This is a genomic window from Paraburkholderia sediminicola (genome assembly GCF_046027825.1).
Lineage (GTDB): Bacteria > Pseudomonadota > Gammaproteobacteria > Burkholderiales > Burkholderiaceae > Paraburkholderia > Paraburkholderia sediminicola_D.
In genome coordinates this window covers 1-57671 of sequence record NZ_JAQQDU010000040.1, presented here as the reverse complement: position 1 = coordinate 57671, position 57671 = coordinate 1, and the positions used below count along the sequence as shown (strand labels likewise).

The 57671-nt window shown below is 58.3% G+C and carries 53 protein-coding genes and 4 pseudogenes (1 of these 57 running past the window's edge); 12 read left to right on the top strand and 45 right to left on the bottom strand.

The genetic code is table 11. The annotated features are described in order from the left end of the window. From PQQ96_RS21940 to PQQ96_RS21840, 21 genes are all read right to left on the bottom strand, one after another. On the bottom strand, positions 1–187 hold the beginning of the coding sequence (locus tag PQQ96_RS21940) for a relaxase/mobilization nuclease domain-containing protein (protein WP_408296452.1). The gene continues 830 nt to the left of window position 1, outside the view; the window shows 187 of its 1017 coding nt (coding positions 1–187); the start codon lies at positions 185–187; its stop codon lies off the left edge, out of view. Position 188: 1 nt separating this feature from the next. Continuing rightward, positions 189–653 carry a plasmid stabilization protein gene (locus PQQ96_RS21935; RefSeq protein ID WP_408296449.1) on the bottom strand — a complete coding sequence of 155 codons (465 nt, stop codon included), beginning with the start codon at positions 651–653 and terminating at the stop codon, positions 189–191. A 74-nt stretch (positions 654–727) separates the two neighbouring features. Beyond that, positions 728–2239 (bottom strand): LPD7 domain-containing protein, encoded by a 1512-nt coding sequence (locus tag PQQ96_RS21930; protein WP_408296447.1) that lies wholly within the window; start codon positions 2237–2239, stop codon positions 728–730. A 58-nt stretch (positions 2240–2297) separates the two neighbouring features. Further along, positions 2298–4175, bottom strand: coding sequence for a PriCT-2 domain-containing protein (locus tag PQQ96_RS21925; RefSeq protein WP_408296444.1), 1878 nt, complete (start codon positions 4173–4175; stop codon positions 2298–2300). After that, entirely contained in the window at positions 4172–5908 is a 1737-nt protein-coding gene (locus PQQ96_RS21920; RefSeq protein WP_408296441.1) for a type IV secretory system conjugative DNA transfer family protein, read from the bottom strand. The genes PQQ96_RS21925 and PQQ96_RS21920 overlap by 4 nt, the downstream gene beginning before the upstream one ends. Further along, positions 5905–6306 (bottom strand): hypothetical protein, encoded by a 402-nt coding sequence (locus PQQ96_RS21915; RefSeq protein WP_408296439.1) that lies wholly within the window; start codon positions 6304–6306, stop codon positions 5905–5907. The genes PQQ96_RS21920 and PQQ96_RS21915 overlap by 4 nt, the downstream gene beginning before the upstream one ends. Before the next feature lie 7 nt (positions 6307–6313). Continuing rightward, complete coding sequence (virB11, locus tag PQQ96_RS21910) at positions 6314–7432, bottom strand: P-type DNA transfer ATPase VirB11 (protein WP_408296436.1); 1119 nt, start codon at positions 7430–7432, stop codon at positions 6314–6316. Beyond that, positions 7429–8694 (bottom strand): type IV secretion system protein VirB10, encoded by a 1266-nt coding sequence (virB10, locus tag PQQ96_RS21905; protein ID WP_408296434.1) that lies wholly within the window; start codon positions 8692–8694, stop codon positions 7429–7431. Before virB10 ends, virB11 begins: the two co-directional genes overlap by 4 nt. Continuing rightward, positions 8687–9517, bottom strand: a complete 831-nt coding sequence (virB9, locus tag PQQ96_RS21900) for a P-type conjugative transfer protein VirB9 (RefSeq protein ID WP_408296431.1) — start codon at positions 9515–9517, stop codon at positions 8687–8689. Before virB9 ends, virB10 begins: the two co-directional genes overlap by 8 nt. Then, positions 9514–10218: a VirB8 family type IV secretion system protein gene (locus PQQ96_RS21895; RefSeq protein ID WP_408296428.1), complete on the bottom strand. Its 705-nt coding sequence runs from the start codon at positions 10216–10218 to the stop codon at positions 9514–9516. The genes virB9 and PQQ96_RS21895 overlap by 4 nt, the downstream gene beginning before the upstream one ends. Positions 10219–10415: 197 nt before the next feature. Further along, on the bottom strand, positions 10416–11111 hold the full coding sequence (gene virB5, locus PQQ96_RS21890; RefSeq protein ID WP_408296425.1) for a P-type DNA transfer protein VirB5: 696 nt from the start codon (positions 11109–11111) through the stop codon (positions 10416–10418). Positions 11112–11127: 16 nt separating this feature from the next. Continuing rightward, positions 11128–12288 (bottom strand): TrbL/VirB6 family protein, encoded by a 1161-nt coding sequence (locus PQQ96_RS21885; RefSeq protein ID WP_408296422.1) that lies wholly within the window; start codon positions 12286–12288, stop codon positions 11128–11130. Next, the gene (locus PQQ96_RS21880; RefSeq protein ID WP_408296419.1) at positions 12285–14723 is read right to left on the bottom strand and encodes a VirB4 family type IV secretion/conjugal transfer ATPase; all 2439 of its coding nucleotides are present in this window, start codon (positions 14721–14723) and stop codon (positions 12285–12287) included. The genes PQQ96_RS21885 and PQQ96_RS21880 overlap by 4 nt, the downstream gene beginning before the upstream one ends. 1 nt (position 14724) lies before the next feature. Continuing rightward, the gene (locus tag PQQ96_RS21875) at positions 14725–15057 is read right to left on the bottom strand and encodes a VirB3 family type IV secretion system protein (RefSeq protein WP_408296416.1); all 333 of its coding nucleotides are present in this window, start codon (positions 15055–15057) and stop codon (positions 14725–14727) included. A 16-nt stretch (positions 15058–15073) separates the two neighbouring features. Next, positions 15074–15415 carry a TrbC/VirB2 family protein gene (locus tag PQQ96_RS21870; protein WP_408296413.1) on the bottom strand — a complete coding sequence of 114 codons (342 nt, stop codon included), beginning with the start codon at positions 15413–15415 and terminating at the stop codon, positions 15074–15076. Positions 15416–15466: 51 nt separating this feature from the next. Then, positions 15467–16120: a lytic transglycosylase domain-containing protein gene (locus PQQ96_RS21865; protein ID WP_408296491.1), complete on the bottom strand. Its 654-nt coding sequence runs from the start codon at positions 16118–16120 to the stop codon at positions 15467–15469. After that, complete coding sequence (locus tag PQQ96_RS21860) at positions 16120–16695, bottom strand: hypothetical protein (protein ID WP_408296410.1); 576 nt, start codon at positions 16693–16695, stop codon at positions 16120–16122. Before PQQ96_RS21860 ends, PQQ96_RS21865 begins: the two co-directional genes overlap by 1 nt. Positions 16696–17027: 332 nt before the next feature. Next, on the bottom strand, positions 17028–17312 hold the full coding sequence (locus PQQ96_RS21855; protein WP_408296407.1) for a hypothetical protein: 285 nt from the start codon (positions 17310–17312) through the stop codon (positions 17028–17030). After that, positions 17305–17538 (bottom strand): helix-turn-helix transcriptional regulator, encoded by a 234-nt coding sequence (locus PQQ96_RS21850; RefSeq protein WP_408296404.1) that lies wholly within the window; start codon positions 17536–17538, stop codon positions 17305–17307. The genes PQQ96_RS21855 and PQQ96_RS21850 overlap by 8 nt, the downstream gene beginning before the upstream one ends. A 115-nt stretch (positions 17539–17653) precedes the next feature. Beyond that, positions 17654–18190 carry a hypothetical protein gene (locus PQQ96_RS21845; protein WP_408296401.1) on the bottom strand — a complete coding sequence of 179 codons (537 nt, stop codon included), beginning with the start codon at positions 18188–18190 and terminating at the stop codon, positions 17654–17656. Between the two features lie 261 nt (positions 18191–18451). Further along, a complete protein-coding gene (locus PQQ96_RS21840) occupies positions 18452–18853 on the bottom strand; it encodes an ACT domain-containing protein (RefSeq protein ID WP_408296398.1) in 402 nt (133 codons plus the stop codon). A gap of 198 nt (positions 18854–19051) precedes the next feature. Between PQQ96_RS21840 and PQQ96_RS21835 the strand changes: the two genes are divergently transcribed. Both PQQ96_RS21835 and PQQ96_RS21830 read left to right on the top strand, forming a co-directional pair. Next, positions 19052–19996 carry a fatty acid desaturase family protein gene (locus PQQ96_RS21835; protein WP_408296395.1) on the top strand — a complete coding sequence of 315 codons (945 nt, stop codon included), beginning with the start codon at positions 19052–19054 and terminating at the stop codon, positions 19994–19996. Continuing rightward, positions 19989–21338, top strand: coding sequence for an SLC5/6 family protein (locus PQQ96_RS21830; RefSeq protein WP_408296393.1), 1350 nt, complete (start codon positions 19989–19991; stop codon positions 21336–21338). Before PQQ96_RS21835 ends, PQQ96_RS21830 begins: the two co-directional genes overlap by 8 nt. On the opposite strand, the gene PQQ96_RS21825 is transcribed toward PQQ96_RS21830, so the two are convergent. The 7 genes from PQQ96_RS21825 to PQQ96_RS21795 all read right to left on the bottom strand — a co-directional run bounded on the left by PQQ96_RS21825 (position 21284) and on the right by PQQ96_RS21795 (position 28666). Next, positions 21284–22216, bottom strand: a complete 933-nt coding sequence (locus PQQ96_RS21825; protein WP_408296390.1) for an HTH-type transcriptional regulator ArgP — start codon at positions 22214–22216, stop codon at positions 21284–21286. The two genes, PQQ96_RS21830 and PQQ96_RS21825, sit on opposite strands and share 55 nt — an antisense overlap. Positions 22217–22331: 115 nt before the next feature. Beyond that, the gene (gene fghA / locus PQQ96_RS21820) at positions 22332–23162 is read right to left on the bottom strand and encodes an S-formylglutathione hydrolase (RefSeq protein ID WP_408296387.1); all 831 of its coding nucleotides are present in this window, start codon (positions 23160–23162) and stop codon (positions 22332–22334) included. 52 nt (positions 23163–23214) lie between these two features. Further along, positions 23215–23790: an S-(hydroxymethyl)glutathione synthase gene (gene gfa, locus PQQ96_RS21815; RefSeq protein WP_408296488.1), complete on the bottom strand. Its 576-nt coding sequence runs from the start codon at positions 23788–23790 to the stop codon at positions 23215–23217. A 72-nt stretch (positions 23791–23862) separates the two neighbouring features. Beyond that, positions 23863–24972 (bottom strand): S-(hydroxymethyl)glutathione dehydrogenase/class III alcohol dehydrogenase, encoded by a 1110-nt coding sequence (locus PQQ96_RS21810; RefSeq protein ID WP_408296384.1) that lies wholly within the window; start codon positions 24970–24972, stop codon positions 23863–23865. 293 nt (positions 24973–25265) lie between these two features. Further along, positions 25266–25640, bottom strand: a complete 375-nt coding sequence (locus tag PQQ96_RS21805) for a cupin domain-containing protein (RefSeq protein WP_408296382.1) — start codon at positions 25638–25640, stop codon at positions 25266–25268. 117 nt (positions 25641–25757) lie between these two features. Further along, positions 25758–26849 carry a porin gene (locus PQQ96_RS21800; RefSeq protein ID WP_408296379.1) on the bottom strand — a complete coding sequence of 364 codons (1092 nt, stop codon included), beginning with the start codon at positions 26847–26849 and terminating at the stop codon, positions 25758–25760. A gap of 407 nt (positions 26850–27256) precedes the next feature. Then, positions 27257–28666 carry an amino acid permease gene (locus PQQ96_RS21795; protein WP_408296376.1) on the bottom strand — a complete coding sequence of 470 codons (1410 nt, stop codon included), beginning with the start codon at positions 28664–28666 and terminating at the stop codon, positions 27257–27259. Positions 28667–29308: 642 nt separating this feature from the next. Between PQQ96_RS21795 and PQQ96_RS21790 the strand changes: the two genes are divergently transcribed. Together PQQ96_RS21790 and PQQ96_RS21785 are read left to right on the top strand one after the other, a co-directional pair. Continuing rightward, positions 29309–30445 (top strand): transposase, encoded by a 1137-nt coding sequence (locus PQQ96_RS21790; RefSeq protein WP_408296373.1) that lies wholly within the window; start codon positions 29309–29311, stop codon positions 30443–30445. A 42-nt stretch (positions 30446–30487) separates the two neighbouring features. Next, positions 30488–30874, top strand: a pseudogene (locus PQQ96_RS21785) (Lrp/AsnC family transcriptional regulator); the annotation flags it as partial. Here the strand turns inward: PQQ96_RS21785 and PQQ96_RS21780 are convergent. The 8 genes from PQQ96_RS21780 to PQQ96_RS21745 all read right to left on the bottom strand — a co-directional run bounded on the left by PQQ96_RS21780 (position 30841) and on the right by PQQ96_RS21745 (position 40183). Next, a complete protein-coding gene (locus PQQ96_RS21780) occupies positions 30841–31500 on the bottom strand; it encodes a transposase (protein WP_408296370.1) in 660 nt (219 codons plus the stop codon). The pseudogene PQQ96_RS21785 and the gene PQQ96_RS21780 sit on opposite strands and share 34 nt — an antisense overlap. A 46-nt stretch (positions 31501–31546) precedes the next feature. Further along, complete coding sequence (locus PQQ96_RS21775) at positions 31547–32005, bottom strand: helix-turn-helix domain-containing protein (protein WP_408296367.1); 459 nt, start codon at positions 32003–32005, stop codon at positions 31547–31549. Between the two features lie 36 nt (positions 32006–32041). Further along, on the bottom strand, positions 32042–32464 hold the full coding sequence (locus PQQ96_RS21770) for a hypothetical protein (RefSeq protein WP_408296364.1): 423 nt from the start codon (positions 32462–32464) through the stop codon (positions 32042–32044). A 553-nt stretch (positions 32465–33017) separates the two neighbouring features. Continuing rightward, a complete protein-coding gene (locus PQQ96_RS21765; RefSeq protein WP_408296361.1) occupies positions 33018–34676 on the bottom strand; it encodes a hydantoinase B/oxoprolinase family protein in 1659 nt (552 codons plus the stop codon). Between the two features lie 18 nt (positions 34677–34694). Further along, complete coding sequence (locus tag PQQ96_RS21760; RefSeq protein ID WP_408296358.1) at positions 34695–36773, bottom strand: hydantoinase/oxoprolinase family protein; 2079 nt, start codon at positions 36771–36773, stop codon at positions 34695–34697. An 82-nt stretch (positions 36774–36855) separates the two neighbouring features. After that, positions 36856–37407, bottom strand: a complete 552-nt coding sequence (locus PQQ96_RS21755; RefSeq protein ID WP_408296356.1) for a GAF domain-containing protein — start codon at positions 37405–37407, stop codon at positions 36856–36858. A gap of 159 nt (positions 37408–37566) precedes the next feature. Then, positions 37567–38559 (bottom strand): CobW family GTP-binding protein, encoded by a 993-nt coding sequence (locus PQQ96_RS21750; RefSeq protein WP_408296353.1) that lies wholly within the window; start codon positions 38557–38559, stop codon positions 37567–37569. After that, complete coding sequence (locus PQQ96_RS21745) at positions 38543–40183, bottom strand: amidohydrolase family protein (RefSeq protein ID WP_408296350.1); 1641 nt, start codon at positions 40181–40183, stop codon at positions 38543–38545. Before PQQ96_RS21745 ends, PQQ96_RS21750 begins: the two co-directional genes overlap by 17 nt. Positions 40184–40306: 123 nt before the next feature. Between PQQ96_RS21745 and PQQ96_RS21740 the strand changes: the two are divergent. After that, positions 40307–41030 (top strand): annotated as a pseudogene (locus PQQ96_RS21740) (IS630 family transposase); the annotation flags it as partial. Positions 41031–41076: 46 nt separating this feature from the next. Here the strand turns inward: PQQ96_RS21740 and PQQ96_RS21735 are convergent. Both PQQ96_RS21735 and PQQ96_RS21730 read right to left on the bottom strand, forming a co-directional pair. After that, a complete protein-coding gene (locus PQQ96_RS21735) occupies positions 41077–42219 on the bottom strand; it encodes a porin (protein ID WP_408296347.1) in 1143 nt (380 codons plus the stop codon). A gap of 48 nt (positions 42220–42267) precedes the next feature. Next, positions 42268–42921 carry a purine-cytosine permease family protein gene (locus PQQ96_RS21730; protein WP_408296344.1) on the bottom strand — a complete coding sequence of 218 codons (654 nt, stop codon included), beginning with the start codon at positions 42919–42921 and terminating at the stop codon, positions 42268–42270. A gap of 735 nt (positions 42922–43656) precedes the next feature. On the opposite strand from PQQ96_RS21730, the gene PQQ96_RS21725 reads away from it, so the two are divergent. Then, on the top strand, positions 43657–43944 hold the full coding sequence (locus PQQ96_RS21725; protein WP_408296496.1) for a hypothetical protein: 288 nt from the start codon (positions 43657–43659) through the stop codon (positions 43942–43944). Between the two features lie 13 nt (positions 43945–43957). On the opposite strand, the pseudogene PQQ96_RS21720 reads toward PQQ96_RS21725, so the two are convergent. Both PQQ96_RS21720 and PQQ96_RS21715 read right to left on the bottom strand, forming a co-directional pair. Continuing rightward, positions 43958–44694, bottom strand: a pseudogene (locus tag PQQ96_RS21720) (IS5 family transposase); the annotation flags it as partial. A 505-nt stretch (positions 44695–45199) separates the two neighbouring features. After that, on the bottom strand, positions 45200–46312 hold the full coding sequence (locus tag PQQ96_RS21715) for an IS110 family RNA-guided transposase (protein WP_408296341.1): 1113 nt from the start codon (positions 46310–46312) through the stop codon (positions 45200–45202). Between the two features lie 123 nt (positions 46313–46435). Between PQQ96_RS21715 and PQQ96_RS21710 the strand changes: the two genes are divergently transcribed. After that, positions 46436–46825, top strand: coding sequence for a porin (locus PQQ96_RS21710; RefSeq protein ID WP_408296338.1), 390 nt, complete (start codon positions 46436–46438; stop codon positions 46823–46825). A gap of 676 nt (positions 46826–47501) precedes the next feature. On the opposite strand, the gene PQQ96_RS21705 is transcribed toward PQQ96_RS21710, so the two are convergent. Continuing rightward, positions 47502–48389 (bottom strand): helix-turn-helix domain-containing protein, encoded by an 888-nt coding sequence (locus PQQ96_RS21705; RefSeq protein ID WP_408296335.1) that lies wholly within the window; start codon positions 48387–48389, stop codon positions 47502–47504. Between the two features lie 1463 nt (positions 48390–49852). On the opposite strand from PQQ96_RS21705, the gene PQQ96_RS21700 reads away from it, so the two are divergent. The 5 genes from PQQ96_RS21700 to PQQ96_RS21680 all read left to right on the top strand — a co-directional run bounded on the left by PQQ96_RS21700 (position 49853) and on the right by PQQ96_RS21680 (position 54552). Continuing rightward, positions 49853–51151, top strand: a complete 1299-nt coding sequence (locus PQQ96_RS21700) for a cytosine permease (protein WP_408296332.1) — start codon at positions 49853–49855, stop codon at positions 51149–51151. Between the two features lie 192 nt (positions 51152–51343). Continuing rightward, entirely contained in the window at positions 51344–52096 is a 753-nt protein-coding gene (locus PQQ96_RS21695) for an IS5 family transposase (protein ID WP_408296330.1), read from the top strand. A 377-nt stretch (positions 52097–52473) separates the two neighbouring features. Beyond that, positions 52474–52659, top strand: a complete 186-nt coding sequence (locus tag PQQ96_RS21690) for a hypothetical protein (RefSeq protein ID WP_408296327.1) — start codon at positions 52474–52476, stop codon at positions 52657–52659. A 3-nt stretch (positions 52660–52662) separates the two neighbouring features. Continuing rightward, positions 52663–53505 carry an S-formylglutathione hydrolase gene (gene fghA / locus PQQ96_RS21685; RefSeq protein WP_408296325.1) on the top strand — a complete coding sequence of 281 codons (843 nt, stop codon included), beginning with the start codon at positions 52663–52665 and terminating at the stop codon, positions 53503–53505. A 228-nt stretch (positions 53506–53733) separates the two neighbouring features. Next, on the top strand, positions 53734–54552 hold the full coding sequence (locus PQQ96_RS21680; protein WP_408296322.1) for an EAL domain-containing protein: 819 nt from the start codon (positions 53734–53736) through the stop codon (positions 54550–54552). Positions 54553–54799: 247 nt separating this feature from the next. On the opposite strand, the gene PQQ96_RS21675 is transcribed toward PQQ96_RS21680, so the two are convergent. The 4 genes and pseudogenes from PQQ96_RS21675 to PQQ96_RS21660 form a co-directional block, all read right to left on the bottom strand. Further along, a complete protein-coding gene (locus tag PQQ96_RS21675; protein ID WP_408296319.1) occupies positions 54800–55468 on the bottom strand; it encodes an IS5 family transposase in 669 nt (222 codons plus the stop codon). Positions 55469–55612: 144 nt separating this feature from the next. Beyond that, positions 55613–55798: pseudogene (locus tag PQQ96_RS21670) on the bottom strand (ATP-binding protein); the annotation flags it as partial. A 27-nt stretch (positions 55799–55825) separates the two neighbouring features. Next, positions 55826–56200: a cupin domain-containing protein gene (locus PQQ96_RS21665; protein WP_408296316.1), complete on the bottom strand. Its 375-nt coding sequence runs from the start codon at positions 56198–56200 to the stop codon at positions 55826–55828. Between the two features lie 223 nt (positions 56201–56423). After that, complete coding sequence (locus PQQ96_RS21660; RefSeq protein WP_408296313.1) at positions 56424–57512, bottom strand: porin; 1089 nt, start codon at positions 57510–57512, stop codon at positions 56424–56426. Positions 57513–57671: the final 159 nt, after the last annotated feature.

Here is a 57671-nt window from a genome sequence, read left to right as displayed (position 1 = left end):
TGATCTTGACCATCACCTCTGGCGTACCTCTGAGCGTCCGGGCCAACTGCTCCCGTACACGAGTGGCTGCACCTCGCATGGCGGCACGCGAAAGCCGCGGCGCACCGACATGTCTGAACGGTTCCTGAAACAGGCGGTCGCCCCAGTTCAGGAGCATCGCGTCGATGTAGGCTTTCGGGTAAGCCATATCACCGGCTCCATCGATCAAGGTTCGCACGAATGAGAGCCGCCACGGCACGCAGATGCACGTCGATGTGGTCCCGGAGTGCTCCAATGTCGCCCCCCACATTGGCGACCATATGCATCGCATTCCCTTCTCGCGCGAGGTGTCCCAGCCACCGGCTGATCACGGCAAGCTGCTGGTTCGAGTCCGACAGCAACCGCATCTCATGCACGCCAAGCTGAGGTTCACGCATCAGTTCCGCCCGGATCAACGCGACAACCCAGCGGTTACTGGTCAGGCCCGATGCCTCCGCGCGGTGCTCCACCGCTTCCAGCTCTGCATGCGTTATCCTGATCTCGATTCGTATGCGAGGCTCGTTGATCGTGATCCAATCAACTTCTGATTCGGCCTGCAGTTTGTCAGCGTCAACATCCAGCGCCGCCGCAATAAGTTGCCGCACACCCTCCCCTGGCGTCAGGCCGCGGCGCATACACCGGAGATTCCAGTCCGATCGCATACCCGCGAGTTCGACGCACAGGCGCTCACGCAAACGCATGGCTCCCCCTAGCGTGCAGGCGAGGGTTCGGTCAGCGCGCGCTCAATCTCGCGCTCAACCTCGCGCACAGGCGCACGCCCAGCAGCTGGACGTGCCCGGCGATCGCGCTCAGACGGCGCCTTCGGATCGAAAACTCTTGGTCGAGGCACCGGAATACCTTCCAGGCCAAACGCATCCAGCATCTCTTCCGCGCGCTGCTGCACACGCGCAATCGAACGCGCACTGAAGCCCTGCTCTCGCATGGCCCCGACCAATACAGCCAAGTGCAGAACCTTGTCCTCATCGGATACAGTCGAACGTCGATGCGCCTGACGACCCTCATGCGTTGGCGCGTTAGCAGGAGCCGCTGTTCCGGATGAACGTTCGGGGTGCCCGCAAGATTCGGCAGTCGATCGTTCACGCTGCACCACATCGACCTGCCAGGTATTCCGGTAAACGTCTTTCTCTTTCTCGCCCACCACCGTGCCGTTGTCATCGAGAATCGGCACCTTGACCGGGACGATGCGCCGACCCAGGTTTTCCAGCGTGACGTGATCTCTTGGTTCAGCGCGTGATACAAGCATGGTACGTTCCAGATCCACTCCCCATACGACGCGCTCAGTACCCCTCGCGTCTCCGAACGCCACGTAGTAGGAATCGCTTCGTGCCGGGTTGTGCAGGTACGGCGCGCGGCCATGCTCGCGCAGTTCGCCAGCGTACTGCCGTGGGGTCTCCGGTTCGTCACTGATCATCTGTAATTCTGCCCGGTAGGGTCGTGGCTGCTGTTCGGAGCGTGCAGACACCGGGCGAGCCGTACCGCTCTTGTCGCCTGGTGTTTCCGCCTGGGTTGCGGACGCCTTCGCCGATGTGCTGTTGTCCGCCGACGGCGATTCCGTTCCGGCAAGAGGCATCGATGCGTCAACCTCCATCCGGTTTTTCGGAAGTGCCTGCCGCGCATCCGCCAGGCGTGCGAGATCAGCTGCCTTCGGCTCATAACCCCTCACCTCGATGCCAAGCAGTGTCCCCTGCAACCACACTTCACTGCGGAATGCCTCATGTCCCGATACGCGAACGCTTGTCCACGATTTGGCCGAAGCCATGTCAACCATCGACTCCACCACGTCCGGCCGGTTATGTTCGGTGACAAGGTACGGCCCCAGATCCTCAAACGCGAGCTGATACGGCGCATCCTTGAGAAAATACTGGTTGCCCGTGCGCAGATAGCGCTTGCGCACACGCTCGGGTGGCTGATCGAGCGGCGCACGCGCAGTAACGTTGCCCTTCGACGGCGTATTGGTCCCAGGACTCGCATCTGGCTGCCGGATCAATTCGACATTGTCACGGGCCACCTGATCGTGCAGACGCGAGCGGGCCGCATCGAACTCGCGTCGACGCCGCGCTGACACGGCATCCATCGCCGCCGCGTCCAGTTGTTGGGTACGACCTGCGCTGCCGGATTGCTCCACGGCGCCAGGCAAGCCACGAATATCCTGCTCGATCACGTTGATGACCGGCTCGGCAGAGAGTGATGTTTCAGTCATGGAGGAACCTCTTACGGATCAGATACGACTCGTCGCAGCTGGCGACGCATGAGAAGGTTCAACGGTCAGGCCCAGGAGGGTCCTGCGATGCCGCCCGCTCCTTCGACTGCTCCAGCGCCGCCGCTCGAGCCTCGCGTACGCGCGCCCACGATCGCGCCTGCAACTGATCCAGCATCCCCTCCAGATTTGGACTGAAGTTCAACTCGCGTGCCGACTTCTTCAGCGAGCCGACCGTGCGCTCGAGCAGATCCCGCGCGCGATCCCACGGATAAACTTTCGGCCTGTCTGCGTCGTATCCGATCTGCAACTCCGATCCATTCAGGCGTGCGTTCTCATCCATCCAACGGAGCCGGTCCGACGCAAACTCCATCCGCTCTTTCGGATGAAACACGACGCTGCGCGTTGCGACCTCCTGAATCAGATAGTGCTCGGTGTTGAACACCTCTCCTCTGTACGGACCGCCGTTCTCGCGCGGTGTACCCATGCGCAACGGTGTGCCGAAGCGGTGCTCGGCCAGCGCCCGGACTTCGTTGGGCACGCCCCCCACAGCGAACAGCGGTTCACCAACAGGCGGGCGTGTCGACACAGACCGCGTCGTCCCGGCTGCCGGAGACTCAACCACCGGCGGCAATGCGGACGGCTCGACCGCCGCCCCCTTCGCCGCCCCGTTAACCTCGGCCGCTGCGCTCGCCGGGACGTGAGTCTCCGGCGTATCGGACTGCTTCGGGGCACTCCGTTTCGGCGACCGGCGACGCGAACTGCCCTCTGCTTCGTTCACCAGGGTTTCTTTCACACGGCTCATCACTTCCTCCTTCGGTTCGTCCGTCTTTGCGTCGGCTGCGTCGGTTACGATAGCCACAGCCGGTTCCATGCCATCGACTGCCAGCCCAATGCTTCCGAATGCGATTTCGCGCAAACGGTCCCCGACGCGCGCCGTCCCCAGCAGCACTGCCATGTCATTGAAGTCAGTCGGGGGCTTGCCATCCAGCGGTGCGTCACCGGCGAACGCAGGCAGCGCCAGACGTGCCTGCGACTCTTCGGCTGCCTGACGGGCCTTGGTTTCTCCAGGCCCGATGTCTGCGAGTACAACCAGATCAGCATCGGGATATCGTTCGCGCAACGCGCCGGCGACCTCAAGCAGCGTTCCGCTCGAAAGGGTCGCAAGTGCCACCCAGCCCGTCGCCCTGTATGCGGATAGCACCGTCGCCATGCCTTCGCCAATCAGGATCGGTGTTGTGGGTTCACTCTCTCTCGGCGCGGGTCCTGCGATCCAGTACCCACCTCGCTTGACGCCTCCCGCCAGCGATGACTTGCGGCCCTGCTCATCAATCAGCTCCAGTGTCGAGATCGCTTCTCCGATCCAGAACGGCACAACCAGCACACGCCCCTTGAACGGCTGCTCTTCGCTCGCCGCGACGTACCCCAGCAAGGCGTGCAGCTCGGGAGCCTCCAGCTCGCGCAGGGAGCGTGTCGGTTCGAGTTGCTTACGAACGAGATACGGGTGTTGCGGACCCACCGGTCGTGCCCATTGCCAGATTTCCTGTGCCTCCCGGGCCACCGCCGCGTGCCGCCCCTGCTGCCGGGCCTCATCGCGTGCCCTGCGTTCGAGCACGTCGGGATGTGGCGCGAGCGCTGTTGCCATCCGGTCGGGATAGTGGGTACGCTTCAGATCGAAGCCGTGCTGCCGCGCAAGCCAGTAAAGCGATGCGAGCGTCTTGCCGCCGGACTCCCTTGCCGAACGCCACGTCGTACGCGCCGAGCGCTCGTTGTAATTGCCGGCCGTGCGGCTCCATTCGTCCCAGATGTCGAAGCCAGCATCGCCGAAGCCGTGCTTGAGCGCGAATGCCATGTCGATCCACGTACCGTAGTCATCCGCAGGAATGACGGCCAGCGCGGCTCGCACGCGCGTAGCTTCATCCACCCAGCTCGTGCTCATTGCCGTGCTCCCTGCCTCGGCGCGACATTTGATCTGGCGACCGGCGCAGGTTCACGCCTCACGCGAACAGATTTAGCCGGCACCAGTTCCGCCACGTCAATATCCGCCACGGACAGCCGACGTGTCGCGCGCGCGACACGCGCGGCGGGGACACCCAGCAACATGAAATGCCGCTCGACATACGTCACGGCCTCGTCCTCGCTAAGGTCAGAAAGCCGTTGCGGGAGATCGCGTGGATCCCAGGCCTGCAAGACTTCCAGATAATCAGCCGGTACCTGGATGGCGCCCGCGCCTTCAGGGTCAATCTCATCGGGCTGTACCTCCCGCAATCGTCGTTCAGCCTGGGCGCTGAAGCGCGCGAGATTCATCGCCGGTACGGCAGGCGCCGCCGATACGCGCGAAGCAAACTCGGGATCGCGCCAGTAGCAGATCCGGTCAGCCAGAATGGGCTTGGTGTTCTCCAGCAGGATGATTTGCTTGTCGCGGCCGAGCTCCTTCAGCTCCTGCGGCAACAGCAAAGCCCTGCGCTGCTCGGACGTGCTTTCGCTCGATCCACCCCGGCCGCCAAAGATTGCGCTCGACCGGCTGACGCTACGCGAGTGATCGGTGAAGGTACCGAGCATCTCGGAATACTCGTTCGCGTCCTTCTGCTCGCGTGGCGCATAGAGAATCTGCATCGCGTGGTTCGTGAGGAACGTGCGGGCGTCCGCCCGGCCGTACACGGATTCGAGTTGCGCCACCGACTGGACAACCGACAGTAGCCGCAGGTTGTAGCCCGCCATGTACGCGACCGCGCGAGCGATGATGTGAATCTTGCCGATCGCCGTCATCTCGTCGAGCAACAGCAGGCACTGGAACCGGAGCGCGGGATCTGCCTCCGGCAACTGCTTCGTGTTGAGATTGACGAGCTGTGAGAACACCAGATTCACAAGCAGCGCCGCCTCGGACAGGTGATCGGGTGTGATCCCGATATAGACCGACATGCGGCGGCGACGCACGTCGCGCAGGTCGAAGTCGTTGGCGCTCGTTGCCGCATCGACGATAGGATTGGCCCAGATCGTGAGCGGCGCGTGGAAGGTCGCCAGGATGCTTGCGAGCACCTTGTCGTCGTTCGACAGAAAGCGGTTCAGGGCGTCGATACACGGCCCGCTCAGCAGGTCGCGATGCTGGACGAGCGCACGCTGCAGATACGCCTTGACCGGCATACCGTTGCCGGACGACTGGCGTAGTACCTCGCCCATCGTGACCGGATAGTCAGGAATGGATGCTCCCTTGGCCGCCCGCTTCGCATCACGCCATTCGCACAGCAGCAACAGGATGCCGAGAAAGAGGTTGCGTGCCTGATCCTTCCAGAAGTCATCATGGCCGCCCGGCGGATACAGGGCGTACCCGATCCCGAGGATGTCCCCCACACGGAACAGTCCGTCCGAGATCGCCGACAGCGGGTTGTACCGATGCGTGCGGCCGTCTTCTGCGAACGGGTCGAACAGGTACACTTCCTGCCCGTGCGCGCGCCTGAATCCTGCGGTCAGTGCATAGTTTTCACGCTTGATGTCGAGCACCACGACGGAGTCGGGGTAGCTCAACAGGTTCGGTATCACGATACCGACGCCCTTGCCGGATCGCGCGGGTGCGCCGAGCAACACGAACTGCTGTCCGGCGAAACGCAGATAACGGCCTCGCCAGACACCCACGACAATAGATGGGGCGTCCATGTTCAGTCGCGCGTTCATAGCAACCCCGCTGCTCGGATTTCCGCTTCGCTGGCAAAGCGGGCACTACCGTAGAGGCGCCGCCGCCCGGTACGCTCCCATACCGTGTACAGCCCCATTACCGGGCCGCCGGCGGCGAAGAGTACACCCAGTAGCGCCGCACCTGCCAGACGCCGGCCACCGTTCGGCATCAGGCCATCGTGCCAGGCGAGCACCGCATCGGGCCAACCCCACAGTCCGGCATACAAAGGATTGACCCGCAGGCTGGCGTACAGAAAGAAGGACGCGAGCCACAGCGACGCTAGCAGGGCGCCGGTGAGAAGCACCAGCGCAGCAACCGTAATGGCGGTCGGCCGCACGTGACGCGCCAAGGCGTTAGCGGCGTCGGGATCAATCCGGGATCGACGGTTTATATCCATACCGGCCTCACGAGAAAGTCGTGCGCGCCTTGCGCACCGGATCGAACCAGACTTCCGTCATGCTCCAACGCCTGGCTGTCTGTTCACCCGCTTCGTCGTAGAGCGCATGTGCTTCCATGTGCGCCACCACATCGATGGTCAGAAACAGCAGGCGCTTCAATGCGGCATCGTCATAGGCTGCAGCTTCGGAATGTTCTTTCGCCATCAGCGCAAAGCGCTCGATCGCGACCGTGGCACTCGAGGCGTGATAGCTCGTAATCGAACCCGAGTGTCCTGTCGTCAGGAGCTTCAGGAAGTCGTAGGCTTCAGCGCCACGCAGCTCGGCAAGGAGCACCCGGTCGGGCCGCATACGCATCGTGCTCGCGATGAGGTCCGCCGGTGTCACGCGTGCCTGGCCATGACCGCCCTTGCTGTAGAGCAGATGAACACAGTTCTCGATGTGGCGGATAAACAACTCACGCACGTCCTCGATCGTCACGATCCGCTCGGTCGTCGGAATCGACCGGCACAGGGTCTTCATGAAACTGGTCTTGCCGGAACCCGTATTGCCGACGATCACGATGTTCAGGCGCCCGGTGACGGCCAGTTCGAAAAACGCTCCCCAATCCCGCACCTCCAGGCACTGGACGAGCTTCCGGTCAGCGGGCCGAAGCATGGGCAATGCCGTGTCGAGGCCGTCCGGACGATGCCAGAGCGTATCGTCGAAGAGCCCTTCCTCCCGGTATGCATCGAGCGTTTTCTCGCGCGCGGACGGCCGGCGGATCGTGACCGAAACGGTGCGCGGCGGCACGACCGGTGGTACCACGATCTGGATGCGGGCATCGCCCGGCAGCAATGCGGACAGGACCGGATGCTGCGCAGAAACCTCCTGGTTCGTGAGCGTGGCAACGGCCACTGCGAACGACATCAGGCGCTCGTAGTCGAGATCGGCGTAGTCGTAACCGTGCCAGCCGCGATGCGATTCGGTCAGCACGCGCTGTGGCTTGTTGATCACGAGCTCAGTGACGTTGGCATCGTCCAGCAGTCGCGCGAACGGTCGCATCAGCTCCCGAACGGATGCGTCGTCGGGAAGTCGCGCCATCACTGTGTCCGCGGACTGGTCCTGCATGTCAGTATGGACAATCATCGCGCCCCCTCCGGCTGCAGCACATAGACCGATCCGAAATCCAGGTCCCGCGCGACCACGATCGTGAATTCGGCGCCCTGGTTCTGCGTGAGCGTCGGCGGGATGTTGATCGTGCCGTCGAGTACCCGGGTTGCCATGTCATTACCCTGCTGCTGCGTGTTCTCGTAGACGACCGAGCCGTTGCTGTTGCCGCCACGCGTGGCCAGATACCCGATGGCATCCTGGGTCAGGCCGAGCAGCATCGCCGCACCGATACGCTCGCCCCAGTGGTTGTTCACATAGCCGTCGATTCCCATGCGGCCGAGCGCGTCGGCCGCCGGCGAGTCGATCTCGACGGTCACGCCGTGCGGCGTTTCGATACGTGCCGCCAGAATGAAGGTCCGCTTCTGCCCCGGTGACAGGTTCGACCGGTACTGGCTGTTGATCTGCGAGCCCCGTTCGATCAGCACCACCCGGCCGTCGTCGGAATAGACATTCTTCGTCACGGTGCAGGTAGACAGTCCCGCCTCGGTCGAATCGAAGGCGGTGTCCCCCGCGCAGTCAATCTTGGCGCCCTGCGCGAGGACCAGACTGCGGTTACCGAGCGTGCCCGCTGCGACTCGCGGCGTGGCCGTCGGCGTCAGCGCCTGGGCGAGTGTTCCGGCGCCACCCTGTCCGGGTGCGATGACGGTCCGGCCGGGCGCGAGTGCCGCCACCGACGAGGCTGCCCCGGCGACACCATCCAGAACCCCTTCTGCCGAGAGCGCGCCGGGACCGACCGCAGCACCTCCAGCCTGAACACCCGCTCCGGCCGTGTTACCCGCAGCGAGCAGCGGCGCATCGTAGTAACTGCGCACCGACACCGGACGTGAAACCGGTGCAGACGGTTGGGCTGCGACCGGCACCCGCGCTGGCTCCGACGTCGGAACAGGTGCGCTCGCTACAACCGGTATGGATGCGGCACTCGCGGTGCCCAGGCCGTCCCTGAACACCCGGCCCTGTGCTGACGTCTCCGCTATCGCATCGCGACGCGCTTTGGCTTGCGCATCGTGACGGGCAAGGAACGCATGGATCGTCCAGACCGCCCCGCCGCATGCCACCAGGACGACGATCAGGGGTGTTAGCCACCAGGCCCGCGGGCGCGCCCTCCGGTACTGTCCAAGTGCCGGCATGCCACGATCGGTGGCCACCTCAGCCGTACCCGCGGAATCCCGGTCGCTCGTTGCCCGACTACGGTCGCTGGAGTCATCAGGCCCGATCGAGTTACGCGTTTCGTCATTCATCGCCGTGACTCCGCAGCACACGCTTCACACCCGTGACCGTCGTACCATCACGGGGCGGCACGCCGTCCATGTCGTACGCGTCGTTCCAGATACCGACGACCTCGTCACCGAGACGCAGCACGAAGCGCTTCGCCACCTCGTGGACCACAATCACGTCGTCCTCCATGTGCCGGTCAACCACGCTTTCGGTGCCGTCATCCGCCACCCGGAAGATCGCGGGAATGCGCCTGTTGTTCGGGATGCGGATATAGGTAAACCGCCCGTCGTCCCACGCCGTGGTCGGCGCGATGTCGTCGGAATGCGGCATGACCTGCATCGAATACCGCGTGTTTCGGACCACGGGTTGCTGGCCCAGGCGCTGCGCGACGAGCTCCGCGTCTGTTTCGGTGTGCGCTTGCGCTTTCGCCTCCTCCGGGTAGACGAAGGTGACTCGATACATCTCGTCATCGTTGCCAAACTTCGCCTTCAGGGGCAGCACCAGGAGATCGAAGCTGTAGCTGCGTTTGTCGGTCCGGATTTCGAGATTTGAATCGTGGGCGGCAAGTTGCGGTTTCAGGTACACGTCATGGTCGCCCCTGTTCGCGACGACCTGCCAGCCATCGCGGTCGCCTGGCGCCACGACCTGGATCTGCTCGTGCGGATCAAGCGCAATATGGGTGGCAAAGCCACGCTGCGCCTGGATACGGACAACGGCATCGGGCGCATACACAATCTGCCGGACCCGCGAATCATCGGACCAGCCAGGCAGGTCATAGGCCCGGGCGGCCTGGCTCAGAACCAGTAGCCCGACGAGCCAGGGCGCCATGAGAGCAACCGGTTTCATGGCGTACCCCCTGCAGCCGCGGAAGAGGCGGGCGGCGTATATTCCGGATCGCGGCTATAAGCTGTTACCTTGAAGCCGAACGGGTTTGCAACGGCAATGCTTTCGCGGGTGAAGACCGGCGGCCGGTAGATATACGCGAGCGTGATCACGAAGCGCTGCGGCGGCTCCGCATTCGCGAAGCCATTTTTGAATGTCGTGCGCTCAATATGGACCACAGCATGACCCGGTTCGTCGGGCGGCAACGTCGTCGAGATAATCCGTACCCGCCGCTCAGTGTTCGGGCCGAGTTGCCGGTCCAGCGCGTCCGGACCGCTGTAGACGCCGCGAAAATCCCGCGCCACCACGTCATCGCTCATGGTCAGCACGCTGTCGTAATCCATCTGCAGCAGGCCCCAGTCGTAGCGTTCACGGGCACGCACATATGCCTCGACCCAGTGCTTGTCCTGAATCTCCTTCGTATCGACGTGACGTGCGTCGAGCACATCGATTACCTGAGATTCGCCCGTCAGCCGGTCAACCTCGATCGGCAGTGGCACGACCCGATAGAACGGGACCATCACAGCAAGCGCCACCACGCTGAGTACCGCCACCGCGAGCGCACCATAGGCAACGATCCAGGCACGCTGCTCGGAGCGCTCCTGCAGGAGCGTGAGCGACGCTTCAATATCGAGCACGCGCCCGTAATCCTCGGGGCCGGTCATCGCCCACCTCCTTCGACCGACGATGTAGGCAGTACCGGCGGAACAGACGACGCCGGAGCTGAGGGAACGCGGTTGACTGGCACGCGATGCGATCCATCCGGCAGCACGGGTTTCGGTGGTTCCGAAGAACATCCACTCATAAGTAGGACTAAATTTAATGCGAGCAATCCAGCAGGAAATTTGCACATGATCGTCCCTCAGTTCCCGAACGAGGCCGGTACCATCTGGTCCTGCAAACGGGCGGTGTTTCCCGCCCGGCTCAGCACCAGTTCGCTCTGCTGCTCGGCGATGAGCCTGTCCTCCGTCTCGGCCAGCATCCGGAAAAGCTGCAGTTTCGTCATCTCGTTACCGACCGCCGTCGTCTCGCTCTGGATGCGCGCCTGCAGTTCCGCCACACCTTTCGGATCCTGCGTAACGTCGATCTGCTGCATCAGGCTCTGGATCTGGTTCAGTTCCTGCAACTCGGTCTGATACGCCTGCTGACCGAATGCCTTGTCCTGGAACGGCTTGTTCAGCGCTCGTTGGCACACCTGCTGGTCGATGCCAGACTGGTCCGCGCAGTTGTAGATCTCGCTCGCCGAACGTAGCGCCTGGGCGCTGCCCGTGAGCCCGCTGTAGCCTCCGTCCTGGACCGCTGTATAGACACTCTGCCAGTTCGACGGCAGGGACTTTGCGATCACTGGATTACTCAACAGCGCTCCAAAGCCGCGTGTCCCCACCGTCGACTCGTAAATCTGGACCTCCTGCTGAACCTGCTGCTCGAGCTGGACCACCGCCGCAATCGACTGAACCACGTTCTGTGCGTCGAATACCGGAATCCCTTGCGCGTGACCAACCGAGCAAAACGTCGCCCATACGATTGCCGCACCGGTTACCTTGAATCGTCCTGTCATGATCGTCACCTCACTCTCAACTGTCCTGTCCCAGATTGGCGCGTGCGGCCCGCTGGTAAGCGGGTAACGCGCCACTCCCTGAAGCTGTTCCACCGCCCCCCGACCCGGTTCCGCCGCGAATCCTGCCGCCGGAGCGCGGATCGCTTCCCCCACGGGTCAGTGCCTGTCCTATCGCTGTGGCGATGCGGCGAGATGCGACACCCGCCACAAATGCACCAACCCCGGATACCGTGGCGCCACCCGACAGTCCGGATGCGACCGACGGCAACTGCCATCCGACCATCGCCAGGAAAATCGCGGTCGCAAACATGCCGAGTGCCGCACCCCACGCCGCCGATGCTTCCAGCGCCGCTTGCCCCGCCGCGACAAGTGAAGAGGCATTGGCACCAGGCGATGACGTCGTCACCTGGAAAGGCGCAAGCTCGGTCGAAAAAGCCGTCAGGGCCATCCCCAGAAAGGCAGCCACCAGCACCTGCAGCAGCGCGTAGTTCGCGACCTTCGCAGTCCACGCCTCGAAGAAGCGCGCAGTCGGCGCGAACGCCGCGCAGGCAATGAAGATCGGACCGAGTCCAAGCACCAGGTCGAGCAGCATGCGACCCATCACGACCTCGAACGCGAGCACGATCAGGAAAATCGAGCCGCCAATCGCAGCCACGAACCCGCATGCCGTGTCGCCGATCGCGGCCGCGATCCCGCCCGGACTGAACCCCTCATGCGTGGCCTTCTCCGAGTAGGCGTCCAGCACGAGATCGATCTGCTGGTCATAGCAGTCGAGCGTCTGGTAGATACTCGTATCGCTCGCCGCCGTCACGCCAGTGCCACTGACCGCCGCGCATCCAGGATTGCCGCCACCCGTCGTGTTCGCCGCGTTCTGGATCGTCTGGGCGAGACCCGACGTGGCCCCGCTGACCGCCGCCACGACCTGCTGCTGATAGATACCGGAGCCGAGTGCAAACGCCAGGATCGCGGCAACCTTGAGCCCACGCCATGCGAAAGCCGGCACCGCCTCGTGCGCCTCGCCCCGCACGATAGCCAAACCGTAGGCAATGACCCAGATCGTGACGCCCGTGGTCACGATGGGAACGAGTGCACTGGAGAGCGCCGACGAGACGCTCGTGACGTAGGTCGACATGCCGTTTTCGAGCGTGCCGCCAATCGCGGTAAAGAGGCCACTCATCGCGTACCTCCCTTCTGCGCCGCGCGGCGCTTCGCAAGCTCGGCGTGGAAAAGCGGTAACCACACATCAGGGTCGTCTCCGACCTGCGCGCGGATCGTATCGAGCAGTTCCACGTTATCGGTCGTGCCGGACAGTACATCGAGCACATCGCCCAGCCCCGCGAGATCGAGCTTGCCGATGGCCGAGCGATGGCCCTGCTTGACAAGAAACATGCGACTGCTTTCGCCGAGATTGCGTACGATGTTGAACTCAGCTTCGGTGAGCTTGAATCCGTGCACGTAATCGTCGTAGTCGGCCCTTGGGTTCGGCAGGAAGAAGAACGTCGCGCTCTGCTCGATCAGTGCGCGTGCGATATCGCTGCGCAGCACGTCGGCTGGCGACTGGGTGTCAAAAATCCCCAGCCCGTTCTGCTTGCGGATCGTCTTCTGCTTGTTCTTCGCGAAATCAGTGAAGACGGGGTCGGAGAGCCGCTTCCAGAATTCCGTCATTACGTAGATGAAGCGCCGGCCGTCGATCAGACTTTCCGTCAGATGCAGCAGGTACATCGTGACGGGCGTTGACACTTCGACGTCGTCCAGCAGTTCGGTGTCGTCGAAGCCAAACAGACTCGCGCGCGTGAGATCCACGCAATCAGCCGGATTGTCCAGTACCCACCCAAGACGCCCGCCCGCACACCATTTGGCCAGCCGCGCGTGCAGGCTGTTCTCCCCTACATTCGGCAGCAGTTGTCGCACCATCGAGAGCCGCCGCAGGGACTTGTCCATGCGGGCGACTTCACGCACTGCGCGCGAGATGTCGAGTTCATCCCTGGCGGAAAGTGGCATTCCCGCATCGACGAGCTTGCGCACGAGCCGCTCCCAGAAGTCGACAACGGATTCCGTGGGCGTCAACTGGAACGGATTCAGACCGGTAGGCTCCCCACGGCGAAACACCGTATAGATCCCGCCCATCGCCCGGATCGCGATCTCGGTGCCACGGTCCTTGTCGTACAGCACGGCGGTCAGACCGAACTTCATCGCCATCGCGAGCAGGAACAGTTCAAGCACCGTCTTGCCAGCCCCGGCCTGACCGATGATCTGGGTGTTGGCAAGCGCCTTCTCGTCGGCCGAATCCTGCTTCTCCGGCGTCACGTGGAAGTTGAGATACAACGGCTGGCCGCTCGGCGTCTTGACGATCGTGATCGCCTCGCCCCATGGATTGCCGTCGCGCTTGCCCGTCGCGAAGTTGTGCAGGCTGGACAGCCCGCAGAAATTACGTGACGTAAGTTTGGCTTCTCGAGGCCGATACCGCCAGTTGCCCGGCAACTGGGCGAACCACGCCGCATCCGCCACGAGATCGATCAGGGCCGTCTGGAACCCGGCATCCGCGAGTTGCGTACGTGCCTTCGCGACAGCCTTCGACACTTTCTCCGGCGTATCGCCAAGTACCGCGAGCGAATAATGATATTCGCCAAGCACGAAGTCTCCGTTGATCAGGTCGTTGAGCGCCTGATCCATGGCATCGACCTGCGAGACCGCCACATCCTCGCCGGCAATGAGCTGGTTGCGCTGCCGCTCAAGCGCTTCCTTCGCGTCCGGCTTGTCGAGAATCGTGAAGCTCTGCGTTTCAATATATTCGAAGTCGCCGTACAGCAGGCCGTTCAACATCCCCGGCTCGGTCTCTTCAGGATAGTCCTTCAGGTCGAGCAGCGCGGCATGCCGCGTCGCGGCCGGCATGCGGATCTCGACCTTTTCAACGCCGACAAACAGGCGAGAAGTCGGCAACGATTCGCGGATAGGTCCTGAGGGAACAGGCTCCGGCTCCCAGACGCCGTTGACGAGGTAGCCGAGCAGCTCCAGCGCGGACGAATACCGGCGAAGCCGCTTCGTGTGCAAGCTCGGCTTTCGATAGACCCCGAGCGCGATCGGATCATAGGGTTTCAGGCTCGACTCGACCTGAGCGGCGAGTTCGTCCATGACCTTGAGAGCGTCCTGCTGGGCGCGCCTGATATCGTCTCTCGTACGACGCGCGGCGCGGCTGAAGACTCGACCGATTCTGGTGCGATTGGGCCGGTAGACAAGCGTCAGGTACAGTTCATTGGCCATCATCCGGTAGCCGGCAAAGCTCGCGTAGTAGCGTGTGGCCAGCTCCTGGCAGAAGCGGTTACCGTAGGGCGTGGCGAACTGGTCAGACACCTGCCGGCGAAGACGATGCGACCAGAGTGACGCGTGGCCCCCAGGCAGACCGCGTACCAGCTGGTTGAACCCATCGTGGCGTACAATGATGTCGACCGGATCGGCGGCCTCGAACGCGATGCCCGCCAGTTTCCAGCTCCGCAGGTAGTCGCCTTCGCGCGTCTTGATCACGTGATCCGTCACATGCGTCGAGTAGGGAATGGTGTCTGCCAGTGCGACTTCGCGGTTTGCAACGACACCATGTTTCGGGTTGGTCTGCATGTCACGCCCTCCTCTTGAGGCGGACAGGCACATAGGCGTGGATTCCCCAGAACCGGCGGTTACCCTGGCGGACCACCAGACGCAGGCGGAGCGCGTATTGCGCGAGGCGCTGATCGTCACGACGCGTAACGACGCGCATTGCAACGAACACCGGAATCATCAGGAACAGCAGCGCGACGCCAAGCGGTGGACTCGCGAGCAGCGCCCAGATCCCGGGGACCAGCATGCCGCCACCCACCATTAGGAATGGCACGAGCGGCACGCCCCACAGCATCGCGGGACGCGTGCAACCCTTGAAGACGGGATCCCTGAGTGGGTTAATAAGCGGATTCATGATCGCTTGCTCTGGGTCAGGTTGTCGGAATCAGCATGCCGGCAATCACCGTCGCGCATCCAACGAACAACCCGCCGATGAACACGTTCGCGATATCGCCAAACCGGGCGTGCTGGAACATCATCCGGAAACCCGCCCAGATGATCGAGATCGAGCAGATCACGCCACCCACGCCGAGCAGGGTCGTCTGGATGGTGCTCAGGAGCGTGTTGACCTGCGAGAGCTGCGCCCAGGCGGGAGACGTAACCAGCAATGACACGCATGCGGCAACGACCCGCAGTACAGCCCTGTTGCGGGCATAACCCGAATCTGGAGGATTCGAACGACTCCACAAACTGATATGTAGTCCTGATTTCATGGAAAGCTCCTTTTCCTGTTTGGATGACTCTGCTTCGTTCGTTGCGGCGCGCTAGAACACCACCGCACTACGGGCGGTATCGGCGTCCCGCCTACCGGGTACGATCCCCGCCGGTTGTGCTATCGGATCTCCCGTCGGCTGCAATCGAAGCGGCGATGAGGATTCCCGGGAATCGACTGGCACCACAGCGATTGGCGCAATGGGTGGCACGACGACGGGTACCGACGGCGGCGCAGCAATCCGGGCGTTGTTCACCACGCGCTGCACGTAGCCGGTTCGATATCCGGTCGAGAAATTGCCGCTCGCATAGCAGGACAGGCTTGCGCGCAGCGCAGACTGCGAGTTACCACCGGTATCGGTCTGCGCGCGTCGCGCTGACTCGAAACACTCCAGCAAAATCGCGGCCCCCACGGCCAGGTTGCGACAGGAATCGAATGCACGCTGCTCGTTCAACCCGTACGCGTACCAGTTCTCACGGTTCACCTGCGCGAGTCCGACGCTAAAGTTCCAGCCAGCGGCAGAGAGTGCATGCGCTGTCGTCACCGCTTCGTTCAGACTCGCCGGCTGACGCACGAGCCGACCGTTCACGACGCCGATCGCATACGGATCGAAGCCCGACTCTGTCCGAACGATTGCCGCCATCGTGACCGGTGAGACTTGAGGTGCGCACTGCTGTGCGAGCGCGATGAAGTCGACTGGCATCATCATTGCCCTCCGCCGCCGAACCCGTTTTGCTGCTCGGTCTTCTGCAAAAACAGCGTGGCAGACTGCGACGGGTCATAAGGCACCTGCGTACTGCCAACACCATAGAATTCGGTTATCGTCCGCCCTGCTCCGCCTACGTCCCACCAGACACGTGTATAGAGGTGGTCGTCGATATCGAGATTGATTGCCCCGGTGGCGCGGCATAGCAGCTCGCTCTGCTCAGGACCACCCCAGTACAGCAGATCCTCCCGACAGTAACCACTGCTCGCGAATGTGTTGGATCCAAACGTCCCTTGCGAACCGCCCGCACCGAAATCACAGGTCGGAAAAGGATCGCCATGACGCAGTGCGCCCCATAGCTTCTCGATCGGTGGCACACACGCGCTGTACTGTTCGGGGCCTCCCGGATTGGAGAGACACAGGATCACCTGGCAGCCCCAGTCGTCTGCATGGGCCACACCGGGCGCGAGAATCGAGGTACCGGCGAACAACACCAAGGCTGGCGACCACCGGCGCGCGACGCCACCCATCGTTCGCGACCACCACGCGTCTACCATCAACCAAAACCGCTTCATGATCCGCTTCCTTTCATCCATGCCGCACCGACGTATGGAAGCGGAAGCGCGAAAAAGGAACCCGCGGCGCCGGGAGGCTAACCGCGGGCTCAAGGGGGATCAGTCGGAAAACAAAAAGGCCGCCAACGCAGCCTAAGGTTGTGACACGGACCCATGCACGCATCCATCAATACGTCGGGGCCGCTTACGCGTACTCGGTCGTGCCCATTAACAAATCGGCACGTTGACCGGAACAGATTCTCAAACTATTGACGAAGCCTCAATGTCAATAAGCGCGGTGCATCTCGCGGGGCATCGCCTTCGTTTCTCCAGCGAATTAATGGCGCTTGACCTTACGGTGTCCTCGCCAGCAGGCTCGCTAACGCCTGCTTTGCGGAAGCAAGTTCAAACTCATATCGACTCCACGGATTCCTTGGAATCTTGAGCCGACGGCAGACGACTTCACGCCCGGCGCGCCACAGATACACCATGCGCAGCAGGTCCCTTTGACGCATCGCAAGTCTCTGCCACGCCCGCTCGATGCGCGCAGCATCAATTGCGTCATAGGAGCCCCGAGACGCATTTGCCCAGTTGTCGAGCCGGGCGTCGAGCGAAGGCTGTTTGTGCTGCTCAGCCATCACGTGCCTCGTCATCAAGATTAGGAACGCGATAGCCAGTGGGGTTCTGGAGAAATAGCTCAATATCCGATGCCCGCCAGCCAACAGCGCGCTCACCGAGACGGATCGGGCGAGGGAAGGTTCCTTCCTGCATCCGTTGGTAGATGGTTGAGCGCTTCAGGCCGACTTCCCGTTCGACCTGGCCGCGTCTCAATATCGCCCCGGCTCCTCGCAATTGAACTGTCATATCCGTCTCCCACTGCCCTGGCTGAATGATTTGCTGAACAGGTCCTATTCAATCAGCAGGAGGGACTGACGGACAATTCCGTCATATCGTCGGAGCATCCCGTCGGTAGATGCGTTCAGCGATGCCGACCATCCGCCTCGTTGACGGAGTCCGGCCGTAGTGCCGCGGCAAACGTCTGGGCACTCCGGGATGCTTCGCCGTTAGCCTGTCCTTTCAGGCCAAGCTTTTCGTCGATGGCGCGTGCAACGGTAGATGATTTGGGCAGACGCTCCGGATCCCATTCCGACCAATGCTCCCGCATCACGTCAAACAGGGCCTCGAGAGTGCGGGTAAGGTGTGGAAGATGAACGGTTACGCGGTTCTCGTGCGCGGACGCGATCGCTGGGCCCCCGACCGAAACCGTGGTGTCAGCTGTTGGCAACCGTTCCAGTTTGCGCTCAAGGTGTGAGGTCCACACATGGTGCATAACCGCCGTTCTGGCAATCGCGAGTTCCAGCAACCGGATACGTCGATCGCGCGCTCTCAGACGGGCCGTCAGGCGGCCGATCAACGCGCGAGATTCCTCCGTTCGCCGCCGCTGGTGATCAGGTTCGTGCTGTTCATCGGTCTCGTCAAATCGCTGGCCCGGATTATTCTCATTTGATTCGCTCATATTGCTTTCTCTTCATCCTCGCACGTGACCCACGACGTCGGCGCAGATACAGATCACGGCACAGCACGATCAGATAACTCCAGCTGGATCTCTCTCATGACCCACCTGGTTCTTGCCAGCTTTCTCTAATCTATTTAATACATAGCACCGGTGCAAGGTTCATTCAGCTCTTGCCACTAAGATTCACCGGGTAACAAAAAAATTGACTGTTCCTAACACGGCCTAAGAGCGTCCCGTTGCCCGGTGCATATCGAAGTATGGTTATGCTCCAGCACCGGTCGCGATTGCCTTCAGAAGTGTCATCGATTCATCAGCCCTATCGACTGGAACGAAAATGTGATCATGACAATAGCCCGCAACCGCATTGCAGGGGATGCCGGCCTGAGCGAGCGCGCGGCTAATCACAGCAAGAAATCCAACTGCCTCAAGACTTGAATGGACCGACAAGGTAATCAACCGCGACTCATACGTGTAGGGCAGACGGAGGCGGTGTGCATCAAACTGCTCGATTACTGCGGTCAATCCCTCCAGCTCCCGAACGGTGCAGAAAGGCGCTAGCCCATCGGGCAAATTGAAGTCTGGGAGTGAACAGAATACATAGACTGGCAGCGCCATGACGGGAGTAAGTCTGGCGCACAATTTCACGAGATCTTTTTCGCCCAAGGCGTTGTCCTCCGCAAGGATGCAGACAATGGTCAGCTCGACGCGAGCTTGTCTCCGCATTTAAAAAAAATTGACGCCATCTGAAAATACTAACCAACTTCTTTTGGAACAACCGGGATCCTAAGATCAGGCCATTGATCCGATAAACGCAAGCGTCCAAACCATCTGGGGGAATCATGTTATTCGAGAGGCCCCATCATGAGTTTCCCCGCATCATCATCCGTCATTGCAGATCAGACCGCAATGCATGCCGCCATCGCCCTGGTTGATCCAGGCTGGCAGATACCTCATCCTCGCACGCTGCGATCGCTATTCGACATCGTGTTCGATTGGACAATCATATATGTCGCTGCATGGGCCGAGTATCGGATCGGCGCATGCATCATGGTGCTCACCATTTTCATCATCGGCAACAGGCAACGGGCACTGGGCAATTTGCTACATGATGCCAGCCATCAAAACCTGAGCGCCCGGCGCAACCTCAATGACCTGATAGGTCAATTCCTGCTCGCTCCCACACTCCTCGCGAACTTCGCGGTCTATCGCGTTCAGCATGCCCGACACCACGCCTGGCTCGGCGATCCAGTTCGCGATCCCGACTATCTCCCGCGCGTCCCGCATGACCTCCGTCACTGGCTCCAAGTTTACGCTCGTATGGTTGGTAACTCCTCGATGTGGGTGGGCTCACTGCTCGGGCACCTCGCGGGAAAACGGCTTTCCCTCGCCCGGCGATTCACGATCATTCTGTGGTGGACCGCTCACGAGTCCGTGCTATGCCTGTTCTTCGGCAGACACTTTGCCCTTTTATTCCTCGTAATATGGATAACCGCGAAGGCGACTGTTTTTCACGCCATCACGACCTTCCGGGAGATGAATGATCACTACGGTCTGGAGTCGGGTGGGATCTTTCAACACACCCGCGAGACTCCCGATCTTGGGGTCCTGTCGGTCTTGATTCACCCCCATCACAACGGCTACCACCTAACGCATCACCTCTTCCCGCACATTCCGTACTCCCACCTGCCACGCGCTCACGCAATCCTCAAGCAAATCGCCGCATTCAATCAACGCGCAATTGTCTGCGATAAGTACCTGAGTGGAGCACATGCCAGCATAAGTGGCTGGGGAGCAGTTCATGTCTGAACGCACATTGAATGCGGGACAGGTAGCGAGCTTGCTGGTCTCCACGAGTTGCGGTATTGGCTTTCTACTCGGCACGGGGGAACTCGCCCTGCACCAGGGAATGGCGGCCTGTCTATACGCAATCGCCAGCGCCTTGGGTCTCATCGCGCTCGCCGCATGTGCCCGCGCCCTGTCGATTGGACGGCAATCCCCCTGGGCCAGCTTTGAACAACTCTATGGCGCCTCGGTAAGCCGCAGCGTGGCGCTTCTGTCACTCATCTGGATGACGGGTGTGCTCGCTACACAGATTCGAGGAGGATACGCAATTCTGACGCTGGCAGGCTTGAGACCGACGCTCGCACTCCTTCTGATAGACGGTATTCTGATCGGGCTCTCGCTGATGCGACTCTCGTGGCTCGCTGCAGGATTCGCGATCTGCATGCTTGCGTGCAATGTCGTGCTCGTCCGCACCCTATTCGAAATGAATGGGTTCGCCGTTTGGCTAAATGCGCCTATAGAGTTCCTAGATGGGCTTCGCACAATGCCACCGGTACATACGGCACTCACGGTCATCTCGGTCGTAGTGATGGTCGTATGCGGAGCGGATTATCAGCAATTCGTGGTCGCAGCCCGAGCTACTGCGACCGCCCGCGCTGGTTGTCTACTGGCTGCAGCGCTCGTATTCGTTATCGGATTTCTACCCGCCTCCGCTGTAATCGCGGCTGCCCCGGTCTGGCATCTCGAGCACTTGATGGATCCCATACAGATCGTTCCCATTGTACTGATGCGCACATTTTCGAGTGACGCAGTGAGTTCAACGGGCGGTTTCATTGTCGCGATGCTAGGCCTGACTGCACTTGGCGCCGGATGCTCGATTCTGCGAGCAATGGCTGATGCCGCGACCACGCTCGGCCAACCTTCCTCGACAGCGCCAATCTGGTCCCGCGTTCTACCGGTCACACTGGGTTCCCTCGTCGCCACCCGGGAACAGAGCCTCGTCGACATGATGATCGACCTCAATACGGTCTACATCTCCTCGGTGGGCCCTCTCCTACTATTTAGCTTGACGCGTACATCCGTCTCTCATACTACCGCCAAAGCAACAGTCGCGGCCGGCTTCGGCATCACCATGGTCTGCTACCTGATACGATGGACAGGAGCGACACTCATACCCGACGCGACTTCCCTTCTTGTTCCGCTTACGCTATCGCTCGTCGTTACTTTAGGAGTTCGGCGGAACAACGCTATTTCAGTGAGCAAATCCAACCCGGTTTGCGATCCTCATCAAACGACGACTCCTCTTGGTACTCAGTCACCGTCGATGCCGACGCCTAGCTTATCAGGTGACGCTGACGACAGTTGAGTCAATGTCTCACGGGCGTGACGCATTACCAGATCGCTGATCGCCTGTGCGTTTGGCGGCGCCTTCTCCCAATGGTGCCAGTAGAGACTCACCGTAATGCTGTTATGTGGTGCCAGAGAGATCAGGTCGCCGGAATTGATCAGCGGCTGAACCTGTATGGATGGAACCAGACCGTATCCGACCCCTGCCCGAATCGCCATTAGCAACGCCACCGGCGACGGGAAAAAGTGCGTGGAATAGCCGCTTACGGGAAAACCGACCAGGCGTTCAAGGAACGCTGTATGCAACCCGTCCTTGCGATTGAAAAGCACAGCGGGCGCGGCCAGGATATCGTGCAGCGTAAGTCCCTGGGGAAAGTACGCACCAGCAAATTCCGGGTCAGCGACACATTCATATTCCATGGCGCCAATGGGTTCCGCTACAAAACCTGTTGGCGCGTTGCTCGCAGTCGAAACGCAGCCCATTGCCTCACCGCGCGTCAATACAGGCAAAGTATAGTCTTGATCATCTACGATTAATTCGAGCGTGAAATTCCCTTTCGCGATAGTACACGCCACCGCCTCGAACCAGGTCGCCAACGAATCTGCATTGACAGCGATCGCAATCCTCGCCCTACCTTTCTCCTCTGGTTTGATTCTCTGGAGCGTGTCTGCCTCAAGAAGCTTGAGGGCCTGGATATGCCGAAGCAGCGCTTCCCCGGCAGGTGTCGGCGCAATGCCATCACGTATCAGCAGTGGGGTTCCAAGAGCTCCCTCCAGTGCGATGATTCGCTGCGACACAGCACCCCGAGTCACATTCAATACTCGGGCCGCCCGGCCGAAATGACCTGTCTCAACGACTACGGAAAATGTCTCGAGTTGATCCCTGTCAAAACTCATATAGAATATCTATCGGGGAAAATGGCACTGTCAGGTTAGTGGATACAGGCTGAATCGTGCTGATGGTGTTTTCGCGCAGCTGTAGGGGCACGTCTTAGAGGCGAGTTAAGCGTGACTATCCGAGGAGTGCACTGGCATGAAACGCCATGTGATCGCCGATGAAACTCCCGATGAAGTAATAGCTGTGATCGTAGCCACGGCGGAGCCGAACTGTAAGAGGGTGTCCTGCTGCCTTGCACGACTCTTCTAAAAGGTGTGGTCTGAGTTGCGTTTCCAGAAACTCATCTTCATTTCCTTGATCTATCAGGATCGGCAGCTTTTCTTCGGCTGATCTGACTAATTTGCACGCATCATATCGGCTCCACGCTTGACGGTCTTGCCCTAGATAGGCCTCGAACGCTTTTCTACCCCACGGCACCTCGGAAGGCGCAACGATTGGCGAGAATGCCGACACGCTGCGGTAATGACCCGGATTTCGCAGTGCCAATACAAGTGCGCCGTGGCCACCCATTGAGTGCCCACTGATCGACCGTGCGTCTGTAACAGGGAAGTTTGCTTCGATCAGAGTGGGTAGCTCGCTGACGATATAGTCGTACATCCGGTAATGGGACGCCCAAGGCTGCCTCGTCGCATTGACATAGAAGCCGGCGCCTTTGCCGAGGTCATAAGCCGCGTCGTCGGCGACACCGTCACCGCGCGGACTTGTATCCGGCGCCACGATTATCAAGCCGTGTTCCGCTGCATACCGCTGCGCGCCAGCCTTCGTGATGAAGTTCTGCTCGGTGCAGGTTAAACCGGAAAGCCAGTACAGGGCCGGCAGCTTCGTCTTCTGCGTCTGTGCAGGCAGAAAAATGGAGAAGTTCATGGCGCAGCCGAGCGATTCTGACTGGTGCCGGTAGACGTCCTGCCGGCCGTCGAAACAGGCGTGGTGTTCGATCCGTTCCATTGCAATTTCCAGAGAAGGGCGGCTCCGAGCTGGCGAACCGCCCAAGATTTTTTTACTGGAGAACGCCGCTGCGCTTCGCGATATGGGTTGCCATCGCATCCATCAACGGCGGGTTGAGAGAATCGTACGGTGTCAGGCCAAGCTCATTGAGCCGTGTGCGCAACCCGTCCATCTGCTCCGGTCGAGCACCTCCGCCTTCGATGACCGAAGATACGAAAGCAGCGAAGCGAGGCTCTTCCCAACCTTTTTCAGCCGACAACTCGACGTGAATGAAATCGAGACCATAGAACGGATGAGCACGGTTTTCGATACGGCCGTACATGTGCGTGTCGCATTCCTTGCAGGCATGACGCTGGATAGCGGCATTCGGATCGACAACCTGCAGCTTATCGGCGTGTTTGGTGACCTCAAGCTTGTCGCGCGGCACAACGCCGACCACTGAGAAGGGGGCGCCTCCAGGTTTCCAGCACTTCGTGCAGCCGCATGCATGGTTGTGCGCAACGTTGCTCTGCACATGCACTTCTACCTGATTGCTCTCGCATTGACAGCTCAGCGTACCTCCGGCGAAGTTCGGATCGCCTTTGCTTACGCCTGAGTCTACCGACGGGTGTATTGCCACAGTACTCATTTTTGAATCCTCCATTGTTTCCAAGAAAGTTGGCGCATCAGTGCTGCGACGTGCTGAACGCACCATCGCGTCTTAATAGCTGATCACAGTGCGAATAGACTTGCCCTCGTGCATCAGATCAAACGCTTCGTTAATATGATCGAGCGGTAACTTGTGCGTGACGAACGGAGCTAGCTGGATATCGCCGCGCATCGCGTCTTCCACCATACCCGGCAGTTGTGAGCGCCCCTTGACGCCACCGAACGCTGTGCCCTTCCAACTGCGACCGGTGACTAGTTGGAATGGGCGCGTGGATATCTCCTGACCGGCTCCAGCGACGCCGATGACGATCGACTGACCCCAACCGCGATGAGCACACTCCAACGCAGCACGCATCACATTGACATTGCCGATGCATTCAAACGAATGGTCGACGCCCCAACCAGTCATTTCGACGATCACCTGCTGGATCGGTTTTTCATGATCCTTCGGATTCACGAAGTCGGTGGCGCCGAACGCTTTCGCGAGATCGAATTTCGCAGGGTTGGCATCAATCGCGATGATCCGTCCAGCCTTGGCTTGACGCGCACCCTGGACGACCGCGAGACCGATGCCGCCAAGACCGAATACAGCGACGCTGTCGCCAGGCTGCACCTTCGCGGTGTTGTGCACAGCCCCGATGCCGGTCGTGACACCGCACCCCAGCAGGCAGACTTGCTCATGGTTAGCCGCAGGATTGACCTTTGCCAGCGAAACCTCGGCCACCACGGTGTATTCGCTGAAGGTCGAGCAACCCATGTAGTGATAGATCGGCTGGCCGTTATAGGAAAATCGCGAGGTCCCATCTGGCATCACACCTTTGCCCTGCGTGGCGCGCACGGCGACGCACAAATTCGTCTTGCCGGACTTGCAGAACAGACATTCGCCGCATTCTGCGGTGTACAGCGGAATGACGTGATCGCCGGGCTGGACCGACGTCACGCCTTCACCGACTTCCACAACGATCCCTGCGCCTTCATGACCGAGAACGCAGGGGAATAGCCCTTCCGGGTCATCGCCCGATAGCGTGAAGGCGTCCGTGTGGCATACACCTGTATGTGTGATTTTGACCAGCACTTCGCCTTTCTTCGGCGGCGCAACGTCGATCTCGACGATTTCCAGGGGCTTTCCTGGTGCGAATGCAACTGCGGCACGTGATTTCATGACAACACTCTCGATTGGTCGATGGAGACAGGCGACGTAAGCATCCGGGCGGTTCCGGAGGGGTGCGCAGCATTACCGAAAATAGGTACGCACAAGCCCAATGACGCTGTCGATTGAAGCGCCCGCACCGCCGTGCGACACCAGTCGCGTTGAAAAATTCCTCACGCAGATGGCTATCGAAGGCATAGTTTCTTCTGGTCCCGCCGCGCGACCTCATCATGCTGGAGCATGGCGAGGAATTCGGTGTAGGCGAGCTGTCCTTCGATGGTACTGTTCCCACGATGAGTCGTCCTTTACGGATCAGGGCTCGTAACCAATACCAGTGTGTCTTCGATCGCCTTCTCATAATGTTGCCCGCCTGGCGGCACGAAATAACAACCTCCCGATCTAACAAGTGCAACCGCGTCGCCTTCCCTTACGGACATTGCGCCTTGCACGACCATGACTTGCACCCAAGCTACGTGCTTGTGGGGCTTTATCTCCGTATCTTTAGGCAACTGGTAATATGCAGAGTAGATGCCCTGCTCGCCGTTCATAACGCGAGCCTCTTCCATCGGGGTACCTCTGACGTCAACGATTTTCCAATCGAGATTAGGCGGCTGAAATGTTTTGGCTTCCATTTTCTTTCTCCTTGCGATAAGGGGCTTGCTATCGGGTGGATCGCTCATACGGCACTCCAAACGCGAGCCGATACGTTATGGATTGCCACCCACCTTTGGCAATGTCCCAGCGATGTTCATATCGGGTAGTCTTGCTGGCTTGCTTATTCTCGGCACCCACCCACATCAGAATATGTTGCGAAGGCCGAGCGCGACGCCGGTCTGGTTGTTGCGACCCGGGTAGTCGGCGAGGAATGCGCCGTTGCCGCGGGTGAAGTCAACCGTGCCGTAGACCTCGGTGCGCTTGGACAGCGCGTACTCGGCGAGCACCGTGGCCGAATAGTTGATACCCACGCCGAGCGTGCCGTCGAGCGTAGCCGCATTGCGAGCGTGATCGTAGTAGCCCGCCACCGTCAACGTCAGCGGCGAAGTGACCTGCCAGCTCGAACCGACGTAGAAGCTGTCGTCAATCCGGTCCGGGCTCACAAACGCCAGCGCCGGCGCGCCTACCTGCTGCTGGGCGTGATCGGCCGTACCCGTTTCGTCCTGCGAATGCAGCCAGCCTGCGAGAACCTTCACGGCCGGGGTGAAGGCGTACACCGTGCTCACGTTGACGATGTTGAATTTCTTGCCCTCGACGTCGTTTTGCTGGAAGCCGGCGTCGGCCGACAGCGGTCCAATCGAGTACGAAGCCGTCAAGCCGTACATGCTGTTCGAGCCGACGCTGCCCGGCACACCGCCGAAGCCATAGACACCTTCGACCGTCAGGCCGGCGAAGGTGCCGCTGTACTTGACCGAACTGTTCGTGGACAGGAACGGGCCGACCGGGTTATACACGTAGCTGTCCTGCCAGAAGTCGGCGACGGTCAACGGGTCGTAGGTGTTACCCATCTGGTCGAAGAACGGAGTCTGCTGCCGGCCGACCGTCACCGTGCCGTACTGGCTGCTCGCCAGACCGACGTATGCCTGACGCTGGAACAGCTGGTTGTCGCTGTTATCGAGCTTGCCCGTCCAGAGCTGGAACTGGTTTTCCAACCGGAAGACCGCCGACAGGCCGCCGCCGAGGTCTTCAGTACCCTTCAAGCCCCACCGGCTCGGTGTTTCAACGCCTTCCCCCATCGCGACCTGGCTGTCGTTGTTCGCGTCTGCATTCGAGAGATAACGAACAGTCGTGTCGACGAGGCCATACAGCGTGACAGAACTTTGTGCGAATGTATTTTGACAAACGAGTACAGTGCCGAGCGCGCAGAATGCGGCCAGCATGGTCCGAATTTTCATTGACTTGTCTCCGGTTAGATACGTTGCGCTTGTGAATTTTTTAGTAACCAACTTCATTGCGGTACGTCCGGTTTAAGAAATTTATTCTTGCTTTGGTCGCCAATTAGATAAAGCGTTTGCGGATTCCTTCTGACTACAAGTAATTCGGTAACGAAACTCAAGACTTATGATGTCGCGTGCTCGGTACTGCATTGCATAGACCAGCAGGGGGGAGAGGTCGGCTTACGGTCATACCGGATCCTATTGAGGAAAAATATGTTAAGGCGATCGGGCAGACTAAAGTCTTCCAAGTGAGGTCAGTTGCTACAAGATTTTCATATTAACAAGGCATAACCCTTCTCCACCATCTATAATCGAGACGATTTGAAGGAGGGTGAGACGTGTTTTAAATTTTACTACATATTAAGTCATTCCGCCCTTTCGTCATAAACTATGTAGTTTTCCCGATTAATTGGCTTTCGATAGCAGACGATATATACAATAGATAAGCCCAAGATAAACGGAACGCCGCAAACCATGGTCATTTTGAACTCCCGCGTGAAGTATGTGGTCACCATTGTTCCTATCATCAGCGCGGCGCCTAGGAGAGATGTAGCCGGAAAACCCCACATTTTGAACTGGAGTGGCTTTCCGCTGTGCTGCTTGCGAAAGAACAGATGCGTAACGAATATCATTGACCAGGTAAACATTGCACCGAACATCGACACGGACATCATCAGCGTGAATGATACATCTGGATAATTTATGTAGAGCACGGTTGCTAAGGCTATCCCAATGGATGACAAAAATAATGCGGCCGTGGGCACGCCCCGTGAGCTGAGACGACCTAGACGGCGGGGCGCAAACCCCGCACGCGACAAACTGAACATCATGCGAGTAGTAATATAAAGTTGACCATTCATTGCCGACAGCGCTGCCACAAGGATTACCGCATTCATTGCCCAAGCCGCGCCAGCTAAATGCGTAGCCCCCATTACACGCACAAAGGGACTTTCATCGGTTCTAGCCACGTTCCACGGGACGATCGCGAGCATCAAAGCAAGTGTTAGTAGATAGAAAAACGCCAACCGAAACATCGTCCCTCGAAACGCCCGCGCAATGCTCTTCCGTGGATCACACGCTTCGCCGGCCGCAACCGCAATCATCTCAATACCGACATAACTAAATATCGAGACGATCACTGCCTCCCACATTCCCCATACGCCTTTAGGGAAAAATCCACCATGCGAGGAATAATTCGAGAATCCAATCCCCGAAGCCGGCGGGGCAGTGAACACCACGTAGGCACCGAGAAGGATGAACAACAAAATCGCGACGATTTTGATCATTGAGAACACATACTCGACTGCACCGAAGACCTTTACACTTACGAGGTTAACCCCAATCAGCGCAACAGAAAAACCGACTATCCAATACCATCCCGGAAGCGACGGAAACCAGTACTTCATGTATATCGCTATTGCTGTAACCTCGGTGCCAATCGCGAGGACGATTGAACACCAATAGGCATAGCGCACGAGAAAACCCGCCAGCGGGTTGATGTAGTACTCAGCGTACGCGCCAAACGATCCTGACGTCGGATGCGCTACGGTCATCTCTGCAAGACATCCCATCAAAAGCAACGCAATCAGCGCGCCGACCGCGTAGCTAAGCAACACGCTGGGCCCAGCGAAGCCGATCGCAAAAGCACTCCCCAGGAATAGTCCTGTACCAATCGCCCCACCGATTGCAATCATCGATAATTGGCCAGTAGATAGTGCACGGTGCAGTCCGTTCTCACGTTCGACGATAGCGTCGAACCCTTGCCGTCGTTTCATTGCTGTGTCTCCTAAAGGCGGTTCCGCTCGAAAAGAACCTGTTTGTAGTACGTTATCTCTTGATACCGATGATGGCGGACGCTAGACACTGGAAAGCTCGAGTCACCTTTGGAAAGCTCCTGCCAATAGCCTCCGCGAAAAAAGACCAACGCGGGAGTATCCGCGAATGAAGCAGGAAAGAAATCAAGGCGGTCAGTGCTAGCTGCTCCGTACGACAGGTTAAGCATGCGACACAGCGATGCGCGTGCACGCTTGCGTTCAGAGCGGTAGTCGGACATAAACGGTTTGTAGATGCCGCCAGGACATGAATCGGGCGAGTACTTCCGTTCGGGTGATGCGACGTCCAGTGTGCTCCATGGCATTGCCTGTCTCCGCTGCTTTTGGAATATGATACGAAACAAAAATGGCCAATCTCTCTCCAAAAATGACATTTATTTTTAATAAATAGCTAAATTTTTGCAGATAAATTAATTTTTATGAGAAAATTTACTCCATCGAATCTTGAGTGAGCGGGTAAATTGTCGGGTCAAATGCGGGCGCAAGCCCAGCGAAGCGAACACTTGACGCGTGTGGGGGAAACATGCTCAGGCGGGGCGACTCGCGGTATTCCGCCGCGACCCGCCCCGCGAGACGAAGCAACCTATGACGAACCTAACCCAGCTGTTTGAAGCCGCCCTCGGAATCAAGGCGCCGTGGTATGTGCAAGGTGTCGATTTCGGTGCGGAACTGACGATTGCCGTGGACTTTGCCGCGGGCAGCCGCTTTGCCTACCCCGGCGTAGCGGGCGTACACGCGGTGCACGACACGGGCATCAAACGGCTGCGCCGCTTGAATTTCTTCCGGTTCGACTGTTATCTGGAGGTGCGCGTGCCGCGTATCCACTTGCCGGACAGCTCGGCGCGGCTCGTGGAGCCTGACTGGATGGGCAAGCTGGATGGCTTTACGCTGCTGTTTGAAGCGCTCGTGCTGATGCGGTGTCGGGAGATGACATTCGAGGCGGTGGCTCGTCTGGTGGAGCTGTTGTGGTATCGCGTGAAGGCCATCTGTGAGCGTTACGTGGACATGGCCGTGTCCGCGACTGACTTGTCCGAAGGCACTGCGGTAGTCATTGACGAACCCTCGTGCCGACGTGCCTACGACTATGTCTCGCTGGTCGCCGACATGGACCGCAGGCGCGTGATGTTCGTCACGCCCGACAAGGATGCAGGCGTTGTAGAACGCTTTGCCGATCACCTGGTGGAACACAACGCAAGGCCCGCGCAGATTAAATCGGTCAGCATCGACATGTCGCCCGCCTTCATCAATGGCGTGGACGAGCATCTGCCCGATGCGCGCGCGACGTTCGACAAGTTTCATGTGGTTGCGCACGCGTCCAAAGCGCTTGATGGTGTGCACCGCGGGCAGCAGAAGACCGATCTCGAGGCGCTGATCCGCCAGTACAGTACGAATCGCACGGCCCGTGCCTGGATGTACCGCGAACGGCTGCGCGAGATTCTCAATCGCAAGCAGATCCACGTGCCCCAGTGGTATACCGGAGTCATGCGTTCCAAGGTCGAACCAATGAAGAATGTCGCACGCGTGATCCTTCGTCATTTCGACGGCGTCGTCGCCTGGACCCAGACGCGCCAGACCAATGTCTTCATTGAAATCATCAACGGCCTGTTTCAAGCTGCCAAGCGCAAGGCGCGGGGACGCGCCAGCTTCAAAACCATGCGAACCGTGCCGTTCCTCATCGCCCGCAAGCTCGACTTCCCAGCCTTCACGCCACACACCTCATAGACCGCATTACCCACACCACTTTTGAAATAGCCAGAGAATTTAATGGAATCTCTTACTGCGATTGACCGGACGCTACTCGATGCCATACAGCGCGATGGCAGGCTAACCAGCACAGAACTAGGAGAGCTGGTCAACATGTCTCATTCGCCCGTCTGGAGGCGTTTAAAAAAGTTCGAGGAGGATGGCGTTATCGCCGGATATGCAGCACACCTTAACCGGCATAAGCTGGGTCTTAAGACACTGGCTTTCGTATCAATAGTGCTCGACCGCCATGACGAAGACACAGCGGTCCGATTTACCGATGAAGTGCGTTTGATACCAGAAGTCGTGATGTGTCACGGCGTCTCTGGGCCCGAAGACTGTGTAATGATCGTTATAGCTCGTGACCTAGAGCACTATGCGAACATTTTGACCCAGCGGATTCGGAAACTGCCAGGTATCGCAGGCTTGCGCACGAGTTTTTCACTGATGCAGATAAAGGACGACGCATCATTCATCATCGATCTAACACAAGGCAGTCCGTAAGCGATCCAATGTCCGCCATCTGGATTGGCCGTTGCCGGACGATATTCGCGAGTGCATTCTTGGCACTCTATGGACAGCGTGTGCGCATACGCCATGAATTCGCCCAGTTCGACTGGTAGACGTCGCAAGTGATATTTGGCATGCTTCCAGACGATTTCGATCAGATTGAGCTCGGGGCTGTACGGCGGCAGGTAGAACAGGACCATACGATGTTCGAGAAGCCACCGGTCGAGGATTTCTTGGTCGATGTTGTGATGGATCCTTGCGTTGTCGAGAACCACCACCGTCGTCAGGCTAGGTGTGCTTTCCCGGGTGATCTGATCGAGGAATTGCACAACATCGTGCCGTTTGATTGTGGTTTTGCTGGTGTGAAGCGTCAGCAGATTGGCGCCGAAATCCAGTGCACCGAGGACCGAGCGACTGCAGTGCGATAGCGGGAAGACACGGTGTGGCTTGCCGGTGGGCGACCAGCCCCACTGCACCGGGGGCGAAGCACTGAACCCGGATTGATCGAAATAGATAACTGACACGCGCCGTCGAGTGCAGCCTGCCGTAGTTTCACGAGGGTGTCGGCCTTCACGGCGAACTCCTCGGGGTCACGTTTTTTTTCAACGAGTAACGGCCGCGCTTATAGGAAAACCCCGCGCGTTTAAGTGCGACCGATAGCACCTCCAGACGACAGGGAAACGGCATCTCATGAACTTCTTCGACACGTTGCGCAATCTGTTTGAGCGTCATCAATTCGGCGCTTGCAGCCTCGATAGCCGTGGCGATCATGACCTCGGACAGCGACCGGGGGCGGCCGCCCTTATGGCCAACCAGAAGACCGCACAACCCGTCGTGCCACGCGCGGATCCAGTTGTATACGGACTTGTCGCTTACTTCGAGCTCAAGCGCAGTGCCATGTACCCGTCGGCCGCCGTCGAGCAGCAGCAGCGCCAGTTCGCGGGTACGGAAGTCCTGATGAGGATGCTTGCGCGACAGTTGTTGCAAGGTCTTTTTCTCCGGCTCACTCAGTTCACCAAGGTATTTCATCGGCAGCTCATCCGGTTCGGTTACCCATCAGACTCGCTATCGTGAAATTCGTTTACTCCGAACATTTATGTCCGCAAAAGTGACACTCAGGCCGCCTCGCAGTTTCTCCATTTGCCCGTTACCCACATCAGTCGAATTTAAATTTGCCGATGCATAGGTCAGTTCAACCGGATTAACGGCGACGCCAATTCTTCCAATCTGGACGTAGTTCGCGACGCTAAAGCCATAGGAATACTGGTTAGCCCCGGCTCCGAAGCCTGCGCTCTTGCTACTGCCATTGGGGAAGTTCACAGTAAGCGCCGGATCTGTCCAAAATGTTTTGTATCCAAGCGGCCCCACAGGTTGATCGGGCACGACAACGTTGTAATAGTACGCCACCCCAACCTCTGGATAGGAAACGCCAAAGCCACTCGCCCCTGAAATACCGTTAGTGTTGTGATAGCCGGTAAATGTTCCCATCCAGAATTCTAGCTGGTCCGATGTGTACCTATGAATCCTGTCTTGGTAAAGTATGCAGGGTTCGAGAATGTCGATATCGAATTCGAGTTTGGTCCGGTGTGAGTGAAAATTGGAAAGGTCTCGAGGGACCACCCAGGCGCGCCGCCCTGGTTAACGCCGATATACGCGTCCGCGTGTGCATGCAGGGGCGCCAAAATCAGCGTCAGCGCTCAAACGGTCGCGGTCATTCTAAAATTAATACGATACGCCACAGCACAGTCCCCTTCTATTTAATAGGTTATCCTAAGTTATTGGGATGGTAATGAAGCTCGAAATATTGCCTACAGATCCTGAAGAACTTCACGCCTGAAAGCGATCTGAGATCGCCTGTTTTCAGTTCGCGCGGGGGGCTACTGACTATCGTTCACGACCACGCCTTCTCGTTCTTCGACGAATTTAGGCGCGCCTGACCTCGTGACTCAAAACTCGTTGTCTTCGACCTGCACCTCATCCCTGAGGGGCATTCCGTCGAATTTCAGGTATTAAGATTGCTTGCGCAAAAAGTTCGAACGCGTCAGATCCGGACACCGTAGATTTTGTCTGCTAGTTCCGCGCTGAGATACCCGTTACGCACGTCTTCAATTACCGCTTCACGCCCGCGTTCGCTCGGGTCGCCGTAACCACCGCCCGATCCCGTCCGCACCCGAATCACGTCGCCTTGCTTGAGCATCAAACCGCTGACCATGGAATGGCGCTCGCTATGACCATCAGCGCGAACCACTTCTACATAGTTCGCGGAACCGTCCCGCCCTCCCTCGAGGCCCCATGGCAGAATCTTTGACCGCGTATAGCCGCAGGTCAGGAAGGTGCCGTCCGAGCGAACTCGATAATCGAGGCGAATACCCCGCCCACCGCGATGCTTACCATGTCCGCCCGGCTCGTCGTTTAGTTCCATCCGGTCGACGAACAGACCATAGCGCGCCTCGCAAACTTCGACGGGGCAGTTGTACGTCTCGCCGTTCAAGCCCGAATAGACCGCGCTGTTGCCGTCGCGCTCGCGCTCCGCACCCCAACCGCCATTTTCAGGCTCGACAAGCGTGAACATCCGGCCGGTATCGGGATTCACACCGCCGATGATCGTCACGCAAACTGACCCAAAATTACCGGCGGGCATGCGATCCGGCAGATGCAACGCAAGGCACCGCAAAATGAGATCGTGAACGCGAATCAGATTTTCGAAATAGAACCCCTCGGCCGCCGGACTCCGCGCATCGAACAGGGTACCGGGGCTGGTCAGTACCTTCAACGGACGAAACGTGCCTCCGTTCGTGGCAGCCTGAGGCGCAGTCACGGCCTTGAATGCCGCCTGCGCGGCGACTACCGTCCCATCGCGACTCAGATTGGTCGGCCCTGTTGCCTGGGCCGGGTTATCGCGCAAATCGACGATCATCTCGGCCTCCGTGATTTCCACCGAGACCTTGAATACCTGTCCGTCGTCCTGAGGCTCCTCCATCGTGAAACGGCCGCGCGGCGTCCCCTCAAGCGCCTTAAGGGATACCTTCTCCCCGTGGTCCATAAAATCTTCGAGAGCCTGCAGAAAGAACTCCGTGCCGTATTTGCCTGTCAGTTCAACGAGACGACTCGCCCCGCTCCGTACCGCGGCGATGCCCGCCCACAAGTCGCCTTCCATAAAATCTGGCATGCGGGTGTTGGCGCGTAGAATCTGCATAACGGAGCGAATCGGCTGCCCCTTTGAAATCAACTTAACAGACGCGAGTCGCAGTCCTTCCTGGAATATGTCCGTTGCGTCTGTGGAAAGCGAGCCCGGTACCATGCCGCCCACATCGTTCCAGTGAGCGATGTTGGCCGTCCACGCGACGATCTGCCCATCCGCGAAAACAGGCATCGCGAGTACCACATCGTTCAGATGCGTTACCCCGCCACTATGCGGGTCATTGGTGATAAAAATATCACCTGGTTCAATTGCGCCCGGTTCAGAATGGTCCTCCCGGATCCGCTTGACCGCCTTGTCCAGGACGCCGATCAATGCCGGGAGACCGGAACCTGAGCTCGCTATTTCTCCTCGTGCGTCAGTGACCCCGGTCCCCATATCGAGAACTTCGTAGATGATGGGACTCATCGCGGTCTTGCGCATGGCAGCAAACATCTCGTCGGCGATTGCCTGAAGAGAATTCTGGATGATCTCAAGCGTGAAAATGTCAATCTGGCTCATTACGGGTCTCCGTCGTCCTCAAATCGTGATATGGATGTTGCCGAGACGGTCGACGGTGACACCGTTGTTCGGATGTACAACGATCGTCGTGCCAGCGTCTTCAATGATTGCGGGACCTGTAAATGACATCCCGGGTTCGAGTTTCGCATTGTCGTAGACGAGTGCTTCGTGGCTTCCCTCCAGCGCATAGTCAACGAACCGACGTCCCTTCACGGCCACCTCCACCGTCGCTCCTGTCACAGGCATCTCATCAAGGTCCAGCTTACCGATCTCCGCGACCGTGACAAGGTGAAAGCCGACGATCTCGAGTGGCGCATCCAGACGGTAGGTGTACTGCTGCTGGTACATTGCGTGGAAGCGATCAGCGATCGGGTCCCAGTGTGTGGAGATCTGCTCGCCTGCCTGCAGCGGAACCTCGACTGCGTGCTCCTGGTTCTGGTAACGCAACTTGCAATGGATCGTCAGCTTGACGCGGTCTGGGGCAATGTCCTCATCCGTGAACTGTGCGAGCGCGGATGCAGTGAGTTCCTCCATCAACGACTGCGCTTCATTGATGGCACCCTCGCGATCAGCGTCGAAGAAGCGATTGACGAACAGGTCGCGCCGCAGATCCGACATTGTCATGCCCCACGCGGAGAACACCGAAGCGCCACGCGGAATGACCACCTTCTTTACGCCTAACTCCTGTCCGAGCGCGACCGCGTGCATCGCGCCGCCGCCGCCGAATGCGACGAGCGTGAAGTCACGCGGATCGTGGCCGCGGCCGAGCGACACCAGCTTCAACGCATTGACCATATTGTCGTTGGCGATCCGGATGATCCCGCGCGCGACTTCCTCGCGCGACAGGTGCAGTTGCGTTGCCAGCGGATCGAGCGCCCGCTCGACGGCCGCCATATCGGCGACGAGTTCGCCGCCGCAGAAATAGTCCTTGTTGATGCGGCCAAGGACGAGGTTCGCATCCGTGGTGGTTGCATTCGTGCCGCCATGACCGTATGCGGCCGGCCCCGGCGATGCCCCAGCCGACTGGGGGCCTACGTGCAACTTGTCGAATTCATCGATCCACGCGATAGAACCGCCGCCATTGCCAATCTCCACGAGATCCACCACCGGCACCATAATCGGATAGCCGGCGCTAACACGGTCCCGTTCAATCCAGTAGTCGGTTTTAATCGTGACCTGCCCGTTCTTGATCAGCGAACACTTGGCGGTAGTGCCGCCAATGTCCAGTGCCAGTACGTTCGGCTCGCCGATCAGGCGCCCTAGTTCGGCAGCCCCCCAGAAGCCGCTGGCCGGACCAGACTCGACCATCGTGATCGGAATCTCGCGCGCATGGGATACGGTATCGACGCCACAATTTGACTGCATCACGTACAAAGGTGCTTTGTAGCCGTTCGCCCTCAGACCCTGCTCGAGATTGTTCAGATAGCGCGAAGCAATAGGTTGCACGTAGGCGGACAGCACCGCCGTACTCGATCTTTCGTATTCCCGCCATTCGCGCGTGATCTGGTGCGAAGCGACGACCGACACCTCCGGCCAGAGCCGGCGAACCTCCGCCAGTACCGCCTGTTCGTGTGCAGGATTCGCGTACGCATGCAACAGGCAGATCGCCACCGCTTCGACGTTTTCACGCCGGAAATCGTCGAGGATCTGCTTCAACCCTTTCATATCCAGGGGCTCACGTTCCCGCCCATCGAAGTGGAGGCGGCCGGCAATTTCGCGGCGCAGATGGCGCGACACAAAGGGCGCTGGTTTGATCCACCGGAGATTGAAGAAATCCGGGCGATTGGCTCGTGCAATTTCCAATACGTCCCGAAATCCTGTGGTTGTGATCAACCCGGTTCGCGCACCTCTGCGTTCCGTCAATGCGTTAATGACGACCGTAGTACCGTGCGCCAGAAAGCTTACGTCTTCGAGCCGCACGTCCGCCTTACGCAATACGTTCAGAATGCCCTTCTCGAAATTGGGGGGCGTCGTATCCGATTTGGCGGTTCGGATGGTCTGCTTGCCACTGACCGGGTCGGTCTCAAAGTAGACAAGATCGGTGAATGTCCCACCGACATCGGTTGCCACGCGTACGGTCTTCCTATTTATCGTCACAGCACGTCTCCTTGCATCATGAGTTCCGGCCAACAGCCGAGGTCATGAGTAAAAGTTAATTAAACTGGTCTTATTGCCGACGTCACACCTGACCGCCAAGCCAGCCCGTTGGCGAGGACCGAAGACCAATGTCCAGTAACAACGGCGTATAGGCCAGCGCCAGCAGGGTCGTAGCTTTCTCAATGCGCTCCGGCGTAAACCAGTGCGCTTCGTGAAGAACGTTGACGGTGCCCATTACTGAACCGTAAAGCCGTACCGGCAAATTCAAAACGGACCCGCAGCCTAACCTGAAGAGAGCTTCGTGGTCAGGCAACACGCGCCGGACATCGGCCTCATCGCGGCACAAGAATGCCTTCTGACGCCCTAGAATCTGCTCCGCCCACTCGCCGCACGGCTTCCCCTTCGTGCCTTCAACCGGATATTCAGCCGGGTGGCTCGTCCAGATGCGCCGTGCGACAAAGTCCGGCGCGTTCTCGAAGACCGACAAAGTGAAGAGGCGGTAACCGACGTGCTGCTGGAACGTCGCGGCCAACTCGCTCAGGACCTCGTCCAGTGCCAATGCCGTGGCCTGCGCGGCGACCATCTTCGCCATCGCGCGTGCCAACAGGGCTGATTCTTTATCCGCGTTAAACACCCTCTTTCTCTCCTAGTATGCGAGCGCACTTGCACTCGTCAGATAAATCGCCGTGCGCTTGGGTTTCGCCACTTCCAGAATCTTTTAGGGCGCTATCCCGGTCCGATCGAAATCGAACGCCTGATCCCAGCGCTAAAGTTATTGCTCACACTTGGCACTTCAATGCATGGTAACTCTCAATTCCAACGATGGATCGATGCCCAGCACGTCCGCTTTGCTGAGGTCACGGGCGATGAGCACCACATTGCGGGCGATGTCATCGCGTTCCGGCACGCGCGTCGGATTGCTGAAGACTGTCCCTACACTTTGTATCAGTAGAAGATCGTGGCAATCTGCGACCTCAACGAAACCCTTTAAGCGCAACAGGCGCTCGCCGCAAAAGGCAGCAAGGTTGTCGAGCCAGTCTGCCAGCTCGCCCCATGGCAGAATCTTCGTGAATTGCACGAGCATGACCTGCACGCGCTCGTGACGCGATTGGCCCATCCGGTTGAGACTTTGCAACACTCGACCTGCAGACGGCACAGCGCTGATGTCCAGTCCACGTGGCGCACCCGCAAGTACACTCAATCGAACCCGTTCACGCGGGTCTGCCGTATTGCAGACGGTGGCCAGCGGATTAATACTGCGCACCGCGTCGTAGGCTTGTCTCTTCTGCACTTCGCTAGCCTGGTCGAGCTTGGTCAGAACCACTGTGTGGGCCGCCCCTAATTGGGCCAACACCTCATCATGCTGCCGCGCACAGCGCTCACCTTGCATCGTGTCAAAGGTAGCAACAACATGCACGTCGAGCTGGCTGAGTTCAAGACGAGCTAATGCACGAACGATGGGGCCGGGACGAGACAAACCGCTGCACTCGACGACTATGCGATGGAATGGCTCGCCCTTGCCCGCTTCTCGGTCGGCAAGCAAGCCTTGTATCGTCGCGACAAAGTCACTGGTCAACGAACAGCAAACGCAGCCGTTACTCAACATGATCGAAGGCACGCCGGCCCCTTCGACGACGATCGCACCGTCGATATTGATCTCCCCCACCTCATTCACGATCACCGCGGTCCCAGCAGCTTCCGGTTGATTCAGATAATCGATCAGCAGTGTCGTCTTGCCGCTGCCCAGAAACCCGCAGACGATGACAATTTCAAGTCGAAGCGTCATTGCGTCGATCTCCGTCTTCGGCCTGCTCAACTTCCTTACTTGTCGCAACAATCCCCCTCACGTCAGCGAGCAGTTCGCCCACGTCGTACACGACGCCACCCTTGATCGTGTAGCGCAACCCTCGAGACCATTCAGTGCTGTTGGTGGTGTCGTTTAGGCGCATCGCTCCCGTGCCGTAAAGCAGTTTGAAATCCGACAAAGGATTAATGTCGTGCACTAGAAGGTCAGCCGCCTTTCCGACATCAACGCTGCCAATCTCCTCGCTGAGACCTACCAACTCGGCGCCTTGTGATGTCGCGGCACGCAATACTTCAAGCGGCGTGAAGCCTGCTTCCTGCAGGAGCTCCAACTCGCGCACGTAGCCAAAACCGTAGATCTGAAAAACAAAGCCCGAGTCGCTGCCGGTACACACACGCCCGCCGCGATTCTTGTATTCGTTCAGGAACTGCATCCACAACCTGTACTGCTCTTTCCATTCAATCTCGTCGGTACTCGACCACCGATACCAATAGGCGCCATGGCCACCGCGCGACGGCTGAAAGTACTTCCAAAGACCTGCCCACGTATAGTCGTCGTGCCAATCCGCCCGACGCGCGCGCATCAGATCACGATTCGCGTCATATACCGTGAAGGTAGGAACGAAAGTGAAGTCAAGCTCCAAAAATCGATCGAGAACTTCGTTCCACTTTGCACTGCCAGGATTAGCGGCGCTTCGGAAGCCCTTACCCGCAGCAGAGAACCGCATGTATTCGTCGTTATAGTTGTAGTCCGGCGCGTAGTCCTGTAGAAAATGGTCTTCGAAAAGCGATTCAGGTAAGCCGTAGTAGTGTTCCTGGCTGGTTAAACCCCAACCCGCCGTCTTCAGCGTGTTCATTCGAGCCACTGACTGCTGAGCATGGTGACAACCAGAACGTAGACCAAGATTCGCGCACTCCTTGAGCGCAGCCGCCATAATCGCCGGGGGTGCCCCGAAGAATTTAACGCCATCTGCACCTCGCGCCTTAACTGCCTCAAGCCAAGCGCGCGCTTCAGTGGGCGTATGAATAACCTTCAGGAAATCGTTGACCGCGGGGAAATAGGGGTAAGCCAGCAATCGAGGGGCGGCAATGTCGTGGCTTTCGGACTTCGCCTTCTGATCAAGCGTCCAGCCGAGCCCGTTGAAACAGCCCATCTCGCGTACCGTCGTTACACCGTGCGCAAGCCAGAGCTTGTAGACATAGTCCGCCGGCGCCATGGGGCCGGACAGTGCGTGATAGAAAACGCCAATATGCGCGTGGCAATCAATAAAGCCTGGCGTCACGAACTTTCCATGACAGTCGATCTCTGAGTCGCCGGCAGCGGGTCTGCGCGACGGTGAGATCGGAACGTGAGGCGTTCCCACTGCGACAATTTCTGAAATACGCCCTCGCTCGACGACGATGTCCGCCGGCCCCCATGGCGGAGCTCCGGTGCCGTCGATAATGGTCGCGCCGCGAAGGACCAGGCGTCCGAAGGGCCCGGTGCCGCGATCTCGCGTAGTAGCCGCCTGTACCGGCGCCATCCCGGCGGCAATGCAGTTCATGATCATTTCTTCGCCCGGCTGCGATTCAGTCGAAACTTCCGGACGGGTGGTTTGGTTTTCCATACGTTAGCTCTCTATTTACTCCGTTGACTGGCTGGGACGGCATTCGCGCTCCGCCTCGCGAATCCAGGACGTGGTCACATGGACCTGGCTTGATCGTTTCGGCGAAATCCGGCGAGAGACACCAGCACGCGCACAATGGCCCGCGAGATGGGGCTGTCGCAGACGGCCGTGACGCGGATATGGCGTGCCTTCGGGCTTCAGCCACACCGGCAGAAGACCCTCAAGCTCTCCAGCGATCCATTGTTTGTGGACAAGGTGCGCGATATCTTTGGGCTGTATCTGGACCCGCCGCTCAAGGCCATGGTGTTGTGCGTGGATGAGAAGAGCCAGATCCAGGCGCTGGACCGCGCCCAGCCCATGCTGCCGCTGGCCCCGGGCATCCCTGAGCGACGCACGCACGACGATGTGCGCCACGGCACGACCACACTGTTCGCGGCGCTGGACATCTCCACGGGCGAAGTCATTGGCGAACTGCATCGACGTCATCGCAGCAGTGAATTCCTGCAGTTCCTGCGCACCATCGAGGCCAACGTGCCCCCCCCAACTGGACGTGCATCTGGTGATGGACAACTACGGTACGCACAAGACCTCCTCGATCAATACCTGGCTGGCTCGCCACCCGCGTTTTCATACGCATTTCACCCCGACCTCTGCTTCGTGGATTAACCAGGTCGAACGATGGTTTGCCACGCTCAGCGAGACATACATCCGCCGTGGCACTCATTGCTCCACCCGGCAACTCGAACAGGCCATTCGCCAATACATCCAGATCAACAACACTGATCCGAGACCTTTCGGCTGGACCAAATCGGCCGACGACATCCTCGCCAGCGTCAAGCGATTTTGTCTACGAATTTCTAATTCGGGACATTGGGTCTACGCCGCGCATGCGATTAGAAAAGATGACGTATTCCGACGCGCACTATCGTCTGGCTGCCGGTTGTCGAAGCCGTGGAGGAGCCCGAAATGGCGGCGAATGCGTCATCTCCTCCACTTGCATGCTGGTAGATACCATTCACATAGATATCAGTGCGGCGCGAGAGCAGATAGTCTAACGTCAGACCAATCTGGTTAGCGCGATTGTCCGTCAGAACGTCGTTACCTTTAGCGTAGATATACTGTGCGTAAGCAAAAAAGTCGGGCGCAAATGAATAGAGCCCACCGATCTCAATGGCGCTGACCTGCGCGCCGTTGAAGGTGTTATCCGTGTTCGTATAGAGCGCATCGATGGCAAAGCGCCCGAAGTCGTAGCGACCGCCTGCACCCCAGTTACGAATGCCACCCGTTCCATTGCCCAAGGTCTGGTCGTGCGCAAACGTAAAAGCTGCTTCGAGCCGCAACGGACCGCTCGCATAGTTCATACCAAAGCTGGTCATGTTGTTGGTGCCTCCCTCGCCGGCAATATTGCTAAAGCCGTACATGACGCCGAAGTCCAGGCCGTCGTAGGTCTTGGAAGTAAACTTGATGCTGTTCGGACTCGCTTCGCCCCCTGCAAGGCGGCTGTAGTCGAACGTGCCTAGAGGCGTGCCAAGTTTAGAAAATGGCCCGCCTGGAAGCTGATATAGACTGACGTACGGAAGCTGGTAGCCATATCGGGCGACGGACAGACTCTCGTTCATATAGTCAAATTGATTACCGAGCGTGACGGTGCCCATTGGCGTCGAGATACCGACGTACGACTCGCGCCCAAATATGCCTCCGCCTGACTCCGCCGCTCCGGTATTGATGGAGAACATGCCGTCCATCACAAAAATGGCGGCATAGCCACCGCCAAGGTCTTCGGTTCCACGCACGCCAATCAGATCCGGCGCCTGAATCCCGCTTTGCTCAGCAATGCTGCTATGACCGCCAGCGTTACTCGTATAGGTGATGCCCACGTCCAGCAGGCCGAACAGTGTCACAGAGCTCTGTGCTTGGGCTGCAAACGAAAGGCCCATCAACATGGCTGCAAGAATGATCTTTTTCACGGCTGTCAGGTTCTTAAGAAAGTGAGTACGAGCGTCGTCCCGGCGACCGAACGCGTCGGCAGCTTCCATGACGATCGGGGATAGCCGGGACTAGAGGAGACTGCCCCGGCGGCGCATTCACTGCGTCTGCAAGCTGAGCCGGCGAGGAACCAGACGGCTGAGCAACGGGTACAGCACCAGCGCACCAATCAGCGAAGTAAAAAACTCGATCGGGATAAGCGTGTTCAGGACATAGTGCGCGAGCACGAAGCTAATCACGGCGCTGGCAACGCCTAGCCAGTTTACTGAGGGGGTAGCGGCAGCGGGATGCCGGCGGGCGACGATGAAATAGTCCGCCAAGATGATCCCTGCGTAGCAGATCATCAAAACCCCAAGCACCGTGATAAAGGCGTTGAACCAGCTGAGAATCGATCCGCTGAGGAACATCGCCGAGACAACACTCGCAAGTACGACGAAGGTGATGCGGCCTGGACGCCAATTGATGGTCGAATCGGAAAGGCTCGTTAGAGACGGGGACGAGCTATACGTGTTAAGTACCTGTTCTTTCGATTGGGCCACGACCTTCAGTATCCCGCCCAGTACACCGCCGAACGCGATGAATGCCGAGGCTACGCTGTCGGGACTATTCAGCACCGCGGCATTGGCGGCTGCCTGAGTCATGCCTTTCTCACGCGCTTCTGCCCTCAAGACGTCCTGGACAGACCGCCCGGGCGCCATCGCACTGCTCGCAAGGACAACCGGGTGTACGTTATCGCCATGGTCTTTGCTCAATCTTGTCTCCTTTCGTTGCGTTTTACGTCCTTAGGAGCACGATACTTGGGATAGGTTAGGTGCGATTGTAAAAAAAATTCGCGTTGAAAATTCGAGGCATCGGTGCAGACGTCCCGGGTCTAGCGCAATGGTCTTAGTCGGATCTAAACAATCCACGAAGGCTTGCACAGTGCGGCTCTGGGGCTCAGATGGTCTCGTGGGATTCGCCTAGAGCAGATATGCCCGAACAATTTTCCTGCAAATTTTGAAGAGGCGTGGATGGGTCCGAATACGCCGGTAACAGGGGGAGGTTTCCTCCGCCAATCGATGCGCGAGTAGATCAAATGCCGCCATAAACTTCGGATAATCCTAAGGAAACTGCGGCTTCTTTTACGTCCTGATTCCGCCATTCAGATCAATCCGCGATGTCGTCGATCTGGGCTGGCGTGGGGCACTTGACGGCCATTGATAATTTCGTCGTGTTGCTACGTGATACGACAAGCTATGCGAACGTTTTTCATCATTTGTTGCGCCCTCCGCCCCTTTCATTTAGATATGCTGATTGTCAACGGCCCGTAGCTTAACGTATCATTCGGACGTCGGGTCTGCCCATGCCAATCGCGGTGCCTGAGCGCGCGGGCAGACGATCGACAAGGTTCGCAAGCGTTGCCGTGGCCGCCCTGGCGGCGCACGCAGTCACGGACGGGACCGCTTGTGATGGCATTTTGCCCAACGATTCAACCCGGAGCGTGTTTAATGTATCGACTCAAATTGGTCGCCCTTTCCGTCGTCGCTTCGATCGCGTGCGGGTTCGCGACGGCGCCCGATGCCTTCGCGCAGAGCAGTGCGACGAGCGCCACCGCGTCCTCTTCCGGTCAGGTTCGCAGGGCCCAGCGCAAGGCCGCACGCAAGGCGCGGCGTGCAAGCAAGAACGCCGAGCTCAGGACGCTGAACAAAGGCAATACGACTACCACGGGCGGCCCGCGCACGCTCGAGGGCGTGGAAACCAAGCGCACCAGCCCCGCGCCGGCCTCTGCACCCTGAGCATGACGCGCTGACGCAAGACCAGCGAAATCCGCGGAGCGTTCGCGCATGCGACGCTTCGCGGCATCACCCGATCCGCCCGCTCTCGTGTTCGTCGGCGGACCTCTCCGCGGACCGGCAACCCACCCGGTGCGTAAAGATGTTCATCCAAAGGACGTTGCTCAACACGATTGGCGCGACTGGGGATGACAGCTTGAATGCCCGCTGATTCCAGATGCTGCAGGATCGCGTTTGTATCGTAAGCCTTATCGGCAGCCAGACTGGCGGGTCTCAGTTCGCCCAGCAAAGGCAGAGCCTCGGGGCTGTCTCCAGCCTGTCCGCCCGTCAGATGAAAGCGAGCGAGCATACCCAGACCGTCGACCAGAGCGTGAATCTTGGTGCTCAATCCACCGCGCGAGCGCCCGATCGCCTGTTCGCCTTTTTTTTCGCCGCACCGGCGGCATGCTGGTGGGCACGCACAATCGTACTGTCAATGAAGACTTCCTCAAGGTCAGTGTCACCCGCAAGCCCGGCGAGTACCGCATGCCATATTTCTGCCCGAGACCATCTGGCAAAGCGTCGGTACACGCTGTTCCACGGTCCAAAATCGGGCGGCAAATCGCGCCATGGGCTACCAGTGCGTGCGATCCATAGCACGGCCTCGACAAACAGTCGATTGTCTGCTGCGGTCCGACCCGGGTCGGTGGATTTGCCCGGCAGCAAGAGTGCGATCCGTTCGTATTGGTCGTCGCTGAGCATCAGTCTTGGCATCCTGTTCTTCCGCAAAAGACAGGATGTAAACAGTTTTCCTCAAAAGTTAACAGCCCCCTCGGCGGTGATTGTCAACAGGCCCTTCTATGGGGAACTGAAAGTCAAGCCCGGTTCACGATACAAATTCTGTTATGCGAAGTAAATCTCCTTGTCCGGCCTCTACGGCCAGCCTGCGCGGTCACCTACCATGACCAGGCACAGGCTGGCCGTAGAGGCCGGTGCGTAAAGCACGGTACGGACGCTCATCGCGTAAACCTTGTTGCAGCCTGGCATGTCAATGTCATTCAGGTCAGGGTGTCTGTTGACCGGTCAGTGCCGAGTCGACCTTCTATCCGTGCCGGCCTGACAGGCCGGTCATCTCATGCCGCATTCGCGAAGCGCTGGAGCTACCCTGTTACCGACTCGCCCCATCTAGGGAAACGGCCACCCGCAATGGGTATCCCGAGCCCGTTCCGGGCGCGTTGACCTTTACATGCTGTTGCTGTATCCGATGTCATTCAGTCATTCAGGCCCCCAAGGTGTTGACGTCGCGCGGCTTGAATATCGCACCGACGGGGATCTCGCCGTGCTCGAGATAACGCCACAGGGCGATCGCCAGACGGCGTGCGAGCGCGACGATACCGATGCGCCGCATCCGCTTGCCGGTACCGGCAAAGCGCTCGTTGAACCAGTGGCTGAGCTGGCTGCCGGGCTGCAGGCGCAGCCAGCTCCAGGCGAGCTCGACCATCAGCCAGCGACATCGCCGGTTGCCCGCCTTGCTGATACCGAGTTCAACCTCGCTGGTGCCGCTGGCGTACGGCGTGGGCGTCAGGCCCAGACAGCCGGCCACTTCGCGGCGGTTGCGAAACTGCCGCCAGCCGAACAGTTCCCTGACGAGCGTCCATGCGCTGCCTGCACCGATGCCGGCAAGCTGTGCGAGCAGCGCCATGCCGGGATGTGCGCCGCTGCGCACCTGCCGCTCCTGCTGCACTTCGAGCAGGCGGATCTGCTGGCGCACCAGCGCGAGCCGATCACATTCGCGGTCAATCTCGGCGCGCAGACCGGGCGCCAGCAGCTCGCGCTGACGGGTCCACCAGTGCGTCCAGATGCGACCGCCGACAGACCTGACCCGAAGGTTGTGCAGTACCAGCAGGGAACGGATCCGGTTGGTGTGCACGGTACGCTCTTGCCGCAGGCGTTCGAGCTCGCGGTGAAGGCTCCGGTCGTCTTCCTGCTCAGGCGTGGGGATGCGGGCGACCGCCCACACGCGCCGCTCGCCCGCGTAATAGCGCATGAGCATCGACAGCAGCTTGTCGCTGTCAAGCCGGTCTGTCTTGGCGCGACGTGCACGGCGGTTCACCTCGATACTGGCCGAATCCACCACGAGATTGACAGCTGCTTCATAACAGCTGTAGACGGGTGCGTCGGCACCGAGATGGCAACGCGCCCTGGCGTTGGCGTTGGCGATGGCGGTGAGAACCGCCGTGGTATCACCGGCGGCGACCGTACAGCGGCTGGGCGCGCGCTGGCCATCACCCAGTGAGAGCTTCCAGTTCTTCTCGCCCAGTTCAAAAGCCATGTACAGGCGGCCACCTGCCGTCGTATTCTGCCCACGGAGGGCTGTGTCAGCCGTATCCATTTGCGTGCTCCTTCGGAGAAAACGAGTGTGCAACTCCCGTTTTACTCCAGTCGGGCTTACTGCCGCTGCCCTCCCACATAGCATCTAGGGGATCCAAACGACGCAGCCGACTATTTTAGTTGCGTGAATTATTGGCTGGCGAATGAGGAAAACAGTGTCGAACTAGGCGGCATAATTTATACTCCTAATGCCGTTAGCTACAGACTTTTCAAGGGCGACTTCAAAGTCGAAGCGCTATATGCTTTCGGCAATATGCCCGGTGAAATCAGCGTCGACCAGACGATCGCTGCGGGAGCGGCGTACGACAATGGGCGCCTGGCTGTTACAGCCGGATATCTGGAAAAGAACAATGCAAATGGCCAGCGCGATTTGCGGACCTATACTACGTCGGTCGGGTATCACACCGGCCCGATATTTCTCCGCATGGGCTACACGGACTTTGACCAGCCGCTGGGAAATAATATCTACTTAACACCCCCGCTTCAAATGTGGAGGTTCTTGACGCAGGTGTAAGCTGGAGCGTCGCTTCACGGGAGTGGTCGACGCAAAGGTTGGCGCAAACGCGCTGACAGCGGTGAGCACGACCGCCTCCGCGCTCCTGGTCTGCACCCCCGGCCATCGCACGGTCACTACGGGTGTTGGCCTCGTTCAGTATTTTTGAGAAACATTTAAAATCGAGAGCATGCAATCTGACCTTAACGACTCGCGGTATGTCATTAAGTCGTGAAACGCACCAGCGATCAGTTTCATCTGACGACGATGTGCTCTCCGCGCCGATGCAACGAAACGAAGTCTGCGCCTTCTGGCTTCGCAAGAAAAATATCATCTGGTGATGTAGCTATAAGCAGCGCGTCTAGCTTGCCGGCTCTACGAGGTCACGTCGACTGCGCGCTGTGCCATCCAGGATGTTCGACGCCACTGCGGGCGAATGGATGGATGAGCAGGACAAGTCAGCGACGAAAGAGTATTGCGCATCGGGAAACTAGCGCCGCGCAAGATCGACGCCCCCGGTTTGATCGATGCGTACTTCGCGAGAGAAAACCGGATCGCGCGTACCACTCGGGGATGTCAACTGCTCGGCTCGCGTCTGCTGCTATTCATCGGTTTAATAGGGAACAACGGTGCATGGGTGCCGACGCTCCCCGTCACAGCATTGCGACATTGTGATCGGGCGATTACTTCAGGCAAGCTACAAGCAGTGGGTAGAGAATTCACCGGGCGACATTCCTGTAAACTGGCGAAATGTCCTCGTGAAATGGGCCTGGTCAGTAAATCCAAGTTCATCGGCAATCGTTGCCAGCTTTTCATTTCGCCCCGCCAGCTTCGCCTTCGCGGCCTCAATGCGTAGCTGAAGTCGGTACTGATGAGGGGTGAACCCGGTCACTTTCTGGAAATTCCGATTGAACTGTGCGGCGCTCATCCCGGCAACCTTCGCCAGTTCACTTATGGGAAGATGTGTCCCGAGATCAGTTGAAATCGCCACGATCGCCAGATTAACGCCCGCCGACGGCAGGACTGGCGAATCAACGCGCACGCTGGCTGAGCTGCCATAGTGAATGAGCAGATGCAACAACAGTGTATCTTCCAGCGTTTGCAGGTAGCGCTCCTCTAGCCTACCGTCGACACGCGCTATCACCGCAAGACGATGCATGACATTTTTCAGTAACGGATCGGACATATACTTCGTTTGACGCAACGCGTTTTGCGACGCGTCCCCGCAGTAGCCGAGGACCGCAAGCTGCCGTCGCAGTGCGGAATCCGGAACGTATACGTGGAACATTTCCACCGTGCCGTCCGCACGCCATGATGGCACGTGACCAGCGGGGGTAACCCGAAGCCGGTTGGCTGACACCCGACCGGTGTAGAACGTCTTTCCGTCTAACCAACACTCACCTGTGAAGCCACGCAGCAACAGCGATACTACATGCACGTTCTGGAAAAGCGGCGCGACGTAAGGTTGCGTGCGCCTCCCCCCGGCACAGTGCCAACGCGCCCCGGTGATGTCGCTTTGTGTTGGCAATACTGACTTCGGCGCCATACTCCAGGCGGCGGCAATGGATTCAATGGTGGTGTTCATGGTGAGGTAGGAATTCCCCCCGAAGTAAATTCGGCAAGTCAGAATTTTGATGTGGTAATCGAATATCGCGCCATAAATCGGCAGTCAAGAACTTCTCTTTAGACGGAGATGACATTGAACCCTTTTGCAGGGTTGTGTCCCAAGCCACTCCTTCACCTCCCATATAAATCGGGTCAATTCGTACTGCCACGCCGTGGAAAATGGCGGCCGCCTTCGAAAGAAAATGGAAGTACGCTAGCGTACTCCGGCCCTGAATTCATCCCTTTTGGGGCGCGTGCCAGTAGTTGGCCCGATGGCCGCGGCTACAGTCACAGGAGCCGTTACGGCGGGGATATAGCTCCGCACTGACATACTGTACTGAACAGCCGTACTCGCCTCCAGTGACGGTCAAAGAGCGCAATCTGGTTGGCCTTGAACATAATCTGACTTTCGACACAAACCGCGCATCCGGTCCTTCCTCCACCCTTCCGCGACCGCCTCTCCCCGGGATGAGCAGTGTCGATGACCATGGTGTCTGTTTCCTTGACGCCAAACCTATCGACGCTGGCGACCTAGCAAACCAAGGCTGGTCGATAGACCTCGTCAACGGATACGAAGTCTTCCGAGCATGATGTCTCGACGCTGAGATGGCGAGCGTCGGTATCGCAACGCCGTTGTTGTTGGCCGTAATTTTTCTCATCATATAAATAAATTGCCCCCTTCTCTAACGCTTCTCCGCTAAGACAATAGACGATTGCGTGGGCATCCTTCCTCCGAACGGCGAACGGATCCGCGTTGCGCTCATTCGTCCCTTTAATCAATAGGATCATGCGCAAGTCAGACCATGGATGCCTCTCAGCGTTGGCCATATTCTTCGTAATCCTACTCATGTTTAGCGTCGCCCTTAGCCAACCGGATTGGGCTTCGAGCAAACGACGCTAAGCAACGTTGCGTCGAATCTCAGAGCGTGGGCGCCGATGACTAGAATGTTCAATGCAGTTTTTTTCTACAATCGCGCCGATCCAGTCCCGCGTATCTTTATCCTAACAAGGCCCCGCTTCTAGCGATTAGGTCTCGTCACAAGCACAAACAAAGTCGCCAGGTTCAGAAAAATGTCCAATCGTCCAAACGCTATTGCGCGACATTCCTCGGAGGTTTCGAAAATATGCTGAGTTTGTGATGAAGGTGCCCGAAATGGGATTCAGGAGTTTGAGCTGATTAATTAGGTATATCGTCGGGTTGGCCATAGGGCCGTAGGTACTCGTGCAAAAAATTTTAATAGCTCGATTTAGGATGTACATCAAACGCCACGTAAGGAGACACGATTGAGCAAAGATCATGACGACAACGCGCACAGGGTTGTCGAAAGTAGCCGTGCAAGAGCGCCCGGGCAATCTGTTCAGGAGAGGATGAACCGTTCGAAAGAACCTGCCACCACCGTTGGCATCATGATTGATATGGCTAACTCATAGGGAGGCGTCAAAATGGAGCACAGTCAAGAGCTTTCCGCAAAAGAAAATGGATTTGCCCGCGTTCAGGTTCCGGTTGAGGCGCGCGGTCCGGCATATCCAATTTTCCTGATCGTTGCCGGCGCCTTGTGCGGGTTGCCGGTGCTTATTCTGTCAAGTCAAGTGGGCAAAGAGTTGGGGCTGCTAGGTGCCGTCGTAGCTTTTATCGTCGGCGGCGCTATTTCGGGTGTCCTCGGGGCCCTGAATTCCTACTGCGGAGCGAGGAGTGGACTTAGCCTTGCTCTGATCTCCGAGCAGACGTTCGGGCGACTGGGTGGCATCGTGCTAAAGCTGACCATTGCCCTATGCACTTTGGGCTGGTTTGCCGTAATCTGCGCCGTTATGGGTGCCACGGCAGCCGGTATACTTCATCAGGCTTGGCAAATCAATATCAGCCCCGCCTTCCTCGCAGGTGCCTTGATTGTTGTTGTCGGGTTGCTGACTCTGAGAGGGGTGAAGGGGCTTAGCTGGATTGGAACTATTATTCTCCCGCTAACGGCTCTTCTTCTGGCGTACGCTATATATCATACCCTCCCGTTCCATTTGACTGTACGTGACACAATCATTCCTTCGTTTGGAGCCGCGTTCAGTAACGCAGTTTCTGGGGTGGTAGGGATGTACATCGTTGGCGTCATTATTCAGCCAGACTTCGGTCGATTCGTTAAGATCCCCAGCCGGGCAGCCTTCGCGTCGGGTAGCGCCTTGTCGATCTTTTATCCGTTGATGCTGATTGCCTCGGCGATCCCGTCAATTGCGGTGGGCGCAACAGACCTCATCAGCGTACTCGTCGGTCTTGGTCTTGCGGCTCCGGCATTCGCGTTGCTTCTGATCACAGCGACGATCGATTCTTCCGTTTCCCTATATTCTAGTAGTTTAGGATTCACAAATTTACTGAAAATCGTGCGTTTGCGTTGGGTCATTGTTGCTGCGTGCGTCTGCGCCTTTTGGGTGACGGGGGTAGATGCCGTCGCGCTACTTGCTGGTTTCCTGACAACACTAGGCATCGCTTTGCCGCCGGTCGCCGCGATTAACATTATCTCAGCGTTACAGCGCAGCATCCAGGACGCAACACGGGACGTAAAAGCGGACCTGCCACTAATTCGCATCGGCCCATGTATCGCCTGGGTTGTTGGTGTAGCTGGAGGCTACGCCGCATCGGTTCACTGGATTACTCTCACCACAGTCGCTTCGCTTGATTCGATTCTATTTGCGACGATCACACTTGCGATTCTGCGATTGGGCGGCAAGATGGTGCGACAGGTCGCTCCTGGTTGAGTGCAGTCGGTGGAGCAGCCTTCAGGTATTACCCCTAGTGAACGGTAGTCGGCGATTTTTTAAACTGGTCGCCGACCCAAAGGCCATTTTTCCGGATCTGAGCAAAGGTCCGAAGGCGTTTGTGGTTGGGCTAGGGACTGTTTACATTTGCCGAAATGTGTTTACATCCGGTTTTTGCACGCGCGAGACAGGATGACTCGAACGCTACTGAGTGACGAGGTATGGAAAAAGGTCGAACTCATTGTGCCGGGCAAGGAAGGCGATCGGGGCCGGACAGCGATCAACAATCGCTGGTTTCTCGAGGCAGCGCTGTGGATTGGGCGCACTGGTTGCCCGTGGCGAGATTTGCCGGCAGAGTTGGGTCGGTGGCACACGGTGTACAGGCGTTTCTCCCGATGGCGGCGCAAAGGCGTCTGGCAGACGTGTGGCCTAGGCGGTGACGGACTAGACGGAGATCGAACACATACTGATCGATTCGACGATCGTACGGACGCACCAGCATTCGGCGGGGGCATTAAAAACAGCGGGCCGCGGGCGCTCGGACGTTCGCGCGGCGGATTGAGCACCAAGCTGCATCTGGCAGTAGATGGTGCAGGTCGGCCTTTGCGTTTGGTCGTCCCTGCGGGGCGGGTTCATGACGTGTCATGTGCCGACGAGCTTATCGAGCACCTTCCCGTAGGCACGGTTATCGCCGACAAAGGCTACGACGCGGACACCTTCGTAAAAAGAATCCGAGCCACTCGGGCGAATGCAGTGATTCCGCGCCACGGTCGAATCGAAAGACAAAGGGCCGCTGCAGTCGTGTGCTGTTCCACACGCGCAACATCGTCGAGTGCCTCTTCAACCGCATTAAACATTTTCGTCGCTTTTCCACTCGCTACGACAAGCTCGTCGACAGCTATTTCGTGTTTGGATCGCTTGCCTGTGCCTTTGGAACATTCGTGAAAATTTGAAAATAACCTAATTCATACCTCTTCATTTATCGGGTACGGGCGGAGTTGTGATGAACGGCGGAATCGGTAACTACCATCAGGACGGGTTGCGAAATTCATCAAATGCCAGAGAGCAAGGAAAGAGCGCGTACGCGAAGCCGAATTAGTCGAATAGCGGTAAGGCGTCCAGGAAAGGAGCGCTGTGATGAAAACTCGCGAACGATCGTTGCGCTTGTCAGTTGAAAAGTGGTTCCAGTCCACGCCAGCAATGCCTGTCCAAGTGTTTGACTATGGCCGCGTGATGCCTGGCGGGGCTCGGTACGTTCGTGTTGGCGTGGTTCGTCCACATGGCTCTGTGGCGATTGTGTTTTTTCGTCACAGCGATGGTTCGTGGAGCGTCTATCCGCCAGCTACAAGACGGCCCTCAATGCAGGCATACCAGCCGGCTGCCTGATGGCAAACATCCAAATGCTCGAGAAAGCAAAGCTGCCACTTGTCCCAAGCGAAGTGGGCGTCTGTTTGGACCTGGTGGAAAAGGACGAATTGATCCGCTCGGTCGTTCTGTTTAAAGGTTGAACTATGCTGGAACTACTATCTGAACATGTGTCTTTCGGGGGAGTGCAGCGTTTCTATCGACACGATTCCTCATCGGTCAGAGGATCGATGCGCTTTGGTGTGTATCTTCCGCCGCAAGCGTCGCTCGGCAAAGTTCCAGCCCTGCTTTTTCTGGCCGGCTTCTCATGCAACGAGGAGACCTTCGCAATCAAGGCCGGCGCTCAACGGTACGCAGCGGAACATGGCATTGCCATCGTCACTCCTGACACAAGTCCGCGTGGAGATGGCGTCACCGACGAGCCGGATGCTTGGGACGTTGGGATCGGAGCTGGATTTTATGTAGACGCCACTCAGGAGCCGTGGTCCCGTCATTACCGCATGTACTCTTACGTCTTACACGAACTGCCTGAGGTGATCGCTACCAGTCTTCCAGTGAACACAAACCGGATGGGGATATCGGGGCATTCGATGGGAGGCCACGGCGCGCTTGTGCTGGGCTTGCGAAATCGCCACGCGTTCAAGTCGATTTCGGCACTCGCCCCGTTCGCGGCGCCATCGCAGTGTCTGTGGGGAAAAAAGGCCTTTGGCCTATACCTTGGATCTGGTCGCGAGACATGGGCCCAATACGACGCGTCCGAGTTGCTGCTTACCCTGAATCGACGCCTAGACTTCCCTTTGCTGATCGATCAGGGTCTGAACGACCCTTTTCTGCAGGAACAATTGAGGCCAGAGGCTCTCGCCATGGCGTGCGCCAACTTAGGAGAACCACTTTATCTGCGGCGACGCGCCGGATACGACCACGGCTATAATTTTGTTTCAACCTTTGTCAGTGATCATATCGCCTTCCATAGCCGATGCCTGCGCTAGGCACAGAAAGTCGAAAAACGCATTTTCGTCTTTTCACGAAGGTAGAAATGCCTTGTGCTAGCGTTGAGCACCTTGCGCAACTGCGGTGTGTTGTACCATCCGACCGTTTGGGAAGAGATTCGACCCGGATGCCCGCCTCGTCGAAATGAGCAGAGCGGACGTTACGGGCATGCTGTGACTTTAATGGGATACCGGGTTCACTACTGCGGTGTTGCGCATTCATGTCACGTGCGAAGCACCATCACGGCGATTATCCAAATGGGACCTCAAGACCTGATGAAGTTTTCCGAGAGCGGCACTTCGTTCCAGTCTTCTTCCATGCGCTACGATGATCTAACGCTTTCGAGCGCGTTCCAGCCAAATTTCAGTTTGCGGCATCATAGTTCGATCGGGTACGAAGCATTGCTCCGGGCAAAGAACTCCGCAGGCAACGAGGTTCCTCCGCTTGAGGTACTGGGCCGTCCTCCGCAGGGGCGTTGGAATGACCTGGAGCGCAGTGTTCAGTTGCTGCATGCGTCCAATTTCGCACAAATGTGCATTGCTGACGACCGACTATTTCTCAATATCCGGCCCGACGGCTTTATTGTCTCAGAGGCCTATCGCCGTGTTGTAGACGCGACTCTGAAGCGCCTGGAATTAACGCCTCACCGCATTGTCCTGGAGGTACTTGAGAGCCCGAACGGAAAACTAAAGCAATTAGTCGAGGGCATTGCCGGGTTTCGACAGCAAGGCTTCCTAATCGCACTGGATGACTTCGGAGTTGGCCATTCGAACATCGACAGGGTCTGGCAACTTCAACCTGATATTGTCAAACTGGATCGCAGTGTCGTTGAGCAGGCCGCTCTTGGCTCACGCCGTGCGCGTCTGCTTGCGAAATTGGTGTCACTGCTGCGCGAAACCGGTGCATTGGTATTGGTAGAGGGCGTGGAAACGCAGGACCAGGCATTGCTCGCGCTGGAGTGCGATGCGGATCTGGTGCAGGGCTTCTATTTCGGGCGGCCCGGCCGCCGGCAGGGACGACGAGGTCACTTCAAAAAAGGTAGTTGACTCGCTGTGTAGCTCGTTTCGTCGGCGCAGCGACCCCTGAATTTGCTGATCATCGCGTTAGCCAGCTAAGATAGCGCGGACGATCTGAGCGGTCTTGGCCTACGATCGACCGTATCAGGTGGGATATGGGAGCGAGAAATCGGCATGATGTTCAGTACGGCGCGGAAGCCTAGTATTTGAAGAAGATGAACACTGAAAGGTTGCGCAGGCAATGTATGTGATGACAAGACAGGCGGACCGGGGCTCACTAGGTCGTTTTCACATTTACGACTGGCCCAAACGCGCAGGCAAGCGATGCGAACACGAGATAGCTCTCGGCGAGCTTGTCATATCGAATGGAGACGCGGCGAAAATGCTTGATGCGGTCGAAGAACCTCTCGGCCGGGTTGCGTGTACGGTACAGCACACGGTTGTAGCGGCGCTTTGTCTTGCGATTCGAGCGCGGCGGGATCACGACCTTTGCGCGGGTAGCCCGAATCCGTTGCGCGAAGTGGTCAGCATCGTAGCCTTTGTCTGCGATAACCGCTCCGGTGCGCAGATGCTCGACCAGTTGCGCGGCACACGAGATGTCGGCGACCCGTCCTTCAGTGACGATCAGTCGCAACGGGCGACCCTTCGAATCCTCCGCCAGATGCAGTTTGGTGCTCAGTCCGCCTCGGGAGCGTCCGAGCGCTTGCGGCCCGTTTTTTAAGGCCCCAGCCGAATGCTGGTACGCTCGCGCGACCGTCGAATCGATCAGGATGTGCTCGATTTCCGTCTCGCCCGCCAAAACATTCGCCACCCGCGGCCACACACCCTTGCTTCTCCAGCGCGAGAAACGGATATATGCCGACTCGTGATCTGAGAAATCGAGGCGGACGCCGAGGAGATTACTATGGCTTCTCTCAAGACGCAGATTTAGCGGTCCACGAACCATTGCCGCAATGGACCAGCCTCTTGAGCGAAAATAGTGTACTGTCGCTTTGCCAAGCCCTCTGGACGCTCCGGCGACGAGTACGACCCGGCGGCGCTGTCTATCTGGAAAGACCGATCCGTTTTGTTTCATATGACAGACGCCTTGTCACGGATCGCCGTAATGGCGCCAGTTGAGCTTTGGCAGCCAGTCGAAGTTGAAGGTCTCCAGTGTCTTGTCCAGCCCGAAGCCGGCACGCACGAGACGCGTGTCGAGCTTCTTCCGGTCCCGCCGCGCGACCTCATCATGCAGGAGCATGGCGAGAAATTCGGTGTAGGCGAACTGTCCGTCGACGGCACTGTTCGCACGATGAGTCGCCCGTTACGGATCAGGACTGGTAACCAATACCAGTGTGTCTTCGATCGCCTTCTCATAATGTTGCCCGCCTGGCGGCACGAAATAACAACCTCCCGATCTAACAAGTGCAACCGCGTCGCCTTCCCTTACGGACATTGCGCCTTGCACGACCATGACTTGCACCCAAGCTACGTGCTTGTGGGGCTTTATCTCCGTATCTTTAGGCAACTGGTAATATGCAGAGTAGATGCCCTGCTCGCCGTTCATAACGCGAGCCTCTTTCATCGGGGTACCTCTGACGTCAACGACTTTCCAATCGAGATTAGGCGGCTGAAATGTTTTGGCTTCCATTTTCTTTCTCGTTGCGATAAGGGGCTTGCTATCGGGTGGATCGCTCATACGGCACTCCAAACGCGAGCCGATACGTTATGGATTGTCACCCACCTTTGGCAATGTCCCAGCGATGTTCATATCGGGACGTTCTGGTCTTCATCAAGTGTGGACGAGGTCGATACCCCCGTAGCAACTTGGGCCACAGGATGGCAGTCTGAACTGCCAACATGATTTCGCTCCGGCGCCGCATCCATCAGCAACCGGATCGGTAATTGGACCGACAGGTCGCTTAAAAAAGATGCATCAGGCCGCCACCCGCCGTGACCGTTCGGCGGCCGGGGGCGCCTATCAGAAGCGCCGATGAGCTCGTGGTGACGGCTGTCAACGCGTTCGCGCCAGTCTTCGCATCGACAATACCCGTGAAGCAGTAAATGCTGGTCCGCTTCGACAGGGAGTAGGAGGCATTCACCGAATATTGACTCGCCGCATTGCGGGTGTTTTTCCGATCCTCGGAAAAATAGTATGTTGCTCTCAAGGTCAATGCGGGTGAAACGGTCCAGCTCACACCTGAGTCGAGAACTTCTATATTTGAAGCGGGCGTGCCGGGGCCATTCAAGATGCTATTGTTTCCTAGCGGCTGGTCAAAGTCCGTCAAGCCTACGCGGAAAAAGAGTGGGTCGGCATGATACCCAAATGACATCGTATAGATCCGCAAATCGCGCTGCCCATTTGCGTTGGTCTTTTGCAGATATCCGGCAGCAACAGCCACACGCCCATTGTCATATCCCGAGCCCATAGAAATCGTCTGGTCCGCACTGAATTCACCGGGCACATTGCCGAACGCATACAACACTTCGAGTTTGAAAGCACCTTTGAAGAGTCTGTAGCTAACCGCGTTAGAATCACTCATTGTGGCGCCTGGTGAGGCTGTGTTTCCCTCATTGACCAGCCAATAATTCACGCCGCTAAAGTAACTGGACCCAACGTTTGGATCCCCTAAGAGCATGGCGACGTAGGCAGGATCGATTTGCAGACCAGCAGTTATACGTCCGTACGTCGACTCGACATAAACGTTGGCATAGCGACTAAAGGCCGCGCCAGGTACGTTGATCGAGCCATTCATGTTATTAAAATTTTGTACAAGTTCGAACCCTGCCTTCAGGCCTCCCCAAAGATCTTCCGTTCCCTGCAAGCCCCATCTACTTGAATTTTGCCCTCCTGAAATGGCATTGAATACCGAATGTCCGGAGCTGCCGTTCTGATTCTGATAGACGAAGCCGCTATCAACGACCCCAAACAACGTGACACTGCTCTGTGCATCGGCAGTACTTGCGGCAAAGGCTGCGGCAACTGCAACGACAACGTTCAGCTTTCTCATCTTTGGTTTTCCCTCTTCGCATGGGGGCTCCTCGTAACGCATGCCCGGTTAGTTTAATTACACTGTTATCCTAAATGTTTAAAATCTGCTAAGTCCCACAACGCATTGCAGAAGTGCCGCTCGGGTTTGCCCCCAGACCATGCCCTTCCACGTGCTGTT

Coding starts and splice junctions, on each gene's coding strand:
- PQQ96_RS21735 (WP_408296347.1), bottom strand. CDS start 42,219: ATGGAAGCTGCCGACGCGTTCGGTCGCCGGGACGACGCTCGTACTCAC.
- PQQ96_RS21855 (WP_408296407.1), bottom strand. CDS start 17,312: ATGGCTGAGCAGCACAAACAGCCTTCGCTCGACGCCCGGCTCGACAAC.
- PQQ96_RS21660 (WP_408296313.1), bottom strand. CDS start 57,512: ATGAGAAAGCTGAACGTTGTCGTTGCAGTTGCCGCAGCCTTTGCCGCA.
- PQQ96_RS21795 (WP_408296376.1), bottom strand. CDS start 28,666: ATGAAACGACGGCAAGGGTTCGACGCTATCGTCGAACGTGAGAACGGA.
- PQQ96_RS21825 (WP_408296390.1), bottom strand. CDS start 22,216: ATGAGTTTTGACAGGGATCAACTCGAGACATTTTCCGTAGTCGTTGAG.
- virB11 (WP_408296436.1), bottom strand. CDS start 7,432: ATGATTGTCCATACTGACATGCAGGACCAGTCCGCGGACACAGTGATG.
- PQQ96_RS21930 (WP_408296447.1), bottom strand. CDS start 2,239: ATGACTGAAACATCACTCTCTGCCGAGCCGGTCATCAACGTGATCGAG.
- PQQ96_RS21920 (WP_408296441.1), bottom strand. CDS start 5,908: ATGAACGCGCGACTGAACATGGACGCCCCATCTATTGTCGTGGGTGTC.
- fghA (WP_408296325.1), top strand. CDS start 52,663: ATGCTGGAACTACTATCTGAACATGTGTCTTTCGGGGGAGTGCAGCGT.
- PQQ96_RS21810 (WP_408296384.1), bottom strand. CDS start 24,972: ATGAAATCACGTGCCGCAGTTGCATTCGCACCAGGAAAGCCCCTGGAA.
- PQQ96_RS21775 (WP_408296367.1), bottom strand. CDS start 32,005: ATGAAATACCTTGGTGAACTGAGTGAGCCGGAGAAAAAGACCTTGCAA.
- PQQ96_RS21860 (WP_408296410.1), bottom strand. CDS start 16,695: ATGAAGCGGTTTTGGTTGATGGTAGACGCGTGGTGGTCGCGAACGATG.
- virB5 (WP_408296425.1), bottom strand. CDS start 11,111: ATGACAGGACGATTCAAGGTAACCGGTGCGGCAATCGTATGGGCGACG.
- PQQ96_RS21875 (WP_408296416.1), bottom strand. CDS start 15,057: ATGAATCCGCTTATTAACCCACTCAGGGATCCCGTCTTCAAGGGTTGC.
- PQQ96_RS21835 (WP_408296395.1), top strand. CDS start 19,052: ATGAGTTTCCCCGCATCATCATCCGTCATTGCAGATCAGACCGCAATG.
- gfa (WP_408296488.1), bottom strand. CDS start 23,790: ATGAGTACTGTGGCAATACACCCGTCGGTAGACTCAGGCGTAAGCAAA.
- PQQ96_RS21925 (WP_408296444.1), bottom strand. CDS start 4,175: ATGAGCACGAGCTGGGTGGATGAAGCTACGCGCGTGCGAGCCGCGCTG.
- PQQ96_RS21715 (WP_408296341.1), bottom strand. CDS start 46,312: ATGGATACGGCTGACACAGCCCTCCGTGGGCAGAATACGACGGCAGGT.
- PQQ96_RS21700 (WP_408296332.1), top strand. CDS start 49,853: ATGGAGCACAGTCAAGAGCTTTCCGCAAAAGAAAATGGATTTGCCCGC.
- PQQ96_RS21790 (WP_408296373.1), top strand. CDS start 29,309: ATGACGAACCTAACCCAGCTGTTTGAAGCCGCCCTCGGAATCAAGGCG.
- PQQ96_RS21770 (WP_408296364.1), bottom strand. CDS start 32,464: ATGGGAACATTTACCGGCTATCACAACACTAACGGTATTTCAGGGGCG.
- PQQ96_RS21865 (WP_408296491.1), bottom strand. CDS start 16,120: ATGATGCCAGTCGACTTCATCGCGCTCGCACAGCAGTGCGCACCTCAA.
- PQQ96_RS21695 (WP_408296330.1), top strand. CDS start 51,344: ATGACTCGAACGCTACTGAGTGACGAGGTATGGAAAAAGGTCGAACTC.
- PQQ96_RS21675 (WP_408296319.1), bottom strand. CDS start 55,468: ATGGTTCGTGGACCGCTAAATCTGCGTCTTGAGAGAAGCCATAGTAAT.
- PQQ96_RS21665 (WP_408296316.1), bottom strand. CDS start 56,200: ATGAGCGATCCACCCGATAGCAAGCCCCTTATCGCAACGAGAAAGAAA.
- PQQ96_RS21935 (WP_408296449.1), bottom strand. CDS start 653: ATGCGCCGCGGCCTGACGCCAGGGGAGGGTGTGCGGCAACTTATTGCG.
- PQQ96_RS21845 (WP_408296401.1), bottom strand. CDS start 18,190: ATGAGCGAATCAAATGAGAATAATCCGGGCCAGCGATTTGACGAGACC.
- PQQ96_RS21880 (WP_408296419.1), bottom strand. CDS start 14,723: ATGCAGACCAACCCGAAACATGGTGTCGTTGCAAACCGCGAAGTCGCA.
- PQQ96_RS21885 (WP_408296422.1), bottom strand. CDS start 12,288: ATGAGTGGCCTCTTTACCGCGATTGGCGGCACGCTCGAAAACGGCATG.
- PQQ96_RS21750 (WP_408296353.1), bottom strand. CDS start 38,559: ATGACGCTTCGACTTGAAATTGTCATCGTCTGCGGGTTTCTGGGCAGC.
- PQQ96_RS21765 (WP_408296361.1), bottom strand. CDS start 34,676: ATGAGCCAGATTGACATTTTCACGCTTGAGATCATCCAGAATTCTCTT.
- PQQ96_RS21830 (WP_408296393.1), top strand. CDS start 19,989: ATGTCTGAACGCACATTGAATGCGGGACAGGTAGCGAGCTTGCTGGTC.
- virB9 (WP_408296431.1), bottom strand. CDS start 9,517: ATGAAACCGGTTGCTCTCATGGCGCCCTGGCTCGTCGGGCTACTGGTT.
- PQQ96_RS21870 (WP_408296413.1), bottom strand. CDS start 15,415: ATGAAATCAGGACTACATATCAGTTTGTGGAGTCGTTCGAATCCTCCA.
- PQQ96_RS21725 (WP_408296496.1), top strand. CDS start 43,657: ATGTATCGACTCAAATTGGTCGCCCTTTCCGTCGTCGCTTCGATCGCG.
- PQQ96_RS21850 (WP_408296404.1), bottom strand. CDS start 17,538: ATGACAGTTCAATTGCGAGGAGCCGGGGCGATATTGAGACGCGGCCAG.
- fghA (WP_408296387.1), bottom strand. CDS start 23,162: ATGGAACGGATCGAACACCACGCCTGTTTCGACGGCCGGCAGGACGTC.
- PQQ96_RS21805 (WP_408296382.1), bottom strand. CDS start 25,640: ATGAGCGATCCACCCGATAGCAAGCCCCTTATCGCAAGGAGAAAGAAA.
- PQQ96_RS21705 (WP_408296335.1), bottom strand. CDS start 48,389: ATGAACACCACCATTGAATCCATTGCCGCCGCCTGGAGTATGGCGCCG.
- PQQ96_RS21895 (WP_408296428.1), bottom strand. CDS start 10,218: ATGACCGGCCCCGAGGATTACGGGCGCGTGCTCGATATTGAAGCGTCG.
- virB10 (WP_408296434.1), bottom strand. CDS start 8,694: ATGAATGACGAAACGCGTAACTCGATCGGGCCTGATGACTCCAGCGAC.
- PQQ96_RS21800 (WP_408296379.1), bottom strand. CDS start 26,849: ATGAAAATTCGGACCATGCTGGCCGCATTCTGCGCGCTCGGCACTGTA.
- PQQ96_RS21915 (WP_408296439.1), bottom strand. CDS start 6,306: ATGGATATAAACCGTCGATCCCGGATTGATCCCGACGCCGCTAACGCC.
- PQQ96_RS21745 (WP_408296350.1), bottom strand. CDS start 40,183: ATGGAAAACCAAACCACCCGTCCGGAAGTTTCGACTGAATCGCAGCCG.